The sequence below is a fragment of the Vibrio sp. DNB22_10_4 genome (genome assembly GCF_052879755.1).
This window is the reverse complement of the sequence record NZ_JBNNXW010000002.1, coordinates 575,152-632,822: the sequence shown is the minus strand read 5'-3', so window position 1 is coordinate 632,822 and position 57,671 is coordinate 575,152. Positions and strand designations below refer to the sequence as shown.

Here is a 57,671-nt window from a genome sequence, read left to right as displayed (position 1 = left end):
CGTTTGTGCCATCGCATAGTTTTGGCCGTGATTGGTCAGCGTTTCAATGATCACTGAAACGTTAGGGTCGTCTTGCTTAACACGGAAAATAGATGCGCCGCCCATACCATCGAGTGGTTTTAGGATCACATCACCATGTTGGTCACGGAACTGCTTAATCTTCTCTGCTTTGCGAGTCACAATAGTCGTTGGTGTCAGCTCTGGGAACCACGCAGTGAATAGCTTCTCGTTACAGTCACGTAGGCTCTGAGGCTTATTGACGATGAGCGTGCCTTTTTCTTCTGCACGTTCTAGGATGTAGGTCGCGTAGATATATTCAGTGTCGAACGGAGGATCTTTACGCATCAGCACTGCGTCAAGTTCTGACAGTTCGATGGTTTGCTCTGAAGTAAATTCATACCAGCCGTTTGGATCTTCTTTGAGCTTGACGACTTTGGTGTCGGCGACGGCAGTGCCTTGATCTAGGTGCAGGTCATTCATTTCCATATAGTGGATTTCATAACCGCGACGCTGGGCTTCCAGCATCATTGCAAAGCTAGAGTCTTTCTTGATGTTGATGGAGGAAATTGGATCCATCACGATACCGAGTTTGAGCATTGTTTTCTCCCGTTAACCTAAATCGCCAAAGCGTACTTGAAGTGCCGTGATCGCCGTAAGCGCGGCCGTTTCTGTTCTCAGTACGCGAGGACCAAGCAGGGTTTCTTCGAATTGATATTGTTCCGTCATTTCAATTTCTTGCGCTGATAATCCGCCCTCTGGACCGATAAGTAGACGAACCTTTTGAACTGGCTCTGGCAAGGTATTGATTGAGTATTTGGCTCTTGGATGAAGGTTGAGCTTGAGCGCGTCAGATGGCTCTGCACACCACTCTTCAAGCGATATGATCGGACGAATCACAGGGATCGTGTTACGGCCACATTGTTCGCAGGCACTGATGGCGATCTTTTGCCACTGCTGCAACTTCTTCTCAAAACGTTTGGCATCGAGCTTAACGCCGCAACGTTCTGAGATGAGTGGTGTGATGGTGTTGACGCCCAGTTCGACCGACTTCTGAATGGTGAACTCCATCTTGTCGCCACGAGAAATGACTTGTCCGAGATGAAGATCGAGCGGTGACTCGATACTGACTGCGATTTTCTCGCGGATATCGACATCAACGCTTTTCTTGCCAACGTTAGTAATAGTGGCTGGAAATTCATGACCGCTGCCATCAAACAGCAGTACCTCTTGACCTTCTTTCATACGCAACACTCGGCCGATGTGTCCTGCGGCATCATCACTGAGCGCAAGTGTGCCCAAAGATTGAATCGTTTCAGGGTGATAGAGTCGAGGTATACGCATAACAATTTCCAAACAACAAACAGTATTGAGGTATAAGATGGATGCCAGCCCCCGAAATTACAAGGGCTTGGCATAGGATTTAGCTGGGATTTTTGCACGCCTGTGCCACGAACGGATTGTCGTTGCCTTGAATACGCTTAATACGCTCGTTGCGAGTACACTCCCAAGCATCGACAGGATAGGTTTTATTCCAGGCATTCATGAGCTGTGTCTGCTGTTTAGACAGCTTAAAGCCATATTCTTGGCTCATATAAAGATAGGTACGAGCGATAGAGCCACGTGCACGATCCGGCGGCATGACCTTGCGCTGCTTAAAGTTAACCTGCATCTCACAGCGGCCGTAGCTGACCCCGTCCATGCCATTCCACTGTGAGAAGTTGTAATTTGAACGATCACCATTCACTTCACCAATCGCTGGCGTCAGGTTGTGCAAGTCTGCTTCCATCAGCTTGAAATGCTTGTCATTGCGCGTGCAGTTTTTGCGTCCGCCTTGTTGCCAACATTGTCGCTGGTGGCCAAATTGCCACGCAGGCACCACATGCTCCCACTCGATGCGACTGGCACGTTTTTGTTGCTTACGAACCTGATAGCCACAAGCGGATAGATCCGGGGTGCCTTTTTTACCTTGCCATTGAATATCGCAGCCACAGTAAAAACTTATTGGGTGGTCGGCATAAATTTTGACTGCTTCTTTTTTTGCTTTGCTAAAGCTACTTGGCGGTGCACTGTGAACGGTAATGGGAAGAACGGCGGCCAATAAAAAGGCCGTAACGAATAACTGGCGGATCATAGCAAGGTCTATAAAAGGTTGGGATAACCTAGTGTAACTCGCAAAAAAGACCTTAGCTATTGATAGTTAGATCATGTAACTAGCTTAGCTGCTTACCAGTAAACTCGATAGTATCCCCGCACTTACGACAGCGATAACTGGCTTGTTGGCGCACCACCTTGTTGTGACGACGAACCGTGACGGCAAAGGTGTCACATTGGCAGCGATACTCGAAAGTTCGCCCTTGTACTGAACTCACATTCAAAGAGTGTGTGGTTTTTGGGGCGATACCAAATACCTGACTCATGACCATTTGCCACTCTTTGCCGTGTGGGCGCACCCGTCCAAATAGCGCATGAGTGATCAAGTGGGCGACTTCGTGTGGGATGACCTCTTCAATAAAGTCTTGCTGGTTTTCGACAAACAGAACGGGATTGAGGCGCACTTCCCACGATTGTAGGTAGGCTTTACCCGCCGCCTTGCCACGCAACTTATAGTTAAGGGCAGGGACAGGGAAATCACGCTCAAAGTAATGGCGAGCTTGCTCAGTGCAGCGAGACAGAGTCTTAATGGCTTGATAATGAAGTTGCTCAGAAAGCGAAGCATCCACGGGGTATAACCTACAATAAAAAAGCGCCCAAACAGGGCGCCATTCTACTGAGGTTGGCTGAGTATGCCAACGTGTTACGCGTGGTGTTTCTTTTTGATGGTCTCGTGATAGGCGTGCCATGTGCCGTAACCAAGGATCGGCATTGTCACGATCATTCCTATGCCATATGTGGCAAAACCAATCAAGATACCGCCGCAGATAATCAGAGCCCAAACGATCATGGCTGGTACGTTAGATTTGACGGCATTAAAACTGGTGAACACAGCGGTCATAATGTCGACACGGCGCTCCATCATAAGTGGGATAGAGAATGCTGAGATGGAGAAGATGATAGCCGCAATCACCGCACCAACTACGCTACCGGTAATCAAGAATGGAGCAAATTCAGAGAGTGGTGCACCTTGTACAGAGGGGTAGAGTGCGTGCAGCAGAGCCGCTATGCGCATCCAAAAGATCATGGCGACGGCCAAGAGTACCGCAAACGCCCATTGCGAGGTGGAGTTGCGCCCAATGGCTTTCATAGAGTGGAAAAGACTTGGTTTATGACCTTTTTCTCTTTCCCATGCTGCATCATAGAGACCTAAAGCGAGAAACGGACCAATCAACATGTACACAACCAAGCTCGGCATGATCACTAGGTGCGTGCCTTGCCATTGCACCAGAAGCACGATAGCGACGGCAGCGGCAGTAAAACAGAGTCCATAAAAAGCGCTGATGATCGGCATGCGAATAAGGTCATGAAGCCCAAGTGCTAACCAATGAAATGGTGCAGACACACTGAGCTGGTTACATGGAATGGTTTTAGCGTAATCTTGATCCCTGACTTCATGTTTCTTCTGGAAGTCATCAGAATTAACGGTTCGAGGCATATGTCCTCCCTGATTGACAAACTGGCCTTCGTTTTATCAGGGCATGGCGCTAATCATCATGGATAGGTCTGGCAGTAGACTTGCATTTACCTTTGCAAAATCCAGCCATTTTCCGTTGTTAGCGTCTTCCCTTCTTAAGCGCTCTATTTTGCATACGAACAAACTCTCAAAGCGGTCTATTCGCAAGGGCACTTTTGTCTAACTATTGACCGTGTTAGAGGAAAACACAATTTTCAGAAGGGTATTAAATACAAGCTACAAGATAGTGAGTTAACATTTTTGTAACAAAGTATTTGAAAAGACAGGATTAAAAAATAAAAAAGCCCTCAAAAAAATTTTGAGGGCTTTTTTGGAGTAAAAACTCAGGTTAAGAGTAATTACAGACCAGCAAACTCACGCAGAATCGCTGCTTTGTCTGTCGCTTCCCAAGGGAACTCTTCGCGACCGAAGTGACCGTATGCTGCAGTCTTCTTGTAGATAGGCTGAAGCAGGTTTAGCATCTCTTGCAGACCGTATGGACGTAGGTCGAAGTTTTGACGAACGGCTTCTACGATGATGTCGTGAGAGACTTTTTCAGTACCAAATGTCTCAACCATGATAGACGTTGGATCCGCAACACCGATTGCGTAAGACAGTTGGATTTCACAACGGTCAGCCATGCCAGCCGCTACGATGTTCTTCGCTACATAACGTGCTGCGTATGCTGCAGAGCGGTCAACTTTTGATGGATCTTTACCAGAGAATGCACCGCCACCGTGACGAGCCGCGCCGCCGTAGGTATCAACGATGATCTTACGACCTGTTAGACCACAGTCACCCATAGGACCGCCGATTACGAAGCGACCGGTTGGGTTGATGAAGAAGTTCGTTTCTTTGTTGATCCACTCAGATGGTAGTACTGGCTTGATGATCTCTTCCATAACCGCTTCACGCAGATCAGGGGTAGAGATGGTATCGCAGTGCTGAGTAGAAAGAACAACCGCATCGATACCAACGATCTTACCTTGGTCGTATTGGAACGTTACCTGAGACTTAGCGTCTGGACGTAGCCAAGGTAGAGTGCCGTTCTTACGCACTTCCGCTTGCTTTTGAACAAGAAGGTGAGAGTAAGTAATCGGTGCTGGCATTAGGATGTCAGTTTCGTTCGTTGCGTAACCGAACATGATACCTTGGTCGCCCGCGCCTTGTTCTTTAGGATCTGCTTTATCAACGCCTTGGTTGATATCTGGAGACTGCTTACCGATGGTGTTCAGAACAGCACAAGAATCCGCGTCAAAACCCATGTCAGAGTGAACATAGCCGATTTCGCGAACGGTTTCACGCGTTAGCTCTTCGATGTCTACCCATGCTGAAGTAGTGATCTCACCACCCACCATCACCATGCCAGTCTTAACGTAAGTTTCACAAGCAACACGTGCTTTTGGATCTTGTTCTAGGATTGCATCAAGAACCGCATCAGAAATTTGGTCTGCGATTTTATCTGGATGGCCTTCTGATACTGACTCAGAAGTAAACAGGTGCTTAGCCATGAGAGCTCCAATTACTGTTTTTAAGCGAGTGTCTAATCACTCACTTGTAATAAATTCAATGATATATAGTAGGTGTATCTACATCTAGACGTCTATTCTAGTCATCAATGTTCGATTAGCAAGCGATTTTTGCTTTTAACATATAGCCAAACGTTTGCCTGTTTTGTATGTGAATCGCCACATTCTGGCGACATTATTCGGCGATAATGCCAAAAAATGACGGTAAATCGTTTGCAGAGACTATATGGCTTTGCGACAATAGCGGCCGCTGATTATTCAATCAGTCTATGAAAAACTTGGAATTCGCTTAATGCACTCAGGAGCAGACATGTCTTCTCGTAAACAACTCGCTAATGCAATCCGCGCGCTAAGCATGGATGGTGTTCAACAAGCTAACTCAGGTCACCCAGGTGCACCAATGGGTATGGCAGATATCGCTGAAGTTCTTTGGCGTTCTCACCTAAATCACAACCCGTCAAACCCAGAGTGGGCTGACCGCGACCGTTTCGTACTATCAAACGGCCACGGCTCAATGCTGATTTACTCTTTGCTTCACCTAAGCGGCTACGAGCTATCAATTGACGATCTTAAAAACTTCCGTCAACTGCACTCGAAAACGCCAGGTCACCCAGAGTACGGCTATGCACCAGGTATCGAGACGACGACTGGCCCACTAGGTCAAGGCATCACTAACGCGGTTGGTATGGCACTGGCTGAGAAATCCCTTGCAGCGCAATTCAACAAAGAAGGTCACGACATCGTTGACCACTTCACTTATGTATTCATGGGTGATGGCTGTCTGATGGAAGGTATCTCTCACGAAGCGTGTTCACTGGCTGGTACCCTGGGTCTAGGTAAGCTGATCGCTTTCTGGGATGACAACGGCATCTCTATCGATGGTGAAGTGGAAGGTTGGTTCTCTGATGACACGCCTAAGCGCTTTGAAGCATACGGTTGGCACGTAATCCCAGCGGTAGACGGTCACGATGCTGACGCGATCAATGCAGCGATCGAGGCGGCAAAAGCGGATCCACGTCCAACACTTATCTGTACTAAAACCATCATCGGTTTTGGTTCGCCAAACAAAGCGGGCTCTCACGACTGTCACGGTGCACCTCTAGGTCACGACGAAATTGCAGCAGCACGCGAATTCCTAGGTTGGGAGCACGGTCCATTCGAAATCCCAGCTGATATCAAAGCTGAGTGGGATGCAAACGAAGCAGGCACGGCTAAAGAAGCAGCTTGGAACGAGAAGCTAGCAGCTTATGAAGCGGCTTACCCAGAACTTGCGGCTGAGTTTAAGCGTCGTGTGAACGGTGAGCTTCCTGCTGAATGGGAACAAGCTACAAGCAAGATCATTACTGACCTTCAAGCGAATCCAGCAAACATTGCATCACGCAAAGCGTCTCAAAACGCGCTAGAAGCGTTCGGTAAGATGCTTCCAGAATTCATGGGCGGCTCTGCTGACCTAGCACCATCAAACCTGACCATGTGGTCTGGTTCTCAGTCTCTAACGGCTGACGATGCGTCGGGCAACTACATCCACTACGGTGTACGTGAATTCGGTATGACGGCGATCATCAATGGTATTGCTCTGCACGGTGGTTTCGTACCGTACGGTGCAACATTCCTAATGTTCATGGAATACGCTCGTAACGCAATGCGCATGGCTGCACTGATGAAAGTGCAAAACATCCAAGTTTACACGCACGACTCTATCGGTCTGGGTGAAGACGGTCCAACGCACCAGCCGGTTGAGCAAATCGCATCACTACGCGTAACGCCAAACATGAGCACATGGCGCCCATGTGACCAGGTTGAGTCTGCAGTCGCTTGGAAATACGCGATTGAGCGTAAAGACGGCCCTACGTCGCTAATCTTCTCTCGTCAAAACCTAACGCAGCAAGAGCGTGACGCAGAGCAGCTAGCAAACGTTGCTAAAGGTGGTTACATCCTGAAAGATTGTGAAGGCACGCCTGAGCTGATCCTTATCGCAACCGGTTCTGAAGTTGAACTAGCAACAAACGCTTACGCTGAGCTAACGGCTGAAGGCAAGAAAGTACGCGTTGTGTCTCTTCCTTCAACTGACGTATTTGACGCGCAAGATGAAGCATACCGTGAAGCGGTTCTTCCAGCGGCAGTGACTAAGCGTATCGCGGTTGAAGCGGGTATTGCGGATTACTGGTACAAGTATGTTGGCTTCGGTGGCAAGATCATCGGTATGACGACATTCGGTGAGTCTGCACCAGCAGGCGAGCTATTCAAGATGTTCGGTTTCACAACGGAAAACGTTGTGAACACGGCAAAAGAGCTGCTTGCATAAGCACCTTCATCTTGAAATGAAAAACCGAGCCTAGTGCTCGGTTTTTTTGTGGCTATTCAAACTCTTTGCCTTTGTTTTCAAGTGTACGTTTGCCACAGTCTTGGCAGGTTATGTAGCGATCCATATCGTAGTAATGGCCGCCATTAATAAACGTATGCGCAAACAGCTTAATCTTGCCCATTAAGGATGGCTCGGTATCGTAACTGCTTGGCTTGCGTACCAGCATCTCTTTGTGACTGGTGGGTTTGTTGCAAGCTTGGCAGTAAGTTGAGCTTGTCATAGAGAACACCTCCTGTGCGTTAAAAACTGTGTGGTTAAAAGACACAAGATCATGACTCTCATTTAAGTGTAACAGGGCTATTGAAAGAAAAAGTGAGCGCATAAGAGAGATGCATCGCAACTATTGGTGATAAATAGCGCAATCAAATTGCTAATCACGTAATGCGAAATGTCGGTCGATCGGTTACCATGCAAGCCCTTATCACGTGAACAAAAAAGGCGTAATGCGATGCTAAGAGTGGCAATCAATGGCTTTGGACGCATTGGACGGAATGTACTCAGAGCGCTATACGAAAGCGAGAAGAACGACCAAATCAAAGTCGTCGCCGTAAACGAACTTGCGCAGCCAGAAGCGATGGCTCATTTGCTTCAATACGATACCAGTCATGGTCGTTTTGATAAAAAAGTCACCCATGACCAAGAGCATCTGTATCTGACTCACAAAGATGGTCAGTTCGACACCATTCGTATTTTGCACTTAGAAGACATTAGTTTACTGCCTTGGAAGAATCTAGAAGTCGATATTGTTCTAGATTGTACTGGCGTGTTCGGTAGTCGCGCTGATGGCATGAAGCACATCGAAGCTGGTGCTAAGAAAGTGTTGTTTTCTCACCCTGGCAGCAATGATCTTGATAACACCATTATTTACGGTGTTAACCATCATACTCTTACCAAAGATCATAACATTGTCTCGAATGGCTCTTGTACCACAAACTGTATCGTGCCGGTTATCCAAGCGTTAGATGAAGCCTTTGGTATCGACTCTGGCACCATTACTAGCATTCACTCTTCAATGAATGATCAACAGGTTATCGACGCGTATCATGGTGATCTACGCCGTACACGCTCTGCCAGTCTATCCATCATTCCTGTGGATACCAAACTTCACAAAGGCATCGAACGCATCTTTCCGAAATTTTCTAACAAATTTGAAGCAATTTCTGTAAGAGTGCCAACAATTAATGTCACCGCTATGGATCTTAGTGTAACTATAAATACGAATGTGAAAGTTAATGACGTAAATCAAGTCATTATTAATGCTTCTCGGTGTACATTAGACGGCATTGTTGACTATACTGAAGCACCGCTGGTTTCCGTGGACTTTAACCACGACCCACACAGCGCCATTGTTGATGGGACACAGACTCGAGTGAGTGATGGTCGTCTGGTCAAAATGTTGGTGTGGTGTGACAACGAGTGGGGCTTTGCTAACCGCATGTTAGACACCGCGTTAGCAATGCAAGCGTCTCAGTAGTATCAAGGGCGCTCTTGGGGAAAATATTAATTTTGAAGGTTGAAATTAATATTCATGAGCCCAATATAAGTAACCAGTTGATGAATTCTAAAACTTGGCAAGAAGCCGGGTTTCAAAAACTTTATTTATTTTTTAGTTGAGAGGACTAAACATGTCTGTAATCAAGATGACTGACCTGGATCTAGCAGGTAAACGCGTATTTATCCGTGCTGATCTGAACGTACCTGTTAAAGACGGTAAAGTAACATCTGACGCTCGTATCCTTGCGTCTCTACCAACCATCAAGCACTGTCTAGAAGCTGGTGCTAAAGTGATGGTTACGTCTCACCTAGGTCGTCCTACTGAAGGCGAGTACGCAGAAGAGTTCTCTCTACAACCTGTTGTTAACTACCTAAACGACGCACTTGAGTGTGAAGTTAAGCTTGCTAAAGATTACCTAGACGGTCTTGAGCTAAACACGGGTGAGCTTGTTGTTCTTGAAAACGTTCGCTTCAACAAAGGCGAGAAAAAGAACGAAGAAGAGCTATCTAAGAAGTACGCAGCACTATGTGACATCTTCGTAATGGATGCATTCGGTACTGCTCACCGTGCACAAGCGTCTACTCACGGCGTTGGCATGAACGCGCCAGTTGCGTGTGCAGGTCCTCTATTAGCTAACGAACTAGACGCACTAGGTCAAGCAATGGACAAACCAGCTCGTCCAATGGTGGCTATCGTTGGTGGTTCTAAAGTTTCTACTAAGCTAACGGTTCTTGAGTCTCTATCTAAAATCGCTGACCAACTTGTTGTTGGCGGTGGTATCGCGAACACGTTCATCGCAGCTGCTGGTCACAACGTAGGTAAGTCTCTATACGAAGCAGACCTAGTAGACACAGCTAAGAAGCTAATGGACGAGTGTGCAATTCCAGTTGCTACTGACGTTGCATGTGCAAAAGCATTCGACGAGAACGCAGAGGCTGAAATCAAGCACGTATCTGAAGTTCAAGACGACGACATGATCTTCGACCTAGGTCCAGACTCAACAGCTGAACTAGCGAAAATCCTAAAAGATGCTAAAACTATCCTATGGAATGGCCCTGTTGGCGTATTCGAATTCAAGAACTTCGAAGCGGGTACAGAAGGCATTTCTAAAGCGATCGCTGAATCTGAAGGTTTCTCTGTAGCAGGTGGTGGTGACACGCTAGCAGCTATCGACAAGTTCGGTATCAAAGCTGACGTTTCTTACATCTCTACAGGCGGCGGTGCTTTCCTTGAGTTTGTTGAAGGTAAAGTACTTCCAGCAGTAGCAATGCTTGAAGAGCGTGCTAAAGCATAATTATCTTTTTATAAGGCGGGCTAATGAGTCCGCTTTTATCTATGCTGCAATGGCTGGTTAACTTTGATACAATGCCGCCCATTGTGAGCAAACGATTGCCAATTTTTATTTAAAACGACAGAAAATAGGACTTATTCCATGTCTAAGATCTTCGACTTCGTAAAACCAGGTGTTATCTCTGGCGATGACGTTCAGAAAGTATTTGAAGTTGCTAAAGAGAACAACTTCGCTCTTCCTGCAGTTAACGTAGTTAACACTGACTCTATCAACGGTGTTCTTGAAGCTGCAGCTAAAGTTAAAGCTCCAGTTGTAGTTCAGTTCTCTAACGGCGGTGCTGGCTTCTTCGCTGGTAAAGGCGTTAAGCTTGAAGGTCAAGGCGCGCAAATCCTAGGTGCAGTTGCTGGTGCAAAATACGTTCACGCAGTTGCTGAATCTTACGGTGTTCCAGTGATTCTTCACACTGACCACGCTGCTAAGAAACTTCTACCTTGGATCGACGGTCTTCTAGATGCAGGTGAAGAGTTCTTCGCTCAAACTGGTAAGCCACTATTCTCTTCTCACATGATCGACCTTTCTGAAGAGTCTCTAGAAGAGAACATCGAAATTTCTGGTCAGTACCTAGCTCGCATGGCGAAAATGGGCATGACTCTTGAGATTGAACTAGGTTGTACTGGTGGTGAAGAAGACGGCGTTGATAACTCTCACATGGACGCATCTGAGCTTTACACTTCTCCAGAAGACGTAGCGTACGCATACGAGAAACTAACGGCTATCAGCCCACGTTTCACTATCGCGGCTTCTTTCGGTAACGTACACGGTGTTTACCAAGCAGGTAACGTTGTTCTAACTCCAACTATCCTACGTGACTCTCAAGCATACTGTGCAGAGAAGTTCGGTATCGCACCTAACGCTCTAAACTTCGTATTCCACGGTGGTTCTGGTTCTTCTGAAGCAGAAATCCAAGAGTCTATCGGCTACGGTGTTATCAAAATGAACATCGATACTGATACACAGTGGGCAACTTGGGACGGTATCCGTACTTACTCGGCTGAGAACTTTGATTTCCTACAAGGTCAAATCGGCAACCCAACTGGCGAAGCTGCGCCAAACAAGAAGTACTACGACCCACGCGTATGGCTACGTGCAGGTCAATCTTCAATGGTTGCTCGTCTAGAGAAAGCTTTCGCTGACCTAAACGCTATCGACGTACTATAAGATTAAATCGAATAAGATTTAACTGATAGTAAGATGAAAAAAGTCGCTCTTTAGAGCGGCTTTTTTTATGCCTGGTGGAAAATAACGTGATGTGATTAAAAAAACTGGCACAACCGCTCTTGATTGCGTAACCTTTTGTTATGTTTTGTGTATTGGTATTTGCAATCGATATGCTTTAACGTTTTTGCGCGCCTTTGCTAATAAGTCAGTGGTATTAGCTAAGACTCGCTTTGCTCATCATTATCCTAGAGGTACACAATATGGCCAATGAGTCTGTTGATATTGAAACTCCCCTTGTAGACAGTTTGTCTCATGCTGAGAAATGGTTAACTAACAACTCTGATCTTCTAGTTCAGTATGGTGTGAATATCATTTCTGCACTGCTTATCCTGTTCATTGGTAACATCGTGGTTAAAGCGATTGCCGGCAGCGTAGCTAAGTTGCTGCACAAGAAGAAAATGGATAAGGCCGTTGTCGAGTTTATTCACGGCATCGTACGTTACACCTTGTTTGTTATCGTGCTGATTGCTGCACTAAGTCGCATCGGTGTACAAACCGCATCAGTGGTTGCGGTTATTGGTGCTGCTGGTTTGGCTATCGGTCTTGCGCTGCAAGGCTCGCTGTCTAACTTTGCTGCTGGTGTATTGATTGTTGGCTTCCGTCCATTCAAGTCAGGCGATTATGTAGAGATTGGTGGTGTTGCTGGCTCAGTAGATTCTATTCAGATCTTCCAAACTATCCTAACGACACCTGACAACAAAATGGTTGTGGTACCAAATGCATCGGTCATTGGCTCTCCAATCACCAACTATTCGCGTCATGCGACTCGTCGTATCGACCACGTCATTGGCGTCTCTTACGGTGCGGATTTGAAGAAGACACAAGAAGTGATTCGCAAAACGCTTGAAGCAGATGAGCGTATTCTAAAAGAGCCTGGCATTACCGTTGGTGTAGTCGCTCTTGCTGACTCTTCTGTGAACTTTGTGGTTCGCCCATGGGTTCGTACTGAGCAGTACTGGGATGTGTACTTCGATACGCTACAAGCGATCAAAGAAGCGTTAGATGCAGAAGGTATTGAAATTCCATTTCCACAGATGGATGTGCATTTAAACAAAGTGGACTGATCGTCCAGGCGTTAATATCAAATGTAAAAAAGGAGAAGCTAGGCTTCTCCTTTTTCTATTTCAATGACTTGGTTTGGAACGCTGTCTAGCACCTGTTTGAGAGCGCTACCATCAATACCAAATGTCCAATCAGGTTTACCCGGTGTATAAAGAATCTCTTCGGCATCAAATAAACGGCTATCGACAACAATGGTGATGTCTTCAGGGAGTCCTATCGGACATACCGCGCCAGGGACACAACCAATCTGCTCAATCATTTCCTCATTGCTGCAGATAGAGGTACGTTTGCCGAGCGCGAGTTTTAGTTGAGCTTTGTCTAACCTAGAGTCTTTATCGGTTAGAAACAGAGCAAACCCGCCGCCTTTCTTTTTTAAGAATAGGCTCTTGCTGTGCAGACCTGTCCAGCCAAGTTCTTTTGCTATACGAACATCTGTTTCAAAGTCCAGAATAGGCTCATGCTGCCATTTCGAAAAGGAGACCGACAAGGTCTCCAATAACGTAAGGTTGGCTAGATAGATGCTTTCTGTTCTATCCATTCAGGTTTACTCCATTAACCCTTTTGTAAGTAGTAGAGCAATAGTAAACATCATGGCCGCTACCGCCAAGTCGATACCTTTCTTAACCTTAGGTTTTGATAGTGTTGGGCCGAGTTTTGCCGCCCCCATCGAGAGCGAGTAGAACCAAACAAAGGAAGCCAGTACAGTACCTATAGCAAAGGCAATTCGGTCATTACCTTCAAACTGGCCACCGATCGAGCCTAGAATCACCACAGTATCCAAATACAAGTGTGGGTTTAGCACGGTTACCGCAAGGGCACCTAAAACCACGGTTCGTCTTCCGCGAGCAAGGACTTCACCTGATGACTCTTTTGCTGCTGGTGTTTTAAATGCACTACGCAAAGAGAGCAAACCATAACCGGTTAGAAAAGCGATACCACCTAGAGTCACTGCCGTTAGTAGTAGTTCGTTTTGCGACAATATCGCACCGCCACCAAAGATACCTAGTGAGATGAACGTCATGTCTAGCAGGCTGCACACCGTCGCCGTTGTCAGGTGATGATTACGCTTAATACCCTGATTTAATACATAAGCGTTCTGAGCGCCAATTGGGATAATCATTGTCGCACCCAATCCGAAACCTTGAAGAAGCACCCAAAAATTCACTTTAATTTCCTCACCACTGCATAAAAGAGAGCGAGAGAATAGCGATTCGATTATGATTAGGAAAGTTAATAATATTAATGAGAAATAAGCTTTGCTAATGGCTGTTTTGAGGGGTTAAAAGATGCGCGGATTAGACTATAAATGGATAGAGGCACTGGATGCGATTGTTGAGCAAAAAAGCTTCGATAAAGCAGCGGAGCACTTGTATATCTCTCAATCTGCCGTATCTCAACGCGTGAAGCAACTGGAAAAATGGTTGGCGCAACCAGTATTGGTTCGAGAACAGCCACCACGACCAACCGCGGTGGGGAAAAAGTTGCTTGGGCTATATCGTCGTGTGCGTTTGCTAGAACAAGAGCTGGTGCCTGAGCTTGCTGCCGACCTTGGCGATAAGCCGTTATCGGTTTCTCTTGCTACGAACGCAGATAGTCTAGCGACTTGGCTGTTACCGAGTTTGTTTCCGCTTCTAGAGTCCAAGCGCGTAGAGCTTGATCTTATTGTTGATGATGAAGGTCGAACCATAGAAAAGCTCAAAAACGGGGAAGTGGTGGGGGCAATCAGTCTAGAGCCACAATCGATTCCTGGCTGTGTCGCCGATTACTTAGGACGCGTTGACTATCTTTGTGTGGCGAGCCCAAGTTTTATCAAACGATACTTCAGCCAAGGTGTGAACCGGGAAACCTTGATGAAAGCGCCAGCCGTTGCCTATGACCAACACGACAAAATGCATCAGAAGTTTGTGAATCAACACTTCAATATTATGCGTGGCAACATACTTAAACATACAGTACGAAGCTCAGAAGCGTTCGTGAAATTGGCAGTCGCGGGTGTGGCTTACTGCCTTATTCCTAAGCTGCAAATCCAAGATGAACTCGAGTCTGGCGCCTTGATTGAATTGACGCCCAATATCTTGCTGTCACACCAAATTTACTGGCACCACTGGCAGCTTGAAAGTGGAGTGCTGAGTGAGGTGTCGGATGCCATTATTGGCCACGCTAGGCAGTTTTTGCCTCAGTAGTGACAGATGGTGTTTGGTCAATGTTCTGTCAGCTTTTTAATGTCTGGGAACCTATAATCCAAACCTATGCCTAATATTGAGTATAAGAAAATAAGACGAGGAGTCTTCATGAAACAGTCATTAGTTGTTGGTAGTTTAGTCGTCAGTCTATTTGCGGCTCCGGTGTTTGCGAGTCAGCCGGAATTTGCCCACATTTCTACAACAGGCTACGGTGAAATCCAAGCCAAGCCGGATATGGCTGAGTTTTCAGTTCGCGTGGTTCAGTCTCAGATGGATGCTGACCAAGCCAAGCAAGGTGTGGATTCTGTCGTCGACAAATTTCTTGATGACTTAACCAAGAATGGTATCGACAAAGCGGATATCCAAAGCTCAAATCTCTATCTTTCACCGCAGTATCACTACCCAGAAAAGGGCAAGCCTGAACTGATTGGCTATCGAGCGTCTCGTACGGTGACGGTTCAAGTGATGGATCTCGATAAGCTTAATAACTATTTGGATCTTGCTCTGGAGTCCGGGATCAATCAGGTCGATAACATTCAACTAAAAGTCAAAGACCAAGGTCAGTATCAAGAAGCGGCTCGTATGGCGGCGATAAAAGATGCGCAAAGCAAAGCGTCTTCATTAGCGAAAGGGTTTGATCAGCAGCTTGGCAATGTGTGGCGTATTGAGTACCGTCAGCAGATGAACCAGCCGGTGGTGATGCGTGCGATGGCGATGGATAGCAAGGCGGAGTCGAATAGTTATCAGGATTCGGTGATTACGATTCGTGATCGGGTGGATGTGACTTATCGGATTGGTGAGTGATGGTTTTGGGGAGTTTAGTGGGTTAGTAGTGCTTGCTATAAGCTAAGGTGTCTACTTTAATTGCATAATTTGTTGTAAGTTCAGCGCATTATACCCCCTCTAGCTCCCCCTATATTAGGGGGAGAACAGTAGGCTTGCTCCTATCGTCGCATCGCCGTTTTCGTATAAGGCGATGCGCAGCGAGCCAGTGGTTCCTCCCCTTTAAGCGGGGCGCGTAGCCGGGAGGCTAGGAGGGGTAAAGCTCTTCAAACAAATTAGTGAAGAATACGCGCTCGCAACGTCCCTTCAATCTGCTTCAATTTCGCCAACGCTTCTTCCGAACGCGCTGTCTCAACATCAATTACTACATAACCGATATCCGCAGCAGTCTGTAGGTACTGACCCGCGATGTTAATCCCTTCATCCGCAAAGATGGTGTTGATTTGCGTTAAGATGCCAGGGCGGTTTTGGTGAATGTGCAGTAGGCGCGAACAGTCTGTGTGCTCTGGCAGTGATACTTCTGGGAAGTTCACGCTTGATAGCGTTGAGCCGTTATCTGAGTATTTCGCTAGCTTACCAGCAACCTCAACACCAATGTTCTCTTGTGCTTCTTGTGTAGAACCACCAACGTGTGGAGTTAGGATCACGTTGTCGAACTTCATCAGTGGAGACTCAAATGGGTCTGCATTGGTTTTTGGCTCTTCTGGGAACACGTCAATCGCTGCACCTGCTAGGTGACCGCCTTCAAGGGCGTCACAAAGGGCAGGGATATCAACCACAGTGCCACGCGCCGCGTTGATAAAGATTGAGCCTGGCTTCATACGCTCGAACTCTGCCGCACCCATCATGTTCTTGGTTCCAGGAGTTTCTGGAACGTGCAGTGAGATGACATCACACTTATTCAATAGCTCAGTCATGGTGTGCACTTGTGTCGCATTACCAAGAGACAGCTTGTTCTCGATATCGTAGAAGTAGACACGCATACCCAAGTTCTCTGCAATGATACCCAACTGAGTACCAATGTGACCGTAACCGATAATACCAAGGCGTTTACCACGAGCTTCATAAGAGTTGTCCGCACTCTTCTTCCAAATGCCACGGTGAGCGAGAGCATTCTTCTCTGGAATGCCACGAAGTAGCAACAGGATTTGACCAAGGACTAGCTCAGCCACACTTCGCGTGTTTGAGAATGGTGCGTTGAAGACAGGTACACCGCGCTTAGCCGCAGCTTCAAGGTTAACTTGGTTAGTACCGATACAGAAACAGCCAATCGCCACAAGTTTCTCTGCCGCGTTGATCACCTTGTCTGTCAGGTTAGTGCGGGAGCGAATACCGATAAAGTGAACGTCTTTTACCGCTTCCATTAACTCGTCTTCTGGTAGCGAGCCTTTGTGGTAAGTGATATTGGTGTAACCGGCAGCTTGAAGAACCTCTACAGAAGATGGATGCAAACCTTCCAGCAGAAGAATCTTAATCTTGTCTTTTTCCAGTGAAACTTTGGCCATTGAACTCATCCTTAACATGGGAAATTTGGGCTAAATTGGCGCACATTTGACAGTGAGAATATCAGGGAGGGAGCTTCCAACTGCTTTAGGCAAACGTTTTCCTTGTGCGTCTTGTGACCAATAAAGTAACAAAAAAGTTTAACGATGGGTAAGAAAATTACGGAATAAGGCATAATTTTCTTATAGGAAAACGAAAAAACGGCACCAGGGGTGCCGTTTGTAGTCAAATGACGTAATCGCGTTCAATATATCGGCCAGTTATAAGGCCAGTGATAGCGTGAACGCGCGTGTCATTAATCTTCGATTTTTGCGCCTTCTGGCGTACCAGTGATGATCACATCGGCACCGCGGTGCGCGAATAGACCCACAGTCACAACACCCGCTAGACCGTTGATGCTGTCTTCCATCGCTTTTGGATCGGTGATTTGCATGCCGTACACGTCTAGGATCACGTTGCCGTTGTCGGTCACAACACCTTCACGGTACACAGGGTCACCGCCAAGCTTTACCAGTTCACGTGCTACGTATGAACGTGCCATTGGGATAACTTCTACAGGAAGTGGGAACTTACCCAGTACGTCGACTGCTTTGGTGCCATCAACGATACACACAAATTTGTCAGAGATAGCGGCTACGATCTTCTCACGAGTCAATGCAGCACCGCCGCCTTTGATCATGTCACGAGCTGCGTTGATTTCATCTGCGCCGTCAACGTAAACATCAAGCGCTGCTACATCGTTACAGTCGAATACTTCGATGCCAAGTGCTTCTAGCTTCTCAGTTGAAGCGACAGAGCTTGAAACTGCACCTTTGATGTCTTCTTTGATTGTGCCTAGCGCATCAATAAAGTGGTTAACAGTAGAGCCGGTACCTACACCAACAATACTGCCTTTCTCAACATACTTAAGTGCTGCCCAACCAGCGGCTTTCTTCATCTCGTCTTGAGTCATGGTGAAATCCCAATGTTTAGAATTAAGGTCAAAATGCGGGCGAATTATATATCAAAAACCGCAAAAAATGACGGTTAAGTTGGCGAAATGAAGAAAAACAGCAAAAAACAGCAATCGATTGCTCTTTTCGAGACTGTTTTTACCAGCGCCAGATTTTGCTTGGCGTCATGATGGTACTAAGCGGAATATCCCATGATTCAATTGGTAGCCTGCCGACTTGCTGGCAATCGTGAGCCAGTCCAATGGCATTTGGACCAGTCTGATTCGTGGCAAACGGTGCGAGGGTTCGGTCATAGTAGCCGCCACCCATTCCGAGGCGTTGACCATCGTCATCGAACGCAACAAGTGGTGTAAAGATGACATCCAGATCAGCGACAGGACATATCGTCTGCTTATCAAGCTTTGGTTCGAGGATTTTATATTGATTGTGCACCAGAGGCGTGGTGTATGCGTAGCGCAAGAATAGGAGATGGCCTTTGGAAAAAGGATGGATAACCGGAAGGTAGGTCTCTATTCCTTGTTGCCAGCACCACTCAATCATAGGTTGAGTATCCAGTTCGCCATCAGTGGCTAGATAAAGCGCGACTTTTTGACCAGCGCGGAGTTCGGGTAGCTGCTTGGCGCGTTCGACCAAGTCGAGAGCGTAGTGAGCTTGCTGATCTGAACGGATAGCTTGTCGGCGGCCCCGAATCAAGGTTCGAATTTGCTGCCTAGTCGATGGTGACATTAGGAATACCCCAGAGTGCCGTTGAGGATTGTGGCCCTTGAACCAGCTGGTTCAAGGCGGATCAGCAATGATAACCGTAGGCTTCTCGATACGAGCCGAGCTTGCTCAATAGCTATCAAGTACTAACCCTTTGGTATTGCTTATCGGCTCAGGGACTTAAATCCACTGACGCACACCCCAGGGTAAAATTAGGCTTGCTGTCCTTGCTTTACTTTGCTGATGGCATCATCAAGTGATGCCGCGAGCTGCTCCATGCGCTCGTTCATCTCAGTCACTTCTTGAAGTGACTCATTACTGCGGTTGTTAAGCTCATACGACATATTAAGCGCCGCAATGGTAAGCAGTTTCAACTCGTTGGTTACTTTAGTCCTTTGGGACATTTCTTGCAATCGGTTATCTAAGTCTTTCGCCGCTTGAACAAGGGTATCTTTCTGATCTTCTGGGCAATTTACCCGAGTCAGTTTACCCAAAATTTCCACTTCGACAGCTTGATTTTCCATAATGACAAGAACTCTTTTAAGTATCACCAATAGCGGTAATGTTGAGGGAGAAACTATAGGTAAAGCCACATTAAGATTCAAGCTTTTCTGGTGACTCCGTGCCAAATGCGTGGCTAATCACACACGAAATCGACAATTCGCACAAAAGCTATTCAGAAACGAGTGGGACACCATTTCCGCCATGAGTGGGAAGTGGTAGCATTGCACATCCAATTCGAATAAAAGTGGCACTGCTGGTGACCCAGTTGGCTGCCCTACAGGACAACGAGAATCGTTATGAGTGAATCAACACTACCCGATTACATTGCGGTAGCGACAGAGCTACAACAAGCCGGCCTTGCCGTTTCCCCTGCTGAACTGCACGGCCTATTGGTTGGCATGTTAAGTGGCGGTTTAGGTTTGAAAGATGACAGCTGGCAACCTCTGTTGTTTGACTACACCAATGATGGTCTAGGTTGGCCTCAATCTCTATTAACCCGTTCAAAAGCGCTGTTGGATTTATCGATCAAAGAACTGACGGCAGAGCAAAGCTTTGAGCTTGCTTTGTTTATTCCTGGTGAGGGCGTAGATGCTAGCTTATTTGAGCAAGCAGATGGCCTCAGCGAGTGGGTGAACCACTTTATTTCGGGACTCGGACTCATTAACGCTCCTTTAGCAAAAGCGTCGGCCGATACCAAAGAAGCGCTGGGTGACTTGGAAGAAATTGCTAGACTGGGCATCGATGAAGATGACGATCTAGAAGAGCAAGCGCAATTGCTAGAACAGGTTATTGAGCACGTTAAAGCTTGCGTATTGACTATTCACGCTGAGTTTGGCGTAAAACCAAGTAAAGCGGCTGAATCACCGACGATTCACTAATCTAGGTGCGGGTCAGGTTGGCGAACAAGGAGAAAGTCTGTGCCCAAAAAGTATGATGTTGTTATTGCTGGTGGAGCGATGGCGGGAGCGACGCTCGCTATGGCGCTGGACACTAGCTTTGATCATGCGCTCAACATAGCGGTTGTCGAGTCGTTTGCACAAGACAATGCAGCTCATCCTGGGTTTGATGCCCGGTCTATTGCTTTGTCACATGGCACTGTCGAGATCCTGAAAGGTTACGGCCTGTGGCATGTGATTGAGGATCATGCCACACCCATCACTCACATTCATGTATCAGACCGTGGTCATGCCGGCATGACCGACTTCTATGCCGATAAAGAAGGCCTTGATGCGATGGGTTACGTGGTTGAGCTTGCCGAGATAGGCAGACGTTTTAATGACGAACTCGCTAAGCGCGAACACATTGACTTATTCTGTCCTTATTCAGTGAGTGAGGTTGTACAGCATCAACAAGCTGTCACCGTTGACATTCGCTCGCCTCAAGATGAAACCTTGCAGCTAGAGGCGAAATTGGTCGTCGCAGCGGATGGTGCGGATTCAGCTATTTGTCAGGCGGTAGGGCTAGAACAGCATACCCAAGATTTTGAGCAAGTGGCCGTTATCGCCAATGCGCTAACCAGTGAAGCGCCAAGCGGTCGAGCGTTTGAGCGATTTACCGAGCATGGCCCGCTTGCGTTGCTGCCTATGTCACAATCGCGAAGCTCGCTCGTGTGGTGCATGCCGCCAGAGCAGGCCAAGTTGGTACAAGCGTTGCCAGACAATGAGTTTTTAGATGCGCTTCAAGAAGCGTTTGGTTGGCGACTGGGGCGTTTTGTTCGTGTCGGTTCGGTCGTGAGCTACCCACTGCTGTTGAGATACAGACCACAAATCGTTGCTCATCGTGTTGCGGCGGTGGGGAATGCGGCGCAGACGTTGCACCCGATCGCCGGACAAGGATTCAACTTGGGTATTCGCGATATTGCGACATTGGTGGATTCGCTGCTTGAAAACCGTAAAGATGTGGGTGAGTACGCTAATCTAACTAAGTTTCAAGCGCAACGTCAGACTGATCGAGAGCTCACGATAACCATGACATCAGGTTTGGTGCGCGTATTTTCCAATGATTTATTGACGCTTCGGGTGGCGAGAAATCTTGGATTGGCAATGATGGACAATTTCCCACGGCTGAAGACTCCTGTGTTTAATCGTGCTTTGGGTGTGGTGAATAGGTAATACGAAGATGCAAAGTTTTGATATCGCCATCGTCGGTGGCGGAATGGTGGGACTCGCGTTAGCGCGTGCTTTGAAAGATACGGGGTTGCGAATTGCGATTGTCGAGGGCACGACGCCTTCAAAAGATCTCTCTGGTGATCCTGATATTCGTGTCTCGGCACTGAGCCGAGCCAGTGAAATGATCCTCAAAAACCTAGGCGCATGGGAAGCGATTGCCAAGCATCGCAATGCGCCTTACCAGGCAATGGAGGTCTGGGAGCAAGACAGTTTCGCTCGTATCGAGTTTTCTGCCAGCCAAATGTCCCAGCCTAACTTAGGCCACATTGTTGAGAATAGAGTTATTCAGTTGGCGCTGCTGGAACAGGTTGAGCAACAAAACAATGTGACGCTCTTTATGCCACATCGTTGTCAGTCGATGGCGATTGGTGAAAGTGAAGTTTGGACGACACTAGACAACGGTCAGTCGTTTACCAGTAAGCTCATTGTTGGTGCCGATGGCGCGAACTCTTGGGTTCGTAAGCAGCAAGATATTCCGCTTACTCACTGGGATTATGGACACAGTGCGCTCGTGGCTAATATCACCACTGAAGATCATCATGCCAAAGTGGCGCGTCAGGTGTTCACCTCTCAAGGCCCTCTGGCGTTTTTGCCGATGAATGAAGACAACTTGTGCTCCATCGTTTGGTCAACTGAGCCTACCCGCGCTGAAAAGCTGGCAAAGATGTCTGATGCCGAGTTCAACAAAGCGTTGACGGCAGAGTTTGATAGCCGTTTGGGTTTGTGCCAGGTGCAATCAGAACGTCGTGTATTCCCTCTTACCATGCGATATGCTCGTGACTTTGTAACTGAGCGTGTAGCACTAGTCGGCGACGCGGCGCATACCATCCACCCACTTGCTGGACAAGGGGTTAACTTAGGTCTGCTGGATGCGGCAAGCCTAGCCCAAGAGCTGAAAAAGCTGTGGCATGAAGGGAAAGATGTGGGGCGTAAGCGTCATTTGCGTGAGTATGAGCGCTGGCGTAAAGCCGAAGCGGCGAAAATGATCGCAGCGATGCAGGGTTTTAAAGACTTGTTCGAAGGTGATAATCCTGCGAAGAAAATGATCCGTGGTATTGGTATGAGCCTGGTCGGGCAGTTACCTGGTGCGAAACAAGAGATCATGAGTCGAGCTCTTGGGATGCGAGGTCGACTGCCGGAGCTTGCTAAGTCATTGGTAAGTCAAGACTAATAAATAGCGTTTGATTGAAGGAAACGTAAAGGACAGCCTTAAGCTGTCCTTTTTAATGCGTGGTATTCTTGCTTGCGTAGTAGAAACGAAATGAGGATGAGACGCAGTGGCAAGTTTGACTAAAATTTCAGTTAGGCGTACGCGCACCTCAGTCTCATGACTTCTTGGTTGATCTCTTTTACCGCTTTGAAATGGCGCTGTTCTGCACGTTCAGGGATGATCAGTTTGCCGTTGTCGAACTCAAAGCCTCCGAGTCCATAAACGTAGATCTTTCCCTTAAACAATCGACTTATGTGTTTAGCAATCATACTTGGCGTATAGCGCTTAAACAGTCTCATTTAACCTTCCTTATAGTGTACCTAACGTTGTCCTAGCTCGGGAATTATAGATAAAACCCTTACTAAATTGTGTGATTAAGGAGGCTTAATTGCCCTCTTGTTGGCGTCACTTTGTTGTTTTGTGCTACGTTTTGCATTTCTTCTAACTTATCGCCAATGCCACGTGATACTTAGCACAAAAGCTCATTCTGGGGGCTTCCATTCTTACTTCAATATTGTTTCTGATAGCCTAGTTGGTGAAAAGTGAGAATCAACAATATCGCATGTTCTCGATGGTTGGTTTTATAACCGCCGCACAATAGTTACGTATTAATAGACCGGACAAAGCAAGAAAAGTTGTCATCTGACATACAAATTTACACATTCATGACCGAATGGGATTGGAAAGTATGTGGGAGAAAAACAAGACAAAAAAAAGCCCGCACAGCGGGCCAAATGTCACAGATGCATTACACAAAAGTGGAGTTACTGCCCTAGGCAGAGATTCACTCTAGTGCGTGTTTCAATTTAACCTTGGGATTAAATTGGACACAAAACCACCATAACGCAAAATTGACGTCGTGACTATTTATGCTGAATAAATGTATAACTTTTCATTGTTGCGTGTGGTAAAATCCGACTAAGTTCACACTTGACCATCCTTGGTAGACAAAATGTTGCATTTTGTAGCGCTAAATTTAACGCTAGGACAATTACGCGCTGGTGGCGTTGACGGCGATAGACATTGGATTGGCAAGCCGGCGAGTCACAACGATTAACGAATGATGTCGCTCCAGAGTGGTGAGCATTGTCTGGTGAGGTCATCCAAAGCCAGTTCGATGCCAGCAATACGCTCGCCACTGCTAATAGTAATGGTAGACGTTGCTTTTAGCGTCGAGTCAAACAGGATGGGCATTGGGGTTTTGAGTAATAGTGGCGTTACTGTGCCAATCTTGTAGCCGGTTAGCAATTCGATATCTTGGCTGTCAACGCAAGTCATGCGCCTAGATTGCAGTGCCGCTCGAACCTTTTTAGGATCGATTTGGCGATCGCCTGGACAGCACGCTAGCGCATAGTGATTCCCCATGTCTCTCAACACCATGGTTTTAACCATCATGTTGGGAGTGATGCCTCGCAGCATTGCCGCGTCTTCAATCGACACGGCTTCACGCGGCTGCATCAGTACCCGAAATGGAATGCCATTTTGCGTCAAATATTGTGTGATCGCAGTTTCAATTTCGGGTACGTCAGTCATCAGTGAAGACACTGTGTTTATTCGCTATCGAGCGAATATGGTGGAAGTGACAATGACAGGCGGCTATCTGGTTGAGACGCTAGGCGGAATTCAACGTCGTCATCTAGGTTGTTGTTGATGATGATTGACGCCTTAAATGTGTGGTCATCGTATTGGAATACGCTAAGGACATCGCCTGCTTTACGCCAGTTGTCACCGACAGAGCGTTCAATGATGATTTCCTCATCGCCAGTCACGGCTGCGGTTAAACGGCCAGTGAGTGTCGCTAGCATGCGTTTGTTAATGCCGCGATATTTGGCTCGAGCGACCGTCTCTTGGCCGGTGTAACAGCCTTTAGCAAAACTGATACCATCCAATGCCTGTAGATTGAACGCTTGAGGAATGTGCTGGTTTTGTTGCTTTGCACTCAGAGTAGGTAGCCCTGCATCAATGTCGAACTGCGTCCAGATAGATTCTTGCACCCACTGAGTCTCTTGAGCGTCTAGGGATTCAATAAGTTCATCGCTTGCCAGTACCAGCCAACGCTTTTCATCAATGCGTACTGCACTGCTGCCATTTTGCTGTCTAACGTTACCTGCTGATGGGAAATGCTCATCAACCCACGCTTGAGCTTGCCCTCCCATAACACCGATGCACGCTTTGCTGCTTTGGGTGAATTCAACTTTAGAGAAGATGGCGTATTTTTTCAGCTCAACTAACTCTTGACCAATCGCTGATAGTGGCTGAAACATCGCGTAGCCTTGTTCTGTATGGAACAAGCGAAACACACTCCAGGCTTTACCTTTTGCATCACAATGAGCGCCTAGCGTCGATTGCTGTGCCTCCAATGAGACCACATCACAGGTCACCTGACCTTGAAGGTAAGACTTACGGTCATCACCCGTCAGTTCAATCGCGCCCCAAGAGCTGAGCGGCGTCAACATCAGTGCGGGAAGCGTTGTCTCTGGGGTAAGGGATAGTGCTTGAATGCTAGGTTGCCATTCCATAGGTTGTGATCTCTTTGTTATACATGGTTGATATGTTAATCGCGACGTTACCATTTGTCAGCTTAAACTGCTCAGTGTCAATGGATATAGTATCAATGGATAGTTCAATAAGCTTGGAAACCCAAATAGGGCTTGTTGCACGAAATCTTGTGAGCAAAGTTGAGTTTGTGTGATGCAGAGTGTGGTGGGGCATGCACTTGCTTGTTACACTCGCCCAATAATGAGTAGTAGATGGAGATTAGAATGTACTCTAGTGAAGAAAAAGCGCGCATCAAGTGGGCGTGTCGTAGAGGTATGTTGGAGCTCGACGTCGTGATTATGCCTTTCTTTGAGGAGTGCTTTGATACTCTCAATGACCAAGAGCAACATGACTTCGTATCGCTGCTGGAATGCGACGACCCGGATTTGTTCACCTGGGTGATGGGGCATGGGCGTAGCGAAAACCTAGGTCACGCGTCGATGGTCGACAAAATCGTGGCACACAACTTAAGTAAAGTTCGCTAATCGAATTATATGGGGCAGGCCGAGGTTCCTCATCTTGACCTGCACCTGTCTTCTTGTTCCCTTCCTTCGGTTATTGATAGCCTAGTCAAATTCTCGATTTGTTTCGCCGTTCTCTTTTCGCCTCTGCCTCTAGCGATCTTGCCATTGGTATGGGGTGTGGTTGTGTCGACGTCAATGATACGGCCTTGTGCCACTGGGCGTCTGCGCTTTAAAGACGATAAGTGGCACCTTAATGAAGAAAGGCTAAATAAGGCGCATTTTAATCTCGCCTTATCAGCATGGGTGATTGCCCTCTACGATGCTAAACACGGTTGGCGGCTTATTTGGCGTACAGCCACCACAGAGCGAAGTTACCGGCATTTAGCGGTAGTGGTAAAAGGGTGGCAATAAAAAAGCAGCCAGTGAGGTGGCTGCTTTCGGTTCTAACTTGATTAGGAGGATTAATTACGGCTCCAGAATCGTTGGACCACTGTTTTCTAGCATCTCAGGATAGTCGAGCGTGTAGTGCAGACCGCGGCTTTCTTTACGTTGCATGGCACAGCGAACCATCAGCTCAGCAACTTGCAGCAGGTTACGCAGTTCTAGCAGGTTGTTCGATACCTTGAAGTGGCTGTAGTATTCATGAGTTTCTTGTTGAAGTAACTGAATACGACGCAGTGCGCGCTCAAGTCGTTTATCAGTGCGTACAATGCCCATGTAATCCCACATAAACAGGCGCAGCTCGTGCCAGTTATGCTGAATGATGACCTCTTCATCAGAGCAGCTGACTTGGCTTTCATCCCAAGCTGGCAAGGTGTCTGGATGAGTTGCGCTGTCGAATTTTTCCATGATGTCTTTGGCCGCAGACCAAGCGTATACCACGCACTCAAGCAGTGAGTTTGACGCCATGCGGTTTGCCCCGTGAAGACCGGTGTAGCTCACCTCACCAATCGCATACAACTGCTCAAGATCCGTGCGACCCGACTTATTTACGATGACGCCACCACAGGTGTAGTGTGCCGCCGGAACAATTGGGATCGGCTCTTTGGTCATGTCGATGCCGAGATCTTGCAAGCGCATGTGAATGGTTGGGAAGTGCTTGATGATAAACTCTTCCGGCTTATGACTGATGTCGAGATACATGCAATCTGCACCTAGGCGTTTCATCTCGAAGTCTATAGCACGAGCAACCACATCACGCGGCGCTAGCTCTTCGCGTTCATCAAAGTCCGGCATAAAGCGGGTGCCATCAGGGCGTTTTAGGTAAGCCCCTTCGCCTCGCAGCGCTTCGGTTAGCAGGAAATTACGTGCGTCTGGATGGAATAAACACGTTGGGTGAAATTGGTTGAATTCTAGGTTAGCAACCCGGCAACCAGAGCGCCATGCCATTGCAATACCATCACCTGAAGAAACGTCTGGGTTTGAGGTGTACTGGTACACTTTTGATGCGCCGCCTGTTGCCAGCACGACAAACTTAGCGCGCACGGTTTCAACGTGTTCTTGGTTGCGGTTCCAAATATAGGCACCAACAACTTTGTCTTTGCTGCCACCCACTTTATCTTCCGTGATCAAATCAAGGGCGTTGTAGCGCTCAAAGATTTCGATGTTTGGGTGATTCTGCACGTTGTCTTGCAGCGTAGTCTGCATCGCCATTCCCGTTGCATCTGCTGCGTGCAGAATACGACGATGGCTGTGTCCGCCTTCACGCGTTAAGTGATAACGAGGTGCTTCGTCCTTTTCGGTTTCAACTTGGTCAAATGGAACACCGCCATCGATCAGCCATTGCACGCATTCTTTCGCGTTTTCTGCAATAAACTGCACCGTGTCTTCTTCACACAGGCCAGCTCCGGCAATATTGGTGTCATTAACGTGTGACTCGATGCTGTCGGCTTCGTCGAAAACTGCGGCAATACCGCCTTGAGCGTAATAGGTTGCCCCTTCACTCAACGGCCCTTTACTTAAAACAATAACCTTACCGCGCTCAGCAACTCGTAGCGCGAGAGAAAGACCAGCAGCGCCACTTCCTATAACTAAAACATCACAAAGATGTTCTCGGTTTGTGTTCATAATTCTATTAAAATCCTGACCTATGGTAGAGCTAGCAAACTCTACCCAGCTAAAAGTGCACGATAGGAAGCTGCGTAATGCAGCTGGCGAAGGGCACTTGCTAATTGGATTACCGCCATGTGGAACGGGTTGAAAAACTCGTTGTGTTGTGGCGTTAACTAATCCATTCTAGTGAGTTGAGCCCATTGTAGTGGACGCCAAATCACATTGTGAATGACAAATAACAAAAAAATCCAGAAAGTTTTGAACTTTCCCATTTGCATAGAGTCACAATAGTGCTCATGTTAGCGGTGGTGTCAAGACTACAATATGCATAATTAATACTCATATCTGAGAAGGTAAGGGTGAGAACGAATAGGAGTGAACGCTCGCATGAACGAGCAGCCGACCGATCAGGTGTTGATTGAGCGCGTTCAAAGTGGAGATAAACAAGCATTTAACCTGTTGGTTTTGCGCTATCAAAACAAGGTTTGCAATCTCATATCAAGATACGTGAGCAATTCGGGCGACGTAGCGGACATAGCCCAAGAAGCGTTTATTAAAGCGTATCGTGCGATCCCAACGTTTAGAGGTGAAAGCGCCTTCTATACTTGGTTGTATCGCATAGCAGTGAACACCGCAAAGAACCACATTGTTGCGCAGAGTCGCAGGCCACCGGCCAGCGATGTGGACGCAGAAGATGCCGAATTTTTTGAAACCGGTAACGCTTTGAAAGAAATTTCGAACCCTGAGAACTTAACGTTGTCGAATGAATTGAAGCGAACAGTTTTCGCTGCAATTGAAGCGTTACCAGAAGATTTGAAGACTGCAATGACCCTTCGTGAACTCGATGGTTTGAGTTACGAAGAGATTGCAGAAGTAATGGATTGCCCAGTAGGAACGGTACGTTCGCGTATCTTCCGTGCTCGTGAAGCGGTAGAGAAGAAGATTAAGCCTCTTCTTCAACGCTAAAACTAGTTACAACTATGGTGAATATAATGGCTGACAAACAGAAGCTTTCAGCATTCATGGACGGAGACCTGATCGACGACGCGCTAATCGAAGCGCTTGAGAATGATCAGGAGAGCAAACAAACCTGGCAAAACTACCACCTAATCGGTGATGTAATGCGTGGCGATGAGCCACAGAGCTTGGATTGGAATATTGCTGAGAGCGTCGCACTGGCACTCGATGATGAGCCAGCACATCAAGCGGTAAGTAAAGAGACAGTGATGCCGATTGAGGCACAACCTACACCGTCGCAAGCGAAACGTCAGCTACCTGCATGGTTAACTCAGTTTGGCCAAGTGGGCATTGCAGCGTGTGTATCGCTCGCCGTTATTTTAGGTGTGCAGCAGTTCTCTGGACAAGATGCAACGCAACCTGAAATTGAGCAGCTACCTGTTTTGCAAACTATCCCATTTGCGGGTAGTGCAGAGCCGGTAAGTTTGACTCGTGATTCAGTCGCGAGAACTAACCAGAATGAAAGCACTAACGTGCAAGAGCAGCGTCGCCGCATTAATGCTCTGCTTCAAGACTATGAGCTACAGCTGCGCTTAAACAGTGACGATCATTCGTCTCTGACTACGGATACAGAATCGGTAATTGAATGAAAAAACTTCTGACCAGTTCGTTATTGCTGTTCAGTTTGTTTGCTAACTCGGCCTTTGCAGAAGAGCAGTCTTCTGTAGAGGCTTTATTGCATCAAATGAATGACGCCAGTCAGCAATTGAACTACGAACTGTCCTATATCCTGATCAAAAAGAACAGTATTGAGCCTTTGTTGTATCGACATGCGAGGCATGAAGAGCAGCAATTGGCGCATTTGGTTTACTTGAGTGGCCCGGTTCGCGAGGTTATCCGCCGTGGCAACGAAGTCAGCTACATCGAGCCCGGCGCTGATCCATTTACAATAGAGTCGGGCAAGATGGTGGCACCTTTGATGCCCCTGCTTAACAGTGACATCAAAAAACTGAGCCAATATTACGACTATGTTCGCGTTGGCCGTGCCAGAGAAGCTGGAGCGGCGGCACAAGTATTTCGTGTGGTACCAAAAGACGGCCTGCGTTACTCCTATGTATTGTGGGTGGACGAAAAAAGTAAGCTTCCATTGCGCGCTGATCTTCTCGACCGAGATGGTGAGATTCTCGAACAGTATCGTGTGATTTCATACTCCATCAACGATCACATAGCGACCATGCTTAGCTCACTTGATGAAGTCCAGCTTCCAGCGGTATTGTCACTGCCAAAAGGCAATATTGAACAAACCTTCTGGCAAGTTGGTTGGGTACCAAGTGGCTTTACTCCAAAAGATCTTAATCGTTATCGCATGATCGCTACTGAAGATGTGGTGGAGAGTCAAATGTACACCGATGGCTTATTTAGCTTCTCTGTGTATGTCTCAGATCGAGACAGTAACTCGATGAAAGGCCAGTTAATTCGCCAAGGACGCCGCACAGTGCACAGCATTGTCACTGGAGACATGCAGGTCTCTGTGGTTGGCGACATTCCTCCTGCCACCGCGCAGCGTATCGCACAATCTGTTAAACTGAACAAAGTACAGCAAGCAGATGAAGGCGTAACCCCATGATGACCGCTCTTGCAACGGTGACCTCGGTTAAAAGCCGTGGTCATCGTTACCAAGTTAAATTGAGCTGCGACCAACAAACCAGTTGCAGCTCTTGCCAATCAAAAAACAGTTGTGGAACCGGTATAGTCACTAAAGCGGTCGGTAACAAGCAACTGAGCTGGCATCTACTGACCTCCAAAACCGTCAACCCTGGCGATGTTGTTGAAATTGCGTTTCCAGAGAAAAGTCTGCTGCAATCGGCGGCATTGATCTATTTATTGCCGCTGCTTTTTCTATTTTTAGGCGCGATGGCTGGCCAGTTATGGCTGGCGCCACTGCTTGGCGGTAGTGAGCTGGTGGTGATTGGTTTTTCAGCAGTTTCTGCTTACCTTGGTTTCCGACTCGCGAAAAAATGGGTGTCACCAATGGAAGCTGCATCGCATCAACAGGTTGAATTGGTGCGGGTGCTCGGGCAGTCCATTGCCTAAATAAGGTGCGAACCGCAACGAAATTGGGTAGAATCTGCCAACTTAATTGAAATGCGTGTTTTTTCCGCTATTTCATTCCCTAATTGTTAAAGAGTTTAGCTACACCAAATCTATGAAGCACATTCGTAACTTTTCTATTATCGCCCACATTGACCACGGTAAGTCGACGCTGTCTGACCGTTTGATCCAAGTTTGCGGCGGCTTAAGCGACCGTGAAATGGCGGCACAGGTTCTCGATTCTATGGATCTAGAGCGCGAGCGCGGTATCACTATTAAAGCTCAGAGTGTTACTCTGGATTACACGGCGAAAGATGGGGAAACCTATCAGCTAAACTTTATCGATACTCCAGGACACGTTGACTTCTCGTACGAAGTATCACGTTCATTGGCGGCTTGTGAAGGTGCGCTACTGGTGGTTGATGCGGGTCAGGGTGTGGAAGCTCAGACACTGGCAAACTGCTACACGGCGATTGAAATGGAACTTGAAGTGGTTCCAGTTCTTAACAAGATCGACCTTCCAGCAGCAGAGCCAGAGCGCGTTGCTGAAGAGATCGAAGAGATCGTCGGTATCGACGCGATGGAAGCGGTTCGCTGTTCTGCGAAGACCGGCCTGGGTGTTGACGACGTTCTTGAAGAGATCGTAAAAGCGATCCCAGCGCCAGAAGGCAACCCAGAAGATCCACTGCAGGCGCTTATCATTGACTCTTGGTTCGATAACTACTTAGGTGTTGTTTCTTTGGTTCGTATTAAAAACGGCAAACTGAAGAAGAATGACAAGATCAAAGTGATGAGCACTGGGCAAGTTTGGGGTGTAGATCGTTTAGGTATTTTCACACCAAAGCAGATTGACACGACAGAGCTTAACACTGGTGAAGTTGGCTGGGTTGTATGTGGTATCAAAGACATCCTTGGCGCGCCAGTAGGTGATACACTGACCACGGCTAAGAATGGCTGTGAAGTTGCACTACCAGGCTTCCAAAAAGTAAAACCTCAGGTATACGCGGGTCTATTCCCTGTATCGTCTGATGATTACGAAAACTTCCGTGATGCACTAGGCAAACTTAGCCTAAACGATGCGTCATTGTTCTATGAGCCAGAGAGTTCAGCTGCACTTGGTTTCGGTTTCCGTTGTGGCTTCTTGGGTATGCTTCACATGGAGATCATCCAAGAGCGTTTAGAGCGTGAATACGACCTAGACCTGATTACGACAGCGCCGACGGTAGTTTACGAAGTAGAGAAAACTGACGGTTCACTTCACTATGTTGATAGCCCAGCGAAACTGCCGGCAATCAACGATATCGAAGAAATCCGTGAGCCAATTGCGCGTTGTAATATCCTGGTACCATCAGATTACCTAGGTAACGTTATTACGCTTTGTGTTGAAAAACGTGGCTCTCAGGTAGATATGGTTTATCACGGTAATCAAGTTGCTGTGACTTACGATATCCCGATGGCAGAAGTCGTACTCGACTTCTTCGACCGTCTGAAGTCGACGTCTCGTGGTTATGCATCACTGGACTACAACTTCCAACGCTTTGAAGCATCTAACATGGTTCGTGTGGACGTACTGCTTAACGGCGATACGGTGGACGCATTGGCCATCATTACTCACAAAGATCAATCTCAGACTCGTGGTCGCCAATTGGTTGAGAAGATGAAAGAGTTCATCCCTCGTCAGATGTTCGATATTGCGATTCAGGCTGCGATCGGTAACCACATCATTGCGCGTTCTACTGTGAAACAGTTACGTAAAAACGTAATCGCGAAATGTTACGGTGGTGACGTGAGCCGTAAGAAGAAACTGTTGAAGAAACAGAAAGAAGGTAAGAAGCGTATGAAGCAGATCGGTAACGTCGAGCTGCCTCAAGAAGCGTTCCTTGCGATTCTACACGTAGGCAAAGACTAATCCTTTTGCCTGACGTGGCGACATAATACAGCAGAAGTGAAAGTGCTCAGTGAGTGCTTTCACTTTCGTTATTTTTAAAGATACGAAAATTAAGGGAATTGAATGGCTAATACCTTCTCATTGATCCTCGTCATCGTGACGTTAGTGACTGGTGTTGTTTGGGTTTTGGATAAGCTCGTATTGAGAAAGCAGCGTCAGCAGAAGCTGGCGGGTATCCAAGCGCAAGCAAATCAAATTGATGAAGAGACAGCAAACAAAGCGGTCGCTCCATCTTGGTTTGTTGAGAATAGTGTTTCAATTTTCCCTGTAATTGCCTTTGTTTTGGTGCTGCGTTCGTTCATCTACGAACCGTTCCAAATCCCATCAGGCTCAATGATGCCAACACTACTGGTTGGTGATTTCATCCTAGTTGAGAAGTATGCCTATGGACTAAAAGATCCAGTATGGCGAACTCAGTTGGTTGAAACTGGCAAACCTGAGCGAGGCGATGTTGTCGTATTTAAGTACCCACCGCAGCCAAACATTGACTACATTAAGCGTGTGGTTGGCCTGCCGGGTGATACGGTTCGTTACAGCGCTCGCAAGGATATCTGTATTCAGCGTCCTGGTGAGTCAAGCTGTAAGCCGGTTAAGCTGTCTAATGTCCAAGACAGTCCGTTTATCCAAAATGGTATCCCGCTTATCCAAATGGATGAAAAGCTGGGTGAAGTCGGTCACCAAGTACTGGTGAATCCACTGCGTCGCGACCGTGTTGATCAATATCAGCCTCGCAACGGCGTGAACGAATGGGTTGTGCCAGAAGGTCAGTACTTTGTGATGGGTGATAACCGCGACAATAGTGCCGACAGTCGTTACTGGGGCTTTGTGCCAGAAGGCAACCTAGTAGGCAAAGCCGTGGGCATTTGGATTAGCTTCGAATTTGAACGTGGTGCAGATAGCATTCTGCCTACATGGATCCCAACTGGTGTCAGATTTAATCGCATCGGTGGAATAGACTGAACGAGAGAGCATGAATTCTCCTATTAAACTTTTAGAAAAAAAGCTCGGCTATCAGTTCAATGATAGCGAGCTGCTGATGCTGGCGCTGACTCACCGCAGCGCCCACGGCAACCATAACGAACGACTAGAATTTCTGGGCGATTCAATTTTAAGTTTTGTCATTGCTGACGATCTTTACCATCGTTTTCCTAAGGTAAACGAAGGGGACATGAGTCGAATGCGTGCCACCTTGGTTAGAGGTAACACTCTGGCTGAGCTAGGGCGTGAATTCGTCTTGGGAGATTACTTAAAATTAGGTCCAGGCGAGCTGAAAAGTGGCGGATTCCGTCGTGACTCCATCTTGGCTGATGCTGTTGAAGCGATCATTGGTGCAATTTATCTTGATAGCGATGTCGAGATGGTTCGCGGTATTGTATTGAGCTGGTATCAGTCGCGCCTTGAAGCGATCCAGCCCGGTGTGTCGCAAAAAGATCCGAAAACTCGCCTACAAGAGTTTCTACAAGGTCGAAGAAAACCACTCCCTGTCTATACAGTGACTAATATTAAAGGGGAAGCGCATAACCAAGAGTTTACCGTTTCCTGTGAAATAGCAGGTGTGGATAAGCCTGTTATCGGCAAAGGCACCAGCCGCCGCAAGGCAGAACAAGCGGCTGCGGAACTGGCTCTAGAGAAACTGACCAATGTCTGATAAACCAAACTCTGATCAAGAATTCGATCTCGATGCGTACTTCGCTTCGTCAAGTGAGTCAACGAGCTCTGAAACTCAAGAAAGCACAGGTGATCAACACTGTGGTTTTATCGCTATCGTGGGTCGCCCTAACGTGGGTAAGTCGACGCTGCTAAACCGCATCTTAGGACAGAAAATCTCGATCACCTCACGTAAACCGCAGACAACGCGTCACCGCATCATGGGTGTGGACACCGAAGGTGACTACCAAGCGATTTATGTGGACACTCCGGGTCTGCACATTGAAGAGAAGCGCGCGATCAACCGTCTAATGAACCGTGCGGCAAACAGCTCTTTAAGTGATGTGAACTTGGTGCTATTCCTTGTTGATGGCACGCAGTGGACTGACGATGATGAGATGGTGCTGAACAAGCTGCGTAAATCAAATTTCCCGGTTATCTTATGTATCAACAAAGTAGACAACGTCAAAGATCGCAACGACGTAATGCTGCACATGCAAGAGATGACCAAGAAAATGGAATTTGTTGATGTAGTGCCGATTTCGGCTAAGCACGGCAAAAACATTGACGTGATTCGTCAACACGTTCGCAACCACCTTCCTGAAGCGGTTCACCACTTCCCTGAAGAGTACGTGACTGACCGTTCTCAACGTTTCATGGCGTCTGAAATTCTGCGTGAAAAGCTGATGCGATTCACGGGTGACGAGCTCCCTTACTCGGTGACGGTTGAGGTTGAACGCTTTGATTACAACCCTGATACGGATGGTTTCCACATCAATGCGCTGATTCTTGTTGAGCGTAGTGGCCAGAAGAAGATGGTGATCGGTAAGGGTGGCGAGAAAATCAAAACTATCGGCCGTGAAGCTCGTCTTGATATGGAAGAGCTGTTCGATCGTAAAGTGTATCTAGAGACCTGGGTAAAAGTGAAATCAGGTTGGGCTGATGATGAACGTGCGCTGCGCTCTCTTGGCTACATCGACGATATCGAAAATAAATAATACCGTAGATCAGAGTGGCACCAGCCGCTCTGATCCCTTTTAGACAGAATATGACCTATGGATGGATTGCAACGCTGCTTTGTTTTGCATCGAAGACCTTACAGTGAATCGAGCTTAATACTCGATGTATTTAGTGAGGAATATGGTCGCGTCACGCTGCTTTCCAAAGGCGCTCGAAGTAAGCGCTCGAACCTCAAAGGCGCTCTACAGCCTTTTACCCCATTACTGTTAAAGTGGTCTGGCAATGGCTCAATGAAGACATTGAGGCAAGCGGAAGCCATCAGTCTTGGTCTGCCGTTAACCGGTGTGAACCTCTATTCTGCCATGTACGTGAATGAGCTGATTGCTCGCGTGTTGGCAAGTGAGATCCCGTTTCCTGAATTATTTCACGACTATCTTCAAGCTTTAACAGAGCTCGCCCACAATACCAATCCTGAACCTGCCTTGCGGCGTTTTGAACTCGCTCTCCTTTCTGCAATGGGATACGGTGTAGACTTCTTGCACTGTGCTGGTACCGGCGAACCTATAGATCCGACAATGACTTATCGTTATCGGGAGCAGAAGGGATTCATTGCCAGTGTGCGGAGAGACAACCTGACCTTTTTAGGTGAAGAGCTCATCGCCATTAGTGAGCGACGTTTCCTGAGTAAAACACAGTTACAAGCGGCAAAACGCTTTACACGCATAGCATTAAAGCCGTATCTTGGCGGAAAACCATTAAAAAGCAGGGAGCTGTTTCGAGTGAAGCAGTCCTGATCATGGAGTAATCATCGATGAGTTCTATCCTTTTAGGTATCAATATTGACCATATCGCGACCCTACGTAATGCTCGCGGTACTAAGTATCCAGACCCAGTACACGCAGCAGAAATTGCTGAGCGTGCCGGTGCCGACGGCATCACGATTCACCTTCGTGAAGACCGCCGCCACATTCTAGACCGCGACGTGCGCATCTTGCGTGAAACGCTTCAAACTCGTATGAACCTAGAAATGGCAGTTACCGATGAGATGATCGACATCGCGTTAAAAACGAAGCCTGAATTCGTGTGTTTGGTACCAGAGAAGCGTGAAGAGCTGACGACTGAAGGTGGGCTAGACGTTAAAGGTCAGCTTGAGAAGATCAAGGCAGCGACAGAGAAGCTTACGGCAGCTGGTATTAAAGTGTCTCTGTTTATCGATGCTGATCGCGAGCAGATCGATGCATCTAAAGCGGCAGGCGCGCCATTTATCGAACTTCACACCGGTCACTATGCGGATGCAGAAACCGAAGAAGATCAACAAGACGAACTGAAGAAAATCGCAGCTGGTGCAAGCTACGCGGCTGACATCGGTATCACGGTTAACGCGGGTCACGGTCTGACTTACCACAACGTTGGTCCTATCGCGGCATTGCCAGAGATCTACGAGTTGAACATTGGTCACTCAATTATTGGCCGCGCTGTGTTTGATGGTCTTCATAAAGCCGTTGCCGACATGAAAGCGGTCATGGAAGCGGCGCGCCACGGTTAATCCGCGCGCGGTAAATAACGAGTAGAGGCGATATTGAGTGGCAATCTTAGGGCTTGGAACAGACATTGCGGAAATCGAGCGTGTAGAAAAGGCGTTATCACGAACGGGTGAGGCGTTTGCTAAGCGTATCTTGACTGACAATGAACTGATTCAGTTCCAAAATCTAAAGCAACAAGGGCGCTTTCTAGCGAAGCGCTTTGCTGTCAAAGAAGCCGCCTCTAAGGCGCTCGGTACCGGTATTGCCCATGGGGTGACATTTCACGACTTTGAAGTGTCCAACGATGAGCACGGCAAGCCCATCCTAACGCTCAATAAAAAAGCCGCACAGATTGCGGCTTCTATGGGGGTGGTCTCTAACCACCTCTCTATTTCTGATGAGCGACACTACGCTGTTGCAACGGTTATATTAGAAAGCTAGAACGATCTAGGCGTTGGAATCTAAGATCCCGACTCTTCTTTTCCCTTCAGATATAACTCAGAGCTTTTCAACACCTTCTCCATCTCATCTTGCAGTTCAAACAGTTCAGGCTCAATGTCTTCCAGACTGTCCCCTGCACGCAGGGCTTTCTCTATCGTCGCACAGATGGATTTGAGTCGTGGTACACCGCAGTATGAGCAGCTGCCATGCAGCTTATGGATTAGGTGGATAACTTGCTCCACGTCGTCAAAGCCATTGTCGAGTATGTTGTCGGCAAGCTCACCCACCTCAGGGATAAAGTCGACCAACATTTGTAGCATATCGATGGCGAGGTCTTCTTTATTGGCTGCTTGTTTAAGCGCTGCATTCCAGTCAATGACTTGTGATGTTGGCTTTTCCACCACGATAGGTGTGGCTTCAGCCGCAGCGCTAACATCGGTAGGGGCGACAAAGTCTAAGCAGGCTTCCGGCTCTGCTGGGCGCACAGGCACCCATTTGTTGAGTACCTGAAGTAGCATGGTTTCATCAATCGGCTTGGTGAGATAGTCGTCCATGCCTTCTGAAAGTAGGCGGTCACGTTCACCACTCATTGCGTGAGCCGTTACCGCAACCACAGGTGTGGCTGCGTTTTGCTGAGTCTCTTTAATGAGCTTACAAGCCGTCACGCCATCCATTTGCGGCATCTGAATGTCCATGAACACGATATCAAAGTGCTGTTCTTGCGCTTTTTGTACTGCAGCCTGACCTCGCGTGCAAGACACCACGGTTTCGACGCGCTCAGAGAGCAGCGCAGTGATAAGCTTAAGGTTTGCTGGGTTATCGTCCACAGCCATGACGTTGAGGCTGCGTTTTTCTGTTGAAATCACCTCGACCGCAGGCGCTAGCTGAGCAGGCTGTTTATCGACTAACGATTGCAGCAGCTTTTTGCGTGACAGGGGTTTAGTCAAACATTGCACTTGGTGCGTTTGCATCAGGTAATCTGACAGTGCCAACTGGGTGCTAGCCGTACCTATGATGATGTTTGACGTCGATTGTTTGCAGCGTGCGATCCACTCTTCAATGACTGCGAGCGGCACTTCTTCGTTGGTCGGTAAGCAAACAATAATGTAATCGAACGACTCGACACGCTCTGGCAATGTAGAGCGGTAGGTGACCATCACGCCTTCGTTGGTGAGTGTTTGTTGCAGCACCGACGCTGCTTGCATGTTCGGCTCTACCAGCAGTAGTCGCTTGTTATGGATAACTGCAGGGTCGATAGGGTCGAGCATTGGAATGTCGGTTGAGCTGAGTTTCACGGTAAACCAGAATGTCGAGCCTTGGTGCAGGCGACTGGTGAGGCTAATATCACCGCCCATTTGACCAACTAATTTCTGGGTAATAACCAGACCAAGACCGGTACCGCCATAACGTCTTGAGATACTTGCATCGGCTTGACTAAACGCTTGGAACAGCTGCGCTTGCTGGCGTTCGGAGATGCCGATACCGGTATCGCGAACCATAAATTGCAGCTCGACACGATCTTCTTTGCTGCTTTTTAGCTCCACCGAAATGTCGATATTGCCGCGCTCGGTAAACTTAATCGAGTTGCCAACTAGGTTAGTTAAGATCTGTTGAATACGCAGCGGGTCGCCGACCAGGCCGCTTGGGATTTTCGGATCCACTTTCAACGTCAGCTCAAGGCCTTTTTCGTGGGCGCTGGTGGCTTGCAGAGCCACCACTTCATCTAAGCTGTCTTGGAACTCAAATGGGATGTTTTCTAGCGCCAGTTTACCCGCTTCAAGCTTCGAGAAGTCGAGAATATCGTTGATGATGTTGAGCAGGTTGTTGGCCGATTTTTCGATAGTCTGTAGGTAATCAGTCTGGCTGTTGGTGAGTTGAGTTTTTAGCATCTGACGGGTAAAGCCAATCACGCCGTTAAGCGGTGTACGTAGCTCGTGAGACATGTTGGCCAAGAACTCAGATTTCACTCGAGCAGCTTCTTGAGCGCGCTTTTTAGCGATGTCGAGTTCCACGTTCTGGATTTCCAGCTGCTCAAGCGTCTCACGAAGGTCTGAGGTGGCTTGGTCGATACTGTGCTGCATCTCCACGTGGTATTCAGACAGTGATACTGCCATGGCGTTGATACCATTTTTTAGAGAGTCGAGTTCGCCGTGCATTTTGCCTTCAATACGCACATCTAGATGACCTCGGCGGATGCGATCCACCATGTTTTTCATGTGTGAGATAGGGCGAGTGACGTCATACATCAAACGATAGGCAAAGATGCCGGACAGAATAAGCCCTAGCACCAAAACCAAGATGGCTGAGAAGACCTCCTGATACTGCTGCAATCGCAGCGAGGATAGGTCAAGCTCAATCGCCACGTAGCCAAGCATTTGACTGGTGGGGGTTAGCTCTCGGGCATCGGTCGCGAGCTGACTCTCTGCAATCACAGGGGCTCTGAGAATTAAGGTGTTGTCGCCAAACTCAGAGGAGCTAAGAAACGGGATGGGTTTGTCCTTGGGAAACGTCAGCGTGTCGAAATTTGGATGAAAGTTGGAGGTAACAAACAGCTCATGAGAAGCGTCGAAGACGGCGATACTGCGGACAAACTTGGAGTTTTTACGGTGCGCGTAACTAATCAGGCGTCTGACCGACTCTCGGTTTTGATTCACAAGCCCCTGCTCACTGGCAATCGCTAGCGGTTCAATAATACTTGAACCAGCATTAAGTACCTGTGACTCTAGGTCGTGATAACGGTTATATGAGAAAAAGGCACTAAGAAGAAGACCGATGATAAGGGTCGGTGCCAAGGTTAATGTGATTACGCGAGCGCGAAGGCCGTATCTGGTCATGTTAATTCGACATCATTATTTACCAACAGAGTGTCATCTGATGGGGGGATATGGGACAATACCCAGTATTGCATCCTCAAGATGACGTAAGCTTAATCAAAGCAGCGCTGTTCGACAATCATTCAGACCCAGAATAGTGAAACTCTAACAATATTTTATAGGCGCAAAGCATTAATGCTTTGCCTTGGAATTGGTCATGGCACGTTTTTTCAAACCAACAAAGAAAACCTCTTTCTCCAAAAAGCACCAAGAAGTGCAAATTGAACGCATGGATCACCACGGTGCCGGTATCGGCTACCTCAACAACAAACCAGTGTTTGTTGAGGGCGCGCTTGCGGATGAGAAGGTGTTGGTGCAGCTGACCGAAAGCAAAGCCAAATTTGCTAAAGCGAATCTCATCAAAATACTCAAGCCCGCTGAGCAGCGTGTTGAACCATTTTGCCCGCACTACAATGAGTGTGGTGGTTGTAATCAACAGCACGTAGAGCGCGAAGCACAAATTACCAACAAAGAGCGCGTATTGTCGCAGTTGATGACAAAGTTTGCCGGCCAAACGCTGGATTTATCCCCATCCATTACTGGCGAAGGGCTGGGTTATCGCCGCCGAGCAAGGCTTAGTATCCACCTCGAGAAGCAGCGCGGTCTAGTGATGGGCTTTCGCCGTAAGCAGAGCAATCAGATTGTCGATGTCGACCATTGCCCTGTGCTTGATGACAAGCTCAATGCTTTGATCCCTCAGCTACGTAGTATTTTTGCTGACTTCAAGCAGCCAGCGACTTTGGGACACCTTGAACTTGTGCTTGGTGACGCTGAGCCGGTTGCGGTAATTCGTCATACCAAGCCTTTGACTGGTAAAGACCAAGCGCGTTTGAAAGCATTTGCAGAGCAAGCCGGCGTGACGCTCTACTTTATGCCAGAAGCAAATCAGCTCGATAGAGTCGTTGGCGAGCAGCCATTTTATAACGAAGTTGGCGTGAAGCTGCCATTTTTGCCATCGCACTTTATTCAAGTTAACCAAGCGATCAATGCGCGTATGGTGGCTCAAGCGCTTGAATGGCTAGCACCAGAGTCAACCGAACGCGTACTAGACCTGTTCTGTGGCCTCGGCAATTTTACCTTGCCGCTTGCTAAGCAAAGCGCCCATGTGGTTGGTGTTGAAGGGGTACAAGACATGGTCGATTGGGCGGCGGACAACGCGAAACTTAATGGCCTTTCGAATGTCGAATTTTATCAGGCGAATTTGGAACAAGAGCTGTCGCAGCAGCCTTGGGCATCCCAGCAGTTTGATAAGATTTTGTTAGACCCAGCGAGAGCGGGTGCGAGCGGTGTGGTAGACCAAGTTTCCGCATTAGGTGCGACACGTGTCCTTTATGTTTCTTGCAATCCTGCTACCCTTGCGAGAGACAGTCAGAGCCTACTCGAACAAGGCTATACATTGACTCGTTTGGGTATGATGGATATGTTCCCTCATACCAGTCATCTTGAGTCGATGGCGTTGTTTGAAAAATAATGCAGATGTCATAGTAATAACGCTAACTGGGATAGGTTAGCGAACCAATAAACTAGGAAGAAAAAGAAATGGTTGCGGTAAGAAGCGCGCATTTGAACCCAGAAGAGCAGTTCAATTTGGATAATTGGATTGCGTCACTAAAGCAAGATAAAAACACCTCAAAAAGATTGAAAGACGTCTACCGTCAGTGTGAGGAAATCGTTGCCGATAGTGAGCAAGGGGCCTTGCTGTTGTGGCGCGGGAGAGAGATGAATGAAATCCTCATTACCCTGTCTATGGATAAAGCCACTTTGGTGGCAGCACAGCTCTATCCAGTCGTCTCTAGTGGCCTTTACGATCGTGAGCTACTAGAAGAAAACTACGGTAAAGAAATCATCAAACTGATCGACGGCGTTGAAGAAATGGCCGCCATCGGTCAGCTCAATGTCACCCTTGAAGACTCTGAGGCGTCGGGACAGGTCGATAATGTACGTCGCATGCTACTTGCGATGGTAGACGACTTCCGCTGCGTGGTGATTAAGCTTGCGGAGCGTATCTGTAACCTACGTGAAGTGAAAGATGAGCCAGATGACGTGCGCCGTGCGGCCGCAAAAGAGTGTGCTAACATTTACGCACCACTCGCTAACCGTCTGGGTATCGGTCAGCTCAAATGGGAAATCGAAGACTACGCCTTCCGCTACCAGCAGCCAGATACTTACAAACAAATTGCCAAGCAGCTTTCCGAGCGTCGTATCGTCCGTGAACAATACATCAAAGACTTTGTTGATGATCTCACCAGTGAGATGCAAGCCTCTAGTATCCTTGCTGAAGTGAGTGGTCGTCCAAAGCACATCTACAGTATCTGGCGCAAGATGCAGAAGAAGAGTCTGGATTTTGATGAGCTGTTTGACGTGCGTGCGGTGCGAATCATCGCCGAGCGTTTGCAAGACTGCTACGCGGCACTGGGCGTCGTGCATACCAAATATAAACACTTACCTAGTGAGTTCGACGATTACGTCGCCAACCCAAAACCGAATGGTTACCAATCGATTCATACTGTGATCTTGGGGCCAGAAGGTAAAACCATTGAAATCCAAATCCGCACTAAGCAGATGCACGAAGACTCCGAGTTGGGTGTTGCTGCGCACTGGAAGTACAAGGAAGGCGGCAGTAGTGGCCGCAGCGGATACGATGAGAAGATCACTTGGCTGCGTAAGTTACTCGACTGGCAAGAGGAAATGTCAGACTCTGGCGAGATGCTTGATGAGCTTCGTAGTCAGGTGTTTGATGATCGCGTCTATGCATTTACTCCACGCGGTGATGTGGTCGACCTACCAATGGGCGCGACACCGCTTGATTTTGCCTACCACATTCACTCTGAAGTGGGACACCGATGCATTGGCGCTAAGGTAGCTGGACGTATTGTTCCGTTTACCCACAAACTAGCAATGGGTGATCAGGTTGAAATCATCACGGCGAAAGAACCTAACCCATCTCGTGACTGGCTCAATCCGTCAACGGGTTTTGTACACTCTGGTCGAGCGCGCGCGAAGATCAATGCGTGGTTTAGAAAGCAAAGCCGCGAGAAGAATCTCGAAGCGGGTCGTGAGATCCTTGAGGCTGAACTGGCCAAGATCGGGGCTACACTTAAAGATGCTGAGCAATATGCCCTGAAGCGCTTCAACGTAAACTCTGCGGATGAGCTGTATGTAGGTATCGGCAGTGGCGATCTGCGTATCAACCAGATCATCAACCACATCAACGCCTTGGTAAACAAGCCAACCGCGGAAGAAGAAGATCAGCAAGCGCTTGAGAAGCTGCAAGAGTCAGAGAACAAAGCGCCAGCGCAAAGCCGCCCGCATAAAGATGCGGTAGTGGTGGAGGGGGTTGATAACCTTATGACTCACTTAGCCCGCTGCTGTCAGCCAATTCCAGGTGATCAGATCAAAGGCTACATTACCCAAGGACGCGGCATCTCAGTGCACCGCGCCGACTGTGAGCAGCTAGAAGAGCTCAGCCACCACGCGCCAGAGCGTATTATCGATACGGTTTGGGGTAATGGGTTTGTTGGTTCATACATTTTGACAATTCGTGTTGAGGCGATGGAGCGTGGTGGTCTACTTAAAGACATCACCGCTTTGTTGACCAACGAAAAGATCAAGGTGACCAGCATGAAGAGCCGCAGTGATTACAAGCGTCAGCTATCTATCATGGACTTTGATCTGGAAGTGAACAATATTGAGGTGTTGTCGCGCGTGACTAAGCGTATTGAGCAGATTAAAGATGTGATGAATGTGAAGCGGTTGGGGTAGTTTAGCGTACTATTTTAAGCTTGGCGATTTTACCCCCTCTAGCTCCCCCGGCTACGCGCCCCGTTATTAAGGGGGAGAACCTATACTAGCTCCTAGCGTCGCATCGTATTTTGTAAGGCGATGCGCAGCGAGCCAGTATGCTCCTCTCCTTAATAAGGGGAGGCTGGGAGGGGTAAAAAACCACGCGCTCCCAACCAAAAAAACACAACCAAGGGCGAGTGCTACCACACTCGCCCTTGTCGTAACCAGGAACTCAACATGACCCAACCTATAGACCAACTCCTCACCATCATGGCGCAGCTCCGCGATGAAGAAAAAGGCTGCCCATGGGACAGAAAACAAACCTTCGACACCATTGTTCCTCACACCATCGAAGAAACTTTTGAGGTTGTCGATGCGATTCACAACAAAGATTGGCCGAACCTAAAAGAAGAGTTGGGCGACTTACTTTTCCAAGTCATCTTCTACAGCCAGATGGCCAAAGAGCAGGGCTTGTTTGATTTTAATGAGGTAGTAGAAGGGCTTAACGAGAAGCTCACACGCCGCCACCCGCACGTTTTTTCTGACGTTGAGTTTGAAGATGAAGCGGCGATCAATGCCAACTGGGAGGTTGAGAAACAGAAGGAAAAAGCGCAACTAGGCAAAACCGCGCAAAGTATTCTAGACTCAATACCACAGTCGCTTCCTGCGCTTTCTAAAGCCAACAAAATACAGAAACGTTGCGCAAAATTTGGCTTCGATTGGGATGCACTTGGGCCGGTGGTTGAGAAGGTTCAAGAGGAGATTGAAGAAGTCGTTGAAGAAGCGATTCAAGTCGATGTAAACGAAGATAAACTGGAAGAAGAAGTGGGCGATCTTTTGTTTGCAGCAGTGAATCTTGCGCGCCATTTGAAGAAAGATCCTGAAGTGGCACTAAGAAAAGCCAACGACAAATTTTCTCGCCGATTTAAGGGTGTAGAAACGCGTGCTGCGGGTGAAGGTAAGTTACTGACAGACTTTAGTCTTCAAGAGCTGGATGCGTTTTGGAATGATGTAAAAAAACAAGAAAACTGCTCGGATTTGTGAACGGCTTCTCACTGGTGTACGTTTCTACTATTGATTTGAAGCAAAAAATAAAAATTTTGAATGTGATAAGTTTCACGTTGTGGCGGTAATGGGCTTCTGGTATATTTGCATCCCGTCCAGAAGAAATCCATTTTCCCTCATTCAACCAACTTCAGGTTAAACATGACGACAAATTATATTTTTGTTACTGGCGGGGTAGTATCCTCTCTAGGTAAAGGTATTGCAGCAGCATCTCTTGCAGCAATTTTAGAAGCACGTGGTCTTAAAGTGACCATGATGAAGCTTGACCCTTACATCAACGTTGATCCGGGCACAATGAGCCCAACTCAGCACGGTGAAGTGTTTGTCACGGAAGATGGCGCTGAAACTGACCTGGACCTTGGTCACTACGAGCGTTTCATCCGTACCAAGATGACAAAACGCAACAACTTTACTGCTGGTCGTGTTTACGCTGACGTTCTACGTAAAGAGCGTCGTGGTGACTACCTAGGTGCGACTATTCAGGTTATCCCACACATCACAAACGCTATTAAAGATCGTGTCATTGCTGGCTCTGAAGGCCACGACGTTGCGATCGTTGAAGTTGGTGGCACAGTTGGTGATATCGAATCTCTACCATTTATGGAAGCAATCCGTCAGCTAGCGGTTGAGCTTGGTCGTGAGCGTGCAATGTTCATGCACCTGACTCTAGTTCCTTACCTAGCGGCTGCAGGCGAAGTGAAAACTAAGCCAACGCAACACTCGGTGAAAGAGCTTCTATCTATCGGTATCCAACCAGATATTCTTGTTTGTCGTAGTGATCGTGCGATCCCTGCAAACGAGCGTAAGAAGATTGCTCTGTTCTGTAACGTACAAGAGAAAGCGGTAATCTCAATGAAGGACGTAGATTCTATCTACAAGATCCCTCAGTTGATTAAAGCACAAGGTCTTGACGATCTTGTTTGTACTCGCTTTGGTATCACCGCTCCAGAAGCAGACCTATCTGAGTGGGAACAGGTTATCTACGAAGAAGCGAACCCAACAGCAGACGTTGTTATTGGTATGGTTGGTAAGTACATTGAGCTTCCAGATGCGTACAAATCGGTAAACGAAGCGCTTAAGCACGCGGGTCTTAAGAACCGTCTGAACGTGAAGATCAAGTACGTTGACTCACAAGATGTTGAGAGCAAAGGCGAAGAAGCACTAGCAGGTTTAGACGCTATTCTTGTTCCAGGTGGCTTCGGTGACCGCGGTATTGAAGGTAAGATCCTTGCTGCGAAATACGCTCGTGAGAACAAAGTACCTTATCTAGGTATTTGTCTAGGGATGCAAGTTGCGCTTATTGAATACGCTCGTAACGTAGCGGGTATGGAAGGCGCACATTCAACAGAATTTAACAAAGAGACGAAATACCCTGTGGTAGGCTTGATCACAGAGTGGGTTGATGGTGAAGGTAAAGTTGAAGAACGTACTGAAACCTCTGATCTTGGCGGTACAATGCGTCTAGGTTCTCAGCTATGTCACCTTGAAAAAGGAACGAAAGCGTACGAACTATACGGCAATGCGAAGATCCACGAGCGTCACCGTCACCGCTATGAAGTCAACAATGTACTTCGTCCTCAGATTGAAAAAGCAGGTCTAAAAGTTTCTGGTCTATCAGCAGACAAGAAACTGGTTGAAGTGATCGAGAACCCAGCACACCCATGGTTTGTTGCTGCGCAGTTCCACCCAGAATTCACTTCAACACCACGCGATGGTCACCCACTATTCTCTGGCTTTGTTAAGGCAGCAGGTGAATACCAGCGCGGTACTGAAGAAAAGTAAAAAGGATACGGGCGGCAGCGAAGGTTGTGCGGCTGCCCTAAATTTGACATTTATATTTAATGAGAGGAAACATTAATGTCTAAGATCGTTAAAGTTCTAGGTCGTGAAATCATCGACTCACGTGGTAACCCAACTGTTGAAGCTGAAGTTCACCTAGAAGGCGGTTTCGTAGGTATGGCTGCGGCTCCATCTGGCGCATCTACTGGTTCTCGCGAAGCTCTTGAGCTACGTGACGGCGACAAAGCACGTTTCCTAGGTAAAGGTGTTCTTAAAGCTGTTGAAGCTGTGAACGGTGCAATCGCTGAAGCTCTAGTTGGTAAAGACGCTAAAGCTCAAGCTGACGTTGACCAAGTAATGATCGACCTAGACGGTACTGAAAACAAGTCTAAGTTCGGCGCGAACGCTATCCTAGCTGTTTCTCTAGCAAACGCTAAAGCGGCTGCAGCGGCTAAAGGCATGCCTTTGTTCGAGCACATCGCTGAACTAAACGGTACTGCTGGTCAGTTCTCTATGCCTCTACCAATGATGAACATCATCAACGGTGGTGAGCACGCAGACAACAACGTTGACATCCAAGAGTTCATGATCCAACCAGTTGGTGCTAAGACTCTTAAAGAAGGTCTACGTGTAGGTGCTGAAGTATTCCACAACCTAGCTAAAGTTCTTAAGTCTAAAGGCTACAGCACTGCAGTTGGCGACGAAGGTGGTTTCGCTCCTAACCTTAAGTCTAACGCTGAAGCTCTAGAAGTTATCGCAGAAGCTGTTGCAGCTGCTGGTTACGAACTAGGTAAAGACGTGACTCTAGCTATGGACTGTGCAGCATCTGAGTTCTTCGACAAAGAAGCTGGCATCTACAACATGAAAGGCGAAGGTAAAACTTTCTCTTCTGAAGAGTTTAACCACTACCTAGCTGAGCTAGCGAACAACTTCCCAATCGTTTCTATCGAAGACGGCCTAGACGAGTCTGACTGGGATGGCTTCAAGCACCAAACTGAACTACTAGGTGACAAGCTTCAACTAGTAGGTGACGACCTATTCGTTACTAACACTAAGATCCTTGCTGAAGGTATCGAGAAAGGCGTAGCTAACTCTATCCTTATCAAGTTCAACCAAATCGGTTCTCTAACTGAGACTCTAGCTGCTATCAAGATGGCTAAAGACGCAGGTTACACAGCTGTAATCTCTCACCGTTCTGGCGAAACTGAAGATGCAACTATCGCTGACCTAGCGGTAGGTACTGCTGCAGGTCAAATCAAAACTGGTTCTATGAGCCGTTCTGACCGTGTTGCTAAGTACAACCAGCTAATTCGTATCGAAGAAGCTCTAGGTGAAAAAGCACCTTACAACGGTCTTAAAGAAGTTAAAGGTCAAGCTTAATTCTTGATTTTTAAAAGACTTTGAAAAAGCCGCTCAATTGAGCGGCTTTTTTTTATGGTCAGAATAGCCACACAGATTTGTGATGTTTGTCATCAAAACGGGTAACAGTTTAAGTAACAGCATCCAGTATGTTACTTCTGAATTTCGTCTTTTCGGTTAAAGTGACTACAGTTTTCATAAAAACGTATTCCTACTTATACAGAGGACATTACCATGGCTAAAGTTAGCAGCCCTACTACTACGTTTAACAACGAGTACTTCTCATTCATCGTTTCTGAATCTTGGAAGCACATCGGTGCCTCTCAAGCACACGCTGATATCCTAGCGCACAACCTACTTGTTGGTGGCCTACAAGGTAAACTACACCAAGGTCTGGGTGTTATCGAAGCGGTAACTATCCCTTACGAAGCGGGTATCCTTGATACTACGACAACTCCAGAAATCGAGTCTGAAGGTGAAACTTGGGCTGTTTACAACGGTAAGAAGTCTTCTGGTCACTACGTATGTACGCTAATGGCTCAAACGGCTATCGAGAAAGCACGCAAGCACGGCATCTCAATCGTATTCGGTTACGACCACTGTGACGGCGGCAACTTCTCTAACTACACACAGATGGCAATGAAAGAAGGCATGTTCGCAATGTCTTCAAACAACTCTGTACCTCTAAACGCACCATTTGGCGGCATGGATCCATCAATGTCTTGCCCTCCGTTCGATGCGGCACTAATTGGCGGCGAAGAGCTACCACTAGTAACGTCTATCATGATCGGTGAAGGTTACGACTCTCACATCTGTGACGCTATCGTTAACGACCGCGACCTACACGTTGCTGCACTTGTTGACCAAGACACGGGTGAGCTAACCGCTGACGCTCGTAAATGGGGCTCTCTAATCGAAGGTTACGGCCGCGTTGCTGACTGTAAAGCACCATGGACGTTCCTAACACCACGTCTATACTCGCTAAACATCTGGAACGAAGTAATGACGGCAATCATCAACCCGAAAGGTAAGATTGCTCCTGAGCTTCCAGCAGTACCAAGTGATTTCTTCACTATGGAAGATGCACCATGTCCAGTAGGCGGTTCTTACATCCTAGTGATCGACCCAAGCCACTTCGGTCCAATCGAAGAAGTGAAGCGTAAGTCTGACATGTTCGTTAAATCGATCAAAGAAAACCGTCCACGCGCTGGTTTCAACGAAGTATTCATTCCTGATGAGTGGGGTCTAAAAGCACTTGCAACTGCAACTGATGAGCACCAAGTCATGGACGCTCACTGGGACGGTTTCAAAGACTTCCTAAAACGTTCTGGTACTTCAATCGAAGAGCTAAACGCGAAGTGGGAAGCAAAAGTTGGCGCTGATCGCGCTGCGGAAACTATCCGTAAGTAATTGAAAATCATACGCACATGATTTTAAGCCCGGTCTTTTGGACTGGGCTTTTTTTTGTCTGTAACCGACTGTTACTGGCTTAGGTAAATTGGCAGGGTTATTTTGAAGCGGACAGTCTGTATTGCTTTGGGCTACAGCCCTCAAACTTGCTGAACGCGCGAAAAAAGGGTGGCGCAGAGTGATAGTTGAGTAGCTCTGCAATTTCAGCAATCGGCAGCGAGGAATTCGCCAAATACTCTTTGGCAAGCTGCATTCGGGTATCCAATACCAGCTGCTTAAAGGTGGTGTGTTCAGCTTCGAGTTTGCGTCTAAGCGTGCGAGAGGTCATGTTGAGGTCGTCTGCCACCATTTCCATAGTGGGTAAGCCATACTTCATTTGACTGAGTAGTTTAAAGCGAATTTGGTAGCTCAGCGGAGAGTCGAGGCTATCGTCGAGTCGCTGGCTTTGCACGGTGGCGATATGAGCAATGATCGCGGGTTGTAGCGTAATGTCATGGTGCACCCAACTGACGGGAAAGCGCAATTGATTGTTGTTGGCGTCAAAACTCAAGTTGTCGGTAAATATCTCTCGATACAATGGAGCGTAACTTGGCTCTTCGTAGGAAAAATCGACAAAAACATATTGAGGTTTAAACAAGTCGCCAAGAAAATTTTTGAGTCCAAGGTAATAGTGGCACAGAGACTCTTCAACATTATAGTGCTGCGCAGAACGTCCTTCAGAGCGGTCAACAATAGTGATGTAAGCCCATTCGCTATCGTAACCAATATGAATATCCACATAATCTTTGGTCACAAACGAAAATTGTAGTCCGGTATCGAGCAACTGCTTAATATTTTGACAGTTGATCATCGCATAGCCCCAAGCGCCCATATCTTGCAGCTTGAGTCGCTTAGCGATGCGCAGCCCCAGTCCATCGATGTGCAGTTGGTTTACTGTTAGATTAATCAGTTGGTGCACCTGGGAGACTTGGATTGGGTGGTAGTGCCCTTGATTGATACGCATGATGTCGGCTTTACGTAAAAACTGATGTGCGTCGAAGTCACTGCCCATAGTCTGGCGAACGATCGCTTCCCAATGACCAATAATCGCTTGTAAAAAGTGTTGATGGTTCAAAGAATACACAGAAATTGTCCTGAAATATCATGTTGCTGTCCTGAAGTGTAATTAATAACACCCGGTTTAGCCACTATAATAACCCTATCTTGAGAAGTCGCCTTAGCGGTTACTCCAATAACTAGAGGAATTATCCATGTTTAAGCCAAAACGTGTTGAAATTGCGAAAGACAAACTAGACCTATACCAAGACATCTACTGGAACAAGTCAGATGCAGATTTCTACATCAACGAAGACATTGCTCCTATGCAAGCTCGCATGGCTGAGCAAGGCGTTGAAGCATTCAGTTTGCTAGGTAAGCAGCACGTTGGTGCATTTGGTGCGCCATATGTGAACAACTTCGAAGGCGTTGACATTGCAATGTACGGTTTAACCATGGATAAGTGCTCACCAAACGCTGGTGGTCACAAGTTCGGTCCTGCTGCTATCCGTGAAGCATCAAAAACGGGTATGGGCATGATTCACCAAGACGGTACTATGCCGTTCGAACTGTGTAACATCATTGACTACGGAAACTGGGATGGCCTAGGTCAATTCAACCTAGATGAAGAAATGCGTGCCGCGCAAGAAGTTGTTGATGACATGGTTATTAATCACGGTATCACGCCATTCTTCTTTGGTGGTGACCACACTGTGGCTTACCCAGGTCCTGCGGCACTGGCTAAAGTTCACGGCCCTGTATCGCTAATCCACATTGACGGTCACTTTGACCTACTGACTCGCAAAGATTTTGACTACGAGTCATACTCAGGTAACTGGTACTGCCGTCTCGCATCAGAAGGTGCAATGGATCCATCTACCAGTGTCAGTCTTGGTATGCGTGGTCGCTGGTGTGCATCACAGCAAGGTAAGGCGAAAGCGATTGGTGGTAACTTCTTCCTAGCGGATGAAATCTACGACCTAGGCATCGACTACATTGTTGAGCAGATCCTTGAGAAGCAAGGCGATGGTCGTCCAGTATACCTAACGTTTGACCTAGATGGCCTAGATCTTCTAGACCACAGTGCAAACTCAAGCCCAGATCCATTCGGTGTGACAGCGCGCATGTACTACGATATCTTCCGTAAGCTTCGTGCAACTAAGCGTATCAACCTAGTGGGTGCAGATATCGCGGAATTTGCTCCTCAGAAGAACTCTGACGAGAAAGATGCGCTACTAACAGCAGCATTCGGTTGGGAACTACTGACATGGTTGGCAGAGTGTCGCCACATCCGTGAAGGCAAAAAGAACCCAACAAACTGGCCAATGAACTTCGGTCGTAACATCGAATTCTAATAAGACTTGGTCTACTTCGTGGATGTCATCCCTGCGCAGGCAGGGATCTTCTCACAGCGTCCATCAAGCCTATCGTAGATTCCTATCTGCATAAGCGCACGGCTAGTGGAATGACATAAAAAATGCCCGCTCAATTGAGCGGGCATTTTGTTTTTGTAGCAAAGGAGACTATTTGCTGAAGTTCATCGCCATCGCAGCAGCGATGTTGCGAGACGTCATCTCGACATTAAACGCCGCTTCCTTCAAAGCTGTTGGCAGGTCAGTCGCACCAAGTACCACGCTGTAAGCTGCATCGATACCGTGCTCATGCACCACCTCACAATCTTTTGCCGTGCTACCCGCTATCGCAATAACCGGAATATCGTATTGCTTAGCGGTGCGCGCTACACCAATTGGCGTTTTACCATGGATAGTTTGGCTATCAATTCGACCTTCACCAGTAATCACAAGGTCGGTATCTTTCACCACTTCGCTAAGGTTGACTGCATCCATTACGATCTGAATACCTGGACGAAGCTCGGCATCGAAGAGACCTAACAGTGCAGCACCTAGACCACCAGCAGCACCAGCGCCAGCGGTACTCACTACGTCACGACCATTGGTCGATTTAATCACTTCTGCGTAGTGCGCAAGGTTACTGTCTAGCGTTTCAACCATCTCAGGCGTTGCCCCTTTTTGCGGGCCAAACACATGAGAGGCACCTTTCGGGCCGCATAGCGGGTTATCTACATCACACGCCACTTCTAGCTTGATGTCCGCTAGGCGAGGATCCAGCTCAGCAAGGTCGATACTCGCAAGCTTGCTTAGCTCACCGCCACCAAACCCCAGTGCATTGCCGTCGGCATCAAGCAGTTTTGCACCTAGAGCTTGCGCCATGCCAATACCGCCGTCATTGGTCGCACTACCACCGATGCCGACGATAATGTGTTTCACGCCACGATCCAGCGCTGCTTTTACTAGTTCACCGGTACCAAAGGTGGTGGTTACCAGTGGGTTGCGTTTTTCTGGTTCTACCAAATGAAGACCGGATGCAGCCGCCATCTCAATGATGGCGGCTGAACCATCACCCATAAGACCGAAGAAGCCCTCAACGGTTTGCCCTAGCGGTCCTGTTACGTCACAAGTAACAATAGAACCGCCAGTGGCATCAACAAGCGACTGCACTGTGCCTTCGCCGCCATCTGCCATCGGAAGTTTGATGTATTCGGCGTCGGTGAAGATTTTCTTAAATCCTGCCTCAATAGCGTCGGCAACTTCCATGGCCGTAAGACTTTCTTTGTATGAATCTGGAGCGATGATAATTTTCATAATTAAACCTTAAACAAATAGACCGAACACACCGAAGATCATTACCGAAACGAACGCGATCATCAGACCAACTGCAGACTCGTAAGGAATGAGTTTGAGACGCTCGCGAATATCCATATGCACGGCGCCACCTGTGGCGTGAAAGAAACTACCGTGTGGCATGTGATCCAATACAGTAGCACCAGAGTGAATCATGGCGGCACCCGCTAGAGCAGGAACGCCGAGTTCAAGAATGGTTGAGCTAAATACGCTGGATGCAACCGCAGTACCTGCTGTGGTCGAGGCTGTTGCCAATGCCATCATGGCGCCAGAAATTGGCGCGAGAAGGTAAGAAGGCAAGCCAGACGCGGTTAGCACATCAATAAGACCGTCTTTAAGACCTGAGTTAGCGATGATGCCAGCAAGAGTACCTGTACCAAGAAGCATTACAGCTACTGGTGCCATGCGCGATAGGCCAGATACTGCAAAGTGGTTGGTATCGGCAAAGCGTCCCATCACGACAGCACCGATTAGGCCACCTAGTGGCAGTGCGATAAGCGGGTCAACGTTGATGCCAGCAATAGGGCGAAGCGCAAGTAGTGCGATAGCAACGAGAGGGGCAACAATGGCAGCGCCAAATGTAGGCAGCTTAGAGTGGTCAACCGCAACCACTTCGCTTTCTGCTACTTTAGAGCCTTTGTTTACCAGCTTTTTCGCGATGAAGTAGGCGAAGATCATGCCACACAGACCAGGGATAACACCCGCGGCCATTACCGAGGTAAGAGGAACGTTGAATGCGTCTGCAGCAGCGATCGCATTTGGGTTTGGCGACATCACGTTACCCGCTTTACCACCGCCGACCATCGCCAGCAAGATTGCAGTTTTAGAGATGTCAGCACGGCGTGCAATCGCCAGTGCTATTGGTGATACAGTAATAACCGCCACGTCAACGAATACGCCAACCGCAGTTAAAATCATAGTGGCAATCGCCAGGGCGAGAAGCGCGCGAGTTTCGCCTACTTTCTTGACAATGGTTTCAGCAATAGAAGTTGCAGCGCCGGATTCGATTAGCACGCCGGCCAAAACACCCGCTGCCAGAATACGTAGCACTGCAGTGACAATGCCTTGTGCACCACCGATCATTAGAGCAACAGTATCGGTGAGAGAAACGCCGCCGACAACACCACCGACAAGGGCGCCGATGATCATGCCGTAAGCAGGTGGAACTTTCTTAAGAATAAGGGCAATGGCAACAATCAGAGCTGCTAGTGCGCCTAAGGTAGAGACTTCAATCATGGTTTGTTTTCCGCAATTTTAATAATTTTTTCGTTGGGTCTAAAAGCCCTTATTGAGCGGAAGAGTAGCCATTTAGGGGGAGGTTTTCTTTATGCGAACTGACGAATTTATCACTGATGGTTATGGTTAATTTGTGCAGATGCACAAATTAACCATTTTGTTACAAACATTTTAACGCGAGGTAGAGTTGTACTTTTTCATCTAAGTTATTGATGTTTAAGTTGGTTAATTGCTCTATTTTGTCGAGTCGGTATCGCAAAGTGTTACGGTGTATATGGAGGGATTCACAAGTTTGAGCTAGATCGCAGTTTTGCTCAAAAAAAGTGCGCAACGTCTTCAATAGCGCGCCTTTGCTGTCCGCGGCAATCAGTTTTTCAATCGGAGTCTTTAGTTGATTGGCGCGCCATGGGTCGTGTTTGATGCTGCTTATTAGTACCGATAACTTGCGGTCTTGATAGAACAAAATAGGGCCATCTAGACTGTGGCTACTTTCGATCGTCGCTTTGGCGGTTTCATAGGATTTAGCAATACCGACCAGCTCTGGGAAGTAGTCACCTATCGCCATTTGAATTGAAAAATCACACTCTTGGTCGATACGTTTTAGCAGCTTTGCCACACGCTTCTCTTCTTCTTTGCGGCTCCACGAGTCATTGATAATCGTCACCGGCTTTAATACCACGATCTCATTCATTGATACCGAAGCGATCCCGACGATGTTATCGCGCTCCGGATACTCCAATAGATGCACCAGCTTTTGTAGGTGTTCAAGCGTTACTGGCTCTCCTGGTCGTGGGATCACTTTGATCACAGTAGCAACACGAGGCTGAGCAAGGTCGAGATCAAGCCTTTGCGCGATAGAGAGCAATTGGCCTTCGTTTAAACTCGAGCCTTCTATTAGTTGTAAAAGCAGCTCTTCGCGATGTCGTTTATTCCATTGCACCTGCGACATTAAGGCCGCCTGTTCTACGATAAGCTCTGCGGTCATTTTGACCAGCTCACCATAACTGCGTACCTCTTCCGGTGTACCAGAGATACCCACAACTCCAATCACGTTCTCGTCGTAGATAATAGGTAGATTGATACCTTTTTTAACCCCTGAAAGGGTAGAGGCAACGGAGTCATTGATCTCTAAGGTGCGGTTATCGCGGATCGCTAGTAGCGCGCCTTCGTGGATCTGATGCAGCCTCGAAGGATCACTTGAGCCAATGATGACACCATTTTCGTCCATCACGTTAATAGAGTAATCGATGATCTTTTTCGCACGATCGACAATTTGTTTAGCAATGAGAGAGTTAAGCTGCATACGTTGAACATGTTATCGGAAGATGCTTTTGAGTATACCCGATTGTCTTGCAAACTAAGGTATACTCACCGCGAGATTACCAAGAGAAACAGTGATGGAATTCGAGTTTATTAAAAACAGCTTTACTGGGGAGTACCTAGTGAGATGTGAAATGGGCCAAGAAGTGATAGCCCGATTACTACAAGAAGAGATCAGTACCAGTGACCACACCATCACGGAAATAACAGCCTTGCTCACTAAAGCTGCCCAGTTTTCGGGCAATGAGTTCAAGTGGCAAGGTAAAGAGATCTCATTAAGTGTGGTGGACTCGGAGGTTCATGTTTACGAAAATTCCTTAGCTTTTGATAGCTTAATGGAGATGGATGAAGAGTTTTCTGTCTACGAGAGCGAGAGCCATAGCGAGTGTGGACTGGAAGATTTTTGTTCAGTTTTGGAGCAATGGGAGCGCTTTATTCATAACAGGTGCTGATCGTTTGCCCCAAATTTGCACACTCCTAGTGCTAATAACATTAAACGCATTATTTTTGTGAATACCTTGCACCAACTAAGTGCAAGGTATTTTCATTTGTGTAACATGAAAATATCAATCCTTTATTTTTCAATAGGTTAAAAAGTTGGCACGTACCTTGATTACTAGAATACGTAACAGGGATAAAAGGCGAAGGGGATGCCATGAAACTTATTAACGCAATCATTAAACCATTCAAACTCGATGATGTAAGAGAAGCACTTGCAGATGTTGGTATTGAGGGAATGACCGTTTCTGAGGTCAAAGGATTTGGCCGTCAGAAAGGACACACAGAATTATATCGTGGTGCGGAGTATCAAGTGGACTTTCTACCGAAAGTAAAACTTGAGATTGCGACGCACGCAGACAACGTAGACCGAGTTATTGAAGCGATCACTAACGCTGCTCAAACCGGCAAGATTGGCGACGGAAAAATATTTGTGTACGACCTAGCCCAAGCAGTACGTATTCGTACGGGCGAAATGGACGCTGAAGCACTTTAAGGGATTGGAGAACTTATTATGGAATTAGCAACGACTGTGAGCGAACTGCGTTACGCGCTGGACACTTTTTACTTTCTTATTTCAGGCGCATTAGTAATGTGGATGGCGGCAGGTTTCGCCATGTTAGAGGCGGGCTTAGTCCGCTCAAAGAACACAACAGAAATCTTAACCAAAAACTTCTGTCTTTACGCGATTGCGTGTACTTGTTACCTCATCGTGGGCTATCACATTATGTATGTTGATAACGGTGAAGGCGGTTGGCTACCATCATTTGGTGCGCTAATTGGCACTCAAGGTGAAGGCGCAGACCACTCTCTAGAGTCGGACTTCTTCTTCCAGGTAGTATTCGTAGCTACAGCAATGTCAGTTGTTTCTGGTGCGGTTGCTGAGCGTATGAAGCTTTGGTCTTTCCTAATCTTCTCTGTCGTGCTAACAGCGTTCATCTACCCAATGGAAGGTTACTGGACATGGGGCGGCGGTTTCCTATCAGAAGCTGGCTTCAGTGATTTCGCAGGCTCAGGTATCGTTCACATGGCTGGTGCGTCAGCAGCTCTAGCAGGTGTTCTACTACTGGGTGCTCGTAAAGGTAAATACGGTAAAAACGGTGAAATCCACCCAATCCCAGGTTCGAACATGCCGCTAGCTACGCTAGGTACGTTCATCCTATGGTTAGGTTGGTTCGGTTTCAACGGCGGTTCTCAGCTAATGGTTTCTGACTTCGAGAACGCAACAGCGGTTGGTCAAATCTTCCTAAATACCAACGCAGCAGCAGCAGCGGGTGCAATCGCAGCAATGCTAGTGTGTAAGACAACTTGGGGCAAAGCTGACCTAACGATGATTCTTAACGGTGCACTAGCAGGT

General features: G+C 47.5%; 55 protein-coding genes and 1 other RNA gene (2 of these 56 only partly in view). 33 read left to right on the top strand and 23 right to left on the bottom strand.

What is annotated here, in order from left to right; translation table 11 throughout:
* From gshB to metK, 6 genes are all read right to left on the bottom strand, one after another.
* A protein-coding gene (gene gshB, locus ACVA6Q_RS10905) for a glutathione synthase (protein WP_112460255.1) crosses the window boundary here: on the bottom strand, nucleotides 1-597 show its 5' portion. It extends 351 nt beyond the left edge of the window; the window shows 597 of its 948 coding nt (coding positions 1-597); the start codon lies at nucleotides 595-597; its stop codon lies off the left edge, out of view.
* Between the two features lie 12 nt (nucleotides 598-609).
* Entirely contained in the window at nucleotides 610-1,341 is a 732-nt protein-coding gene (gene rsmE / locus ACVA6Q_RS10900; protein ID WP_353497175.1) for a 16S rRNA (uracil(1498)-N(3))-methyltransferase, read from the bottom strand.
* 79 nt (nucleotides 1,342-1,420) lie between these two features.
* On the bottom strand, nucleotides 1,421-2,131 hold the full coding sequence (gene endA, locus ACVA6Q_RS10895) for a deoxyribonuclease I (RefSeq protein WP_446647484.1): 711 nt from the start codon (nucleotides 2,129-2,131) through the stop codon (nucleotides 1,421-1,423).
* Nucleotides 2,132-2,210: 79 nt separating this feature from the next.
* Nucleotides 2,211-2,720, bottom strand: coding sequence for a SprT family zinc-dependent metalloprotease (locus ACVA6Q_RS10890; RefSeq protein WP_446647483.1), 510 nt, complete (start codon nucleotides 2,718-2,720; stop codon nucleotides 2,211-2,213).
* Between the two features lie 74 nt (nucleotides 2,721-2,794).
* The gene (locus ACVA6Q_RS10885; protein ID WP_446647482.1) at nucleotides 2,795-3,589 is read right to left on the bottom strand and encodes a DUF2189 domain-containing protein; all 795 of its coding nucleotides are present in this window, start codon (nucleotides 3,587-3,589) and stop codon (nucleotides 2,795-2,797) included.
* A gap of 377 nt (nucleotides 3,590-3,966) precedes the next feature.
* Entirely contained in the window at nucleotides 3,967-5,118 is a 1,152-nt protein-coding gene (metK, locus tag ACVA6Q_RS10880) for a methionine adenosyltransferase (RefSeq protein WP_446647481.1), read from the bottom strand.
* Between the two features lie 310 nt (nucleotides 5,119-5,428).
* On the opposite strand from metK, the gene tkt reads away from it, so the two are divergent.
* A complete protein-coding gene (tkt, locus tag ACVA6Q_RS10875; RefSeq protein ID WP_446647480.1) occupies nucleotides 5,429-7,441 on the top strand; it encodes a transketolase in 2,013 nt (670 codons plus the stop codon).
* A gap of 52 nt (nucleotides 7,442-7,493) precedes the next feature.
* Here the strand turns inward: tkt and ACVA6Q_RS10870 are convergent, their stop codons facing one another.
* Nucleotides 7,494-7,730, bottom strand: coding sequence for a hypothetical protein (locus ACVA6Q_RS10870; RefSeq protein ID WP_418642257.1), 237 nt, complete (start codon nucleotides 7,728-7,730; stop codon nucleotides 7,494-7,496).
* Between the two features lie 219 nt (nucleotides 7,731-7,949).
* On the opposite strand from ACVA6Q_RS10870, the gene epd reads away from it, so the two are divergent.
* The 4 genes from epd to mscS all read left to right on the top strand — a co-directional run bounded on the left by epd (nucleotide 7,950) and on the right by mscS (nucleotide 12,629).
* Nucleotides 7,950-8,975, top strand: coding sequence for an erythrose-4-phosphate dehydrogenase (gene epd / locus ACVA6Q_RS10865; protein WP_353497168.1), 1,026 nt, complete (start codon nucleotides 7,950-7,952; stop codon nucleotides 8,973-8,975).
* Between the two features lie 151 nt (nucleotides 8,976-9,126).
* Nucleotides 9,127-10,290, top strand: coding sequence for a phosphoglycerate kinase (locus ACVA6Q_RS10860; protein WP_353497167.1), 1,164 nt, complete (start codon nucleotides 9,127-9,129; stop codon nucleotides 10,288-10,290).
* Nucleotides 10,291-10,428: 138 nt separating this feature from the next.
* Nucleotides 10,429-11,505 carry a class II fructose-bisphosphate aldolase gene (gene fbaA, locus ACVA6Q_RS10855; RefSeq protein ID WP_353497166.1) on the top strand — a complete coding sequence of 359 codons (1,077 nt, stop codon included), beginning with the start codon at nucleotides 10,429-10,431 and terminating at the stop codon, nucleotides 11,503-11,505.
* 260 nt (nucleotides 11,506-11,765) lie between these two features.
* On the top strand, nucleotides 11,766-12,629 hold the full coding sequence (mscS, locus tag ACVA6Q_RS10850; RefSeq protein WP_042496213.1) for a small-conductance mechanosensitive channel MscS: 864 nt from the start codon (nucleotides 11,766-11,768) through the stop codon (nucleotides 12,627-12,629).
* Between the two features lie 38 nt (nucleotides 12,630-12,667).
* Here the strand turns inward: mscS and ACVA6Q_RS10845 are convergent, their stop codons facing one another.
* Complete coding sequence (locus ACVA6Q_RS10845) at nucleotides 12,668-13,165, bottom strand: YbaK/EbsC family protein (RefSeq protein ID WP_353497165.1); 498 nt, start codon at nucleotides 13,163-13,165, stop codon at nucleotides 12,668-12,670.
* Nucleotides 13,166-13,171: 6 nt separating this feature from the next.
* Nucleotides 13,172-13,792, bottom strand: a complete 621-nt coding sequence (locus ACVA6Q_RS10840; RefSeq protein WP_353497164.1) for a LysE/ArgO family amino acid transporter — start codon at nucleotides 13,790-13,792, stop codon at nucleotides 13,172-13,174.
* 121 nt (nucleotides 13,793-13,913) lie between these two features.
* Between ACVA6Q_RS10840 and ACVA6Q_RS10835 the strand changes: the two genes are divergently transcribed.
* Both ACVA6Q_RS10835 and ACVA6Q_RS10830 read left to right on the top strand, forming a co-directional pair.
* On the top strand, nucleotides 13,914-14,810 hold the full coding sequence (locus ACVA6Q_RS10835; RefSeq protein WP_429759914.1) for a LysR family transcriptional regulator ArgP: 897 nt from the start codon (nucleotides 13,914-13,916) through the stop codon (nucleotides 14,808-14,810).
* Nucleotides 14,811-14,918: 108 nt separating this feature from the next.
* Entirely contained in the window at nucleotides 14,919-15,614 is a 696-nt protein-coding gene (locus ACVA6Q_RS10830; protein WP_353497162.1) for an oxidative stress defense protein, read from the top strand.
* Nucleotides 15,615-15,868: 254 nt separating this feature from the next.
* On the opposite strand, the gene serA is transcribed toward ACVA6Q_RS10830, so the two are convergent.
* The 5 genes from serA to zapA all read right to left on the bottom strand — a co-directional run bounded on the left by serA (nucleotide 15,869) and on the right by zapA (nucleotide 19,275).
* On the bottom strand, nucleotides 15,869-17,098 hold the full coding sequence (gene serA, locus ACVA6Q_RS10825; RefSeq protein ID WP_446647479.1) for a phosphoglycerate dehydrogenase: 1,230 nt from the start codon (nucleotides 17,096-17,098) through the stop codon (nucleotides 15,869-15,871).
* Between the two features lie 293 nt (nucleotides 17,099-17,391).
* On the bottom strand, nucleotides 17,392-18,048 hold the full coding sequence (gene rpiA, locus ACVA6Q_RS10820; protein WP_353497160.1) for a ribose-5-phosphate isomerase RpiA: 657 nt from the start codon (nucleotides 18,046-18,048) through the stop codon (nucleotides 17,392-17,394).
* A gap of 139 nt (nucleotides 18,049-18,187) precedes the next feature.
* Entirely contained in the window at nucleotides 18,188-18,775 is a 588-nt protein-coding gene (locus ACVA6Q_RS10815; protein WP_446647478.1) for a 5-formyltetrahydrofolate cyclo-ligase, read from the bottom strand.
* Between the two features lie 3 nt (nucleotides 18,776-18,778).
* A non-coding RNA gene (gene ssrS / locus ACVA6Q_RS10810) (6S RNA) lies at nucleotides 18,779-18,962 on the bottom strand.
* A gap of 1 nt (nucleotide 18,963) precedes the next feature.
* On the bottom strand, nucleotides 18,964-19,275 hold the full coding sequence (gene zapA / locus ACVA6Q_RS10805) for a cell division protein ZapA (protein WP_353497158.1): 312 nt from the start codon (nucleotides 19,273-19,275) through the stop codon (nucleotides 18,964-18,966).
* 276 nt (nucleotides 19,276-19,551) lie between these two features.
* Between zapA and ACVA6Q_RS10800 the strand changes: the two genes are divergently transcribed.
* The 3 genes from ACVA6Q_RS10800 to ACVA6Q_RS10790 are packed head-to-tail and all read left to right on the top strand — an operon-like array spanning nucleotide 19,552 to nucleotide 22,594.
* The gene (locus ACVA6Q_RS10800; RefSeq protein ID WP_446647477.1) at nucleotides 19,552-20,133 is read left to right on the top strand and encodes a YecA/YgfB family protein; all 582 of its coding nucleotides are present in this window, start codon (nucleotides 19,552-19,554) and stop codon (nucleotides 20,131-20,133) included.
* Nucleotides 20,134-20,172: 39 nt separating this feature from the next.
* The gene (gene ubiH, locus ACVA6Q_RS10795; RefSeq protein ID WP_446647476.1) at nucleotides 20,173-21,366 is read left to right on the top strand and encodes a 2-octaprenyl-6-methoxyphenyl hydroxylase; all 1,194 of its coding nucleotides are present in this window, start codon (nucleotides 20,173-20,175) and stop codon (nucleotides 21,364-21,366) included.
* Nucleotides 21,367-21,373: 7 nt separating this feature from the next.
* Nucleotides 21,374-22,594, top strand: a complete 1,221-nt coding sequence (locus tag ACVA6Q_RS10790; RefSeq protein WP_446647475.1) for an FAD-dependent 2-octaprenylphenol hydroxylase — start codon at nucleotides 21,374-21,376, stop codon at nucleotides 22,592-22,594.
* Nucleotides 22,595-22,725: 131 nt separating this feature from the next.
* Here ACVA6Q_RS10790 and ACVA6Q_RS10785 read toward each other — a convergent pair whose 3' ends face one another.
* From ACVA6Q_RS10785 to ygfZ, 3 genes are all read right to left on the bottom strand, one after another.
* Nucleotides 22,726-22,932, bottom strand: a complete 207-nt coding sequence (locus ACVA6Q_RS10785) for a DUF1107 domain-containing protein (RefSeq protein ID WP_353497154.1) — start codon at nucleotides 22,930-22,932, stop codon at nucleotides 22,726-22,728.
* A gap of 754 nt (nucleotides 22,933-23,686) precedes the next feature.
* Nucleotides 23,687-24,166 (bottom strand): aminoacyl-tRNA deacylase, encoded by a 480-nt coding sequence (locus ACVA6Q_RS10780; protein WP_446647503.1) that lies wholly within the window; start codon nucleotides 24,164-24,166, stop codon nucleotides 23,687-23,689.
* A gap of 17 nt (nucleotides 24,167-24,183) precedes the next feature.
* Nucleotides 24,184-25,152, bottom strand: coding sequence for a tRNA-modifying protein YgfZ (gene ygfZ / locus ACVA6Q_RS10775; protein ID WP_446647474.1), 969 nt, complete (start codon nucleotides 25,150-25,152; stop codon nucleotides 24,184-24,186).
* Between the two features lie 243 nt (nucleotides 25,153-25,395).
* Between ygfZ and ACVA6Q_RS10770 the strand changes: the two genes are divergently transcribed.
* On the top strand, nucleotides 25,396-25,656 hold the full coding sequence (locus ACVA6Q_RS10770) for an FAD assembly factor SdhE (RefSeq protein ID WP_353497152.1): 261 nt from the start codon (nucleotides 25,396-25,398) through the stop codon (nucleotides 25,654-25,656).
* A 9-nt stretch (nucleotides 25,657-25,665) separates the two neighbouring features.
* Entirely contained in the window at nucleotides 25,666-26,046 is a 381-nt protein-coding gene (locus ACVA6Q_RS10765) for a hypothetical protein (protein ID WP_446647473.1), read from the top strand.
* A gap of 54 nt (nucleotides 26,047-26,100) precedes the next feature.
* On the opposite strand, the gene nadB is transcribed toward ACVA6Q_RS10765, so the two are convergent.
* On the bottom strand, nucleotides 26,101-27,702 hold the full coding sequence (nadB, locus tag ACVA6Q_RS10760; RefSeq protein ID WP_353497150.1) for an L-aspartate oxidase: 1,602 nt from the start codon (nucleotides 27,700-27,702) through the stop codon (nucleotides 26,101-26,103).
* Between the two features lie 372 nt (nucleotides 27,703-28,074).
* On the opposite strand from nadB, the gene rpoE reads away from it, so the two are divergent.
* The 11 genes from rpoE to acpS all read left to right on the top strand — a co-directional run bounded on the left by rpoE (nucleotide 28,075) and on the right by acpS (nucleotide 37,254).
* A complete protein-coding gene (gene rpoE / locus ACVA6Q_RS10755; RefSeq protein ID WP_103882021.1) occupies nucleotides 28,075-28,653 on the top strand; it encodes an RNA polymerase sigma factor RpoE in 579 nt (192 codons plus the stop codon).
* A 14-nt stretch (nucleotides 28,654-28,667) separates the two neighbouring features.
* The gene (locus ACVA6Q_RS10750) at nucleotides 28,668-29,294 is read left to right on the top strand and encodes an RseA family anti-sigma factor (protein ID WP_446647472.1); all 627 of its coding nucleotides are present in this window, start codon (nucleotides 28,668-28,670) and stop codon (nucleotides 29,292-29,294) included.
* Complete coding sequence (gene rseB, locus ACVA6Q_RS10745; protein ID WP_353497148.1) at nucleotides 29,291-30,271, top strand: sigma-E factor regulatory protein RseB; 981 nt, start codon at nucleotides 29,291-29,293, stop codon at nucleotides 30,269-30,271. Before ACVA6Q_RS10750 ends, rseB begins: the two co-directional genes overlap by 4 nt.
* Complete coding sequence (locus ACVA6Q_RS10740; RefSeq protein WP_353497147.1) at nucleotides 30,268-30,738, top strand: SoxR reducing system RseC family protein; 471 nt, start codon at nucleotides 30,268-30,270, stop codon at nucleotides 30,736-30,738. Before rseB ends, ACVA6Q_RS10740 begins: the two co-directional genes overlap by 4 nt.
* A gap of 112 nt (nucleotides 30,739-30,850) precedes the next feature.
* Nucleotides 30,851-32,644 (top strand): translation elongation factor 4, encoded by a 1,794-nt coding sequence (gene lepA, locus ACVA6Q_RS10735; protein WP_446647471.1) that lies wholly within the window; start codon nucleotides 30,851-30,853, stop codon nucleotides 32,642-32,644.
* 102 nt (nucleotides 32,645-32,746) lie between these two features.
* A complete protein-coding gene (gene lepB / locus ACVA6Q_RS10730; RefSeq protein WP_429759903.1) occupies nucleotides 32,747-33,643 on the top strand; it encodes a signal peptidase I in 897 nt (298 codons plus the stop codon).
* 10 nt (nucleotides 33,644-33,653) lie between these two features.
* Nucleotides 33,654-34,331: a ribonuclease III gene (gene rnc / locus ACVA6Q_RS10725; RefSeq protein ID WP_353497144.1), complete on the top strand. Its 678-nt coding sequence runs from the start codon at nucleotides 33,654-33,656 to the stop codon at nucleotides 34,329-34,331.
* Nucleotides 34,324-35,328: a GTPase Era gene (gene era / locus ACVA6Q_RS10720; RefSeq protein WP_353497143.1), complete on the top strand. Its 1,005-nt coding sequence runs from the start codon at nucleotides 34,324-34,326 to the stop codon at nucleotides 35,326-35,328. The genes rnc and era overlap by 8 nt, the downstream gene beginning before the upstream one ends.
* A gap of 57 nt (nucleotides 35,329-35,385) precedes the next feature.
* Complete coding sequence (gene recO / locus ACVA6Q_RS10715) at nucleotides 35,386-36,084, top strand: DNA repair protein RecO (RefSeq protein WP_446647470.1); 699 nt, start codon at nucleotides 35,386-35,388, stop codon at nucleotides 36,082-36,084.
* Between the two features lie 17 nt (nucleotides 36,085-36,101).
* Nucleotides 36,102-36,836, top strand: a complete 735-nt coding sequence (pdxJ, locus tag ACVA6Q_RS10710) for a pyridoxine 5'-phosphate synthase (RefSeq protein ID WP_446647469.1) — start codon at nucleotides 36,102-36,104, stop codon at nucleotides 36,834-36,836.
* Nucleotides 36,837-36,873: 37 nt separating this feature from the next.
* Complete coding sequence (acpS, locus tag ACVA6Q_RS10705) at nucleotides 36,874-37,254, top strand: holo-ACP synthase (protein ID WP_353497140.1); 381 nt, start codon at nucleotides 36,874-36,876, stop codon at nucleotides 37,252-37,254.
* A 20-nt stretch (nucleotides 37,255-37,274) separates the two neighbouring features.
* Here acpS and barA read toward each other — a convergent pair whose 3' ends face one another.
* Nucleotides 37,275-40,088, bottom strand: coding sequence for a two-component sensor histidine kinase BarA (barA, locus tag ACVA6Q_RS10700; protein ID WP_446647468.1), 2,814 nt, complete (start codon nucleotides 40,086-40,088; stop codon nucleotides 37,275-37,277).
* Between the two features lie 196 nt (nucleotides 40,089-40,284).
* Here barA and rlmD point away from each other — a divergent pair, with 196 nt between their 5' ends.
* The 6 genes from rlmD to ACVA6Q_RS10670 all read left to right on the top strand — a co-directional run bounded on the left by rlmD (nucleotide 40,285) and on the right by ACVA6Q_RS10670 (nucleotide 49,523).
* A complete protein-coding gene (rlmD, locus tag ACVA6Q_RS10695) occupies nucleotides 40,285-41,598 on the top strand; it encodes a 23S rRNA (uracil(1939)-C(5))-methyltransferase RlmD (protein WP_446647467.1) in 1,314 nt (437 codons plus the stop codon).
* 68 nt (nucleotides 41,599-41,666) lie between these two features.
* Nucleotides 41,667-43,889 (top strand): GTP diphosphokinase, encoded by a 2,223-nt coding sequence (gene relA, locus ACVA6Q_RS10690; protein ID WP_446647466.1) that lies wholly within the window; start codon nucleotides 41,667-41,669, stop codon nucleotides 43,887-43,889.
* Between the two features lie 258 nt (nucleotides 43,890-44,147).
* Complete coding sequence (gene mazG, locus ACVA6Q_RS10685) at nucleotides 44,148-44,954, top strand: nucleoside triphosphate pyrophosphohydrolase (protein ID WP_446647465.1); 807 nt, start codon at nucleotides 44,148-44,150, stop codon at nucleotides 44,952-44,954.
* A 162-nt stretch (nucleotides 44,955-45,116) separates the two neighbouring features.
* Nucleotides 45,117-46,757 carry a CTP synthase gene (locus tag ACVA6Q_RS10680; RefSeq protein ID WP_353497135.1) on the top strand — a complete coding sequence of 547 codons (1,641 nt, stop codon included), beginning with the start codon at nucleotides 45,117-45,119 and terminating at the stop codon, nucleotides 46,755-46,757.
* 75 nt (nucleotides 46,758-46,832) lie between these two features.
* A complete protein-coding gene (gene eno / locus ACVA6Q_RS10675; protein WP_353497134.1) occupies nucleotides 46,833-48,134 on the top strand; it encodes a phosphopyruvate hydratase in 1,302 nt (433 codons plus the stop codon).
* Nucleotides 48,135-48,347: 213 nt separating this feature from the next.
* On the top strand, nucleotides 48,348-49,523 hold the full coding sequence (locus ACVA6Q_RS10670; RefSeq protein ID WP_446647464.1) for an Ldh family oxidoreductase: 1,176 nt from the start codon (nucleotides 48,348-48,350) through the stop codon (nucleotides 49,521-49,523).
* 97 nt (nucleotides 49,524-49,620) lie between these two features.
* Here ACVA6Q_RS10670 and ACVA6Q_RS10665 read toward each other — a convergent pair whose 3' ends face one another.
* Entirely contained in the window at nucleotides 49,621-50,646 is a 1,026-nt protein-coding gene (locus ACVA6Q_RS10665) for an AraC family transcriptional regulator ligand-binding domain-containing protein (protein WP_446647463.1), read from the bottom strand.
* Between the two features lie 127 nt (nucleotides 50,647-50,773).
* Between ACVA6Q_RS10665 and ACVA6Q_RS10660 the strand changes: the two genes are divergently transcribed.
* Nucleotides 50,774-51,913, top strand: a complete 1,140-nt coding sequence (locus tag ACVA6Q_RS10660; protein WP_446647462.1) for an arginase family protein — start codon at nucleotides 50,774-50,776, stop codon at nucleotides 51,911-51,913.
* 168 nt (nucleotides 51,914-52,081) lie between these two features.
* Here ACVA6Q_RS10660 and ACVA6Q_RS10655 read toward each other — a convergent pair whose 3' ends face one another.
* The 3 genes from ACVA6Q_RS10655 to ACVA6Q_RS10645 form a co-directional block, all read right to left on the bottom strand.
* Nucleotides 52,082-53,221 carry a glycerate kinase gene (locus tag ACVA6Q_RS10655; protein WP_446647461.1) on the bottom strand — a complete coding sequence of 380 codons (1,140 nt, stop codon included), beginning with the start codon at nucleotides 53,219-53,221 and terminating at the stop codon, nucleotides 52,082-52,084.
* Nucleotides 53,222-53,230: 9 nt separating this feature from the next.
* Complete coding sequence (locus ACVA6Q_RS10650) at nucleotides 53,231-54,496, bottom strand: GntP family permease (RefSeq protein WP_353497129.1); 1,266 nt, start codon at nucleotides 54,494-54,496, stop codon at nucleotides 53,231-53,233.
* Nucleotides 54,497-54,656: 160 nt separating this feature from the next.
* Complete coding sequence (locus ACVA6Q_RS10645) at nucleotides 54,657-55,799, bottom strand: sugar diacid recognition domain-containing protein (protein WP_353497128.1); 1,143 nt, start codon at nucleotides 55,797-55,799, stop codon at nucleotides 54,657-54,659.
* Nucleotides 55,800-55,893: 94 nt separating this feature from the next.
* Here ACVA6Q_RS10645 and ACVA6Q_RS10640 point away from each other — a divergent pair, with 94 nt between their 5' ends.
* From ACVA6Q_RS10640 to ACVA6Q_RS10630, 3 genes are all read left to right on the top strand, one after another.
* Nucleotides 55,894-56,268 (top strand): UPF0231 family protein, encoded by a 375-nt coding sequence (locus ACVA6Q_RS10640; protein WP_353497127.1) that lies wholly within the window; start codon nucleotides 55,894-55,896, stop codon nucleotides 56,266-56,268.
* A 203-nt stretch (nucleotides 56,269-56,471) separates the two neighbouring features.
* Nucleotides 56,472-56,810, top strand: a complete 339-nt coding sequence (locus ACVA6Q_RS10635) for a P-II family nitrogen regulator (RefSeq protein ID WP_038229080.1) — start codon at nucleotides 56,472-56,474, stop codon at nucleotides 56,808-56,810.
* Nucleotides 56,811-56,828: 18 nt separating this feature from the next.
* On the top strand, nucleotides 56,829-57,671 hold the 5' portion of the coding sequence (locus ACVA6Q_RS10630; protein ID WP_353497126.1) for an ammonium transporter. The gene runs 387 nt beyond the window's last position; the window shows 843 of its 1,230 coding nt (coding positions 1-843); it begins with the start codon at nucleotides 56,829-56,831; its stop codon lies off the right edge, out of view.

Coding starts and splice junctions, on each gene's coding strand:
- rsmE (WP_353497175.1), bottom strand. CDS start 1,341: ATGCGTATACCTCGACTCTATCACCCTGAAACGATTCAATCTTTGGGC.
- endA (WP_446647484.1), bottom strand. CDS start 2,131: ATGATCCGCCAGTTATTCGTTACGGCCTTTTTATTGGCCGCCGTTCTT.
- ACVA6Q_RS10885 (WP_446647482.1), bottom strand. CDS start 3,589: ATGCCTCGAACCGTTAATTCTGATGACTTCCAGAAGAAACATGAAGTC.
- metK (WP_446647481.1), bottom strand. CDS start 5,118: ATGGCTAAGCACCTGTTTACTTCTGAGTCAGTATCAGAAGGCCATCCA.
- tkt (WP_446647480.1), top strand. CDS start 5,429: ATGCACTCAGGAGCAGACATGTCTTCTCGTAAACAACTCGCTAATGCA.
- epd (WP_353497168.1), top strand. CDS start 7,950: ATGCTAAGAGTGGCAATCAATGGCTTTGGACGCATTGGACGGAATGTA.
- ACVA6Q_RS10860 (WP_353497167.1), top strand. CDS start 9,127: ATGTCTGTAATCAAGATGACTGACCTGGATCTAGCAGGTAAACGCGTA.
- fbaA (WP_353497166.1), top strand. CDS start 10,429: ATGTCTAAGATCTTCGACTTCGTAAAACCAGGTGTTATCTCTGGCGAT.
- mscS (WP_042496213.1), top strand. CDS start 11,766: ATGGCCAATGAGTCTGTTGATATTGAAACTCCCCTTGTAGACAGTTTG.
- ACVA6Q_RS10845 (WP_353497165.1), bottom strand. CDS start 13,165: ATGGATAGAACAGAAAGCATCTATCTAGCCAACCTTACGTTATTGGAG.
- ACVA6Q_RS10835 (WP_429759914.1), top strand. CDS start 13,914: ATGCGCGGATTAGACTATAAATGGATAGAGGCACTGGATGCGATTGTT.
- ACVA6Q_RS10830 (WP_353497162.1), top strand. CDS start 14,919: ATGAAACAGTCATTAGTTGTTGGTAGTTTAGTCGTCAGTCTATTTGCG.
- serA (WP_446647479.1), bottom strand. CDS start 17,098: ATGGCCAAAGTTTCACTGGAAAAAGACAAGATTAAGATTCTTCTGCTG.
- rpiA (WP_353497160.1), bottom strand. CDS start 18,048: ATGACTCAAGACGAGATGAAGAAAGCCGCTGGTTGGGCAGCACTTAAG.
- ACVA6Q_RS10815 (WP_446647478.1), bottom strand. CDS start 18,775: ATGTCACCATCGACTAGGCAGCAAATTCGAACCTTGATTCGGGGCCGC.
- zapA (WP_353497158.1), bottom strand. CDS start 19,275: ATGGAAAATCAAGCTGTCGAAGTGGAAATTTTGGGTAAACTGACTCGG.
- ACVA6Q_RS10800 (WP_446647477.1), top strand. CDS start 19,552: ATGAGTGAATCAACACTACCCGATTACATTGCGGTAGCGACAGAGCTA.
- ACVA6Q_RS10790 (WP_446647475.1), top strand. CDS start 21,374: ATGCAAAGTTTTGATATCGCCATCGTCGGTGGCGGAATGGTGGGACTC.
- ACVA6Q_RS10785 (WP_353497154.1), bottom strand. CDS start 22,932: ATGAGACTGTTTAAGCGCTATACGCCAAGTATGATTGCTAAACACATA.
- ACVA6Q_RS10780 (WP_446647503.1), bottom strand. CDS start 24,166: ATGACTGACGTACCCGAAATTGAAACTGCGATCACACAATATTTGACG.
- ygfZ (WP_446647474.1), bottom strand. CDS start 25,152: ATGGAATGGCAACCTAGCATTCAAGCACTATCCCTTACCCCAGAGACA.
- ACVA6Q_RS10770 (WP_353497152.1), top strand. CDS start 25,396: ATGTACTCTAGTGAAGAAAAAGCGCGCATCAAGTGGGCGTGTCGTAGA.
- ACVA6Q_RS10765 (WP_446647473.1), top strand. CDS start 25,666: ATGGGGCAGGCCGAGGTTCCTCATCTTGACCTGCACCTGTCTTCTTGT.
- nadB (WP_353497150.1), bottom strand. CDS start 27,702: ATGAACACAAACCGAGAACATCTTTGTGATGTTTTAGTTATAGGAAGT.
- rpoE (WP_103882021.1), top strand. CDS start 28,075: ATGAACGAGCAGCCGACCGATCAGGTGTTGATTGAGCGCGTTCAAAGT.
- ACVA6Q_RS10750 (WP_446647472.1), top strand. CDS start 28,668: ATGGTGAATATAATGGCTGACAAACAGAAGCTTTCAGCATTCATGGAC.
- rseB (WP_353497148.1), top strand. CDS start 29,291: ATGAAAAAACTTCTGACCAGTTCGTTATTGCTGTTCAGTTTGTTTGCT.
- ACVA6Q_RS10740 (WP_353497147.1), top strand. CDS start 30,268: ATGATGACCGCTCTTGCAACGGTGACCTCGGTTAAAAGCCGTGGTCAT.
- lepA (WP_446647471.1), top strand. CDS start 30,851: ATGAAGCACATTCGTAACTTTTCTATTATCGCCCACATTGACCACGGT.
- lepB (WP_429759903.1), top strand. CDS start 32,747: ATGGCTAATACCTTCTCATTGATCCTCGTCATCGTGACGTTAGTGACT.
- rnc (WP_353497144.1), top strand. CDS start 33,654: ATGAATTCTCCTATTAAACTTTTAGAAAAAAAGCTCGGCTATCAGTTC.
- era (WP_353497143.1), top strand. CDS start 34,324: ATGTCTGATAAACCAAACTCTGATCAAGAATTCGATCTCGATGCGTAC.
- recO (WP_446647470.1), top strand. CDS start 35,386: ATGGATGGATTGCAACGCTGCTTTGTTTTGCATCGAAGACCTTACAGT.
- pdxJ (WP_446647469.1), top strand. CDS start 36,102: ATGAGTTCTATCCTTTTAGGTATCAATATTGACCATATCGCGACCCTA.
- barA (WP_446647468.1), bottom strand. CDS start 40,088: ATGACCAGATACGGCCTTCGCGCTCGCGTAATCACATTAACCTTGGCA.
- rlmD (WP_446647467.1), top strand. CDS start 40,285: ATGGCACGTTTTTTCAAACCAACAAAGAAAACCTCTTTCTCCAAAAAG.
- relA (WP_446647466.1), top strand. CDS start 41,667: ATGGTTGCGGTAAGAAGCGCGCATTTGAACCCAGAAGAGCAGTTCAAT.
- mazG (WP_446647465.1), top strand. CDS start 44,148: ATGACCCAACCTATAGACCAACTCCTCACCATCATGGCGCAGCTCCGC.
- ACVA6Q_RS10680 (WP_353497135.1), top strand. CDS start 45,117: ATGACGACAAATTATATTTTTGTTACTGGCGGGGTAGTATCCTCTCTA.
- eno (WP_353497134.1), top strand. CDS start 46,833: ATGTCTAAGATCGTTAAAGTTCTAGGTCGTGAAATCATCGACTCACGT.
- ACVA6Q_RS10670 (WP_446647464.1), top strand. CDS start 48,348: ATGGCTAAAGTTAGCAGCCCTACTACTACGTTTAACAACGAGTACTTC.
- ACVA6Q_RS10660 (WP_446647462.1), top strand. CDS start 50,774: ATGTTTAAGCCAAAACGTGTTGAAATTGCGAAAGACAAACTAGACCTA.
- ACVA6Q_RS10655 (WP_446647461.1), bottom strand. CDS start 53,221: ATGAAAATTATCATCGCTCCAGATTCATACAAAGAAAGTCTTACGGCC.
- ACVA6Q_RS10650 (WP_353497129.1), bottom strand. CDS start 54,496: ATGATTGAAGTCTCTACCTTAGGCGCACTAGCAGCTCTGATTGTTGCC.
- ACVA6Q_RS10645 (WP_353497128.1), bottom strand. CDS start 55,799: ATGCAGCTTAACTCTCTCATTGCTAAACAAATTGTCGATCGTGCGAAA.
- ACVA6Q_RS10640 (WP_353497127.1), top strand. CDS start 55,894: ATGGAATTCGAGTTTATTAAAAACAGCTTTACTGGGGAGTACCTAGTG.
- ACVA6Q_RS10635 (WP_038229080.1), top strand. CDS start 56,472: ATGAAACTTATTAACGCAATCATTAAACCATTCAAACTCGATGATGTA.